Raw genomic sequence first — 57671 nt, 5'->3', positions numbered from 1 at the left:
CCGGTGGAAGCGGTGCAGCTCCGCCACGCTCAGGCCGTAGCGGCCGCGGTACTCGGAACCGTCGGCGAGCATCGCGCCGTAGGGGCCGACCGACGCGGCGACGTACAGGGGACGGGCGGTGCGGGCGCGCTGCACCGCGTCGCGCGCCGCCTCCACGCTCATGGCGAGCAGTCCGGCGGCCCGGCGCCGGTCGATGCCGTGCCGGGCGAAACCCTCGAACGTGGCCTGGTAGCTGGCGGTGATCGCCACGTCGGCGCCCGCCTCGAAGTACGCGAGGTGCGCGTCGGCGACGGCCTCGGGGGCGTCGGCCAGCAGCCGGGCCGACCACAGCGCGTCGCCCAGGTCGTACCCGGCCGCCTTGAGCTGGTTGGACAGACCGCCGTCCAGGACCACCGTGCCGCCCGCGAGGGCGTCGGCCAGGTTCAGGGAGGGCGAGGGCTGCATACGACCGACGGTAACCGGACCGCCGGGCCCCCGGCCACCGGCGACCGGGGGCCCGGCCGGACCGGGCGCGCGCTTCGCGCCCCACGGCTCCTGCGCCCCCTCCCGGTCGGCCGCGGGAGCGTCCGGACCGGCCGCGGGAGCCGTCCGGACCGGCCGTAGGACCGGGGCCCGCGGGTCCGACGCGTCCACGGGGGTACTCGGGGCACCGGCGGAACGGGGGACCCGCGGGTCCCGAGCGACATAAGCAACCCGAAGCGACCCGAAGCGACACGAAGCGACACGAAGCGACCCGAAGCCGTACGAGAGGACCTGCGCGATGTGCCGATGGCTCGCCTACTCGGGGACCCCGATCCTGCTCGACAGCATCCTGTACCGGCCCGCCCACTCGCTGATCGACCAGAGCCTGCACGCCCGGATGGGCGTGGAGACCACCAACGGCGACGGCTTCGGCGTCGGCTGGTACGGGGAGGGCAACGGCACTCCGGCGGTGCTCCGGGAGATCGGCCCGGCCTGGAGCAACCGGAACCTGCGCGAGATAGCCGACCACGTCCGCTCGCACCTGTTCTTCGCCCACATCCGGGCCTCGACCGGTTCGGCGGTGCAGCAGACCAACTGCCACCCGTTCCGCCACGGTCCCTGGATGTGGATGCACAACGGCGCGATCGAGGAGTTCGACCGGGTCCGGCGCGACCTGCTGCTGGCCGTGGACCCGGAGCTCTTCCCGCACATCGAGGGCTCCACGGACTCCGAGACCATGTTCTACCTGGCGCTCACCCTGGGCCTGGAGGAGGACCCGCCGGCCGCCGTCGCCCGGATGGCCGGCCTGGTGGAGCGCACCGGCCGCGCGCACGGCGTGAAGCACCCGCTGCAGATGACGGTCGCGGTGACCGACGGCGAGAGCCTGTGGGCGTTCCGCTACTCCAGCCTGCGGCGGTCCCGGTCCCTCTTCTACAGCACCCGCGTGGACACCCTGCGCTCGCTCCACCCCGACCTGGAGTTCCTGCGGGGCGTGGACGAGGGCACCCGCCTGATCGTCTCCGAGCCCCTCGGCGACATGCCGGGCGCCTGGAACGCCGTCCCCGAGAGCACCTACGGGGTGGTGCGGCCGGGCGGGCAGGAGGACGAGATGCACGCCTTCGTCCCCGTGTGACCCCTGGCCCCCGCGCCGGTCCGAGTCCCGGTCGCCCGGGGACCCGTACCCCCGGACCCCCGGGCTGCCGGGCTCCCGGGCCCCTCGGGGTTCACCCGCCCAGCAGCCCGTCCACGAAGGCGTTGCGGAAGACCCCCGCCCCGTCCAGGGCGGCGGCCAGGGCGCGGAAGTCCGCCAGCCTCGGGTACCGGTCCGCCAGCTCCGTCCCCGGGACGGTGAACACCTTCCCCCAGTGGGGCCGCGGTGCGAAGGGCGCGAGGGCCTCCTCCACCCGGCGCACCACCGGCAGCACCGCCGCGGTGTCGGCGGTCCAGGTGAAGTGGACGGCCACGGAGTCCCGGTCGTGAGCGGGGCTGAGCCACTGCCGGTCGGCGGCGACCGTGCGGACCTCGCAGGTCTGCAGGACCGGCGCGATCGTCCCCCGGATCGCGTCGAGCGCGTGCAGCACGCCCACGGCGTGGCCGCGCGGCATCAGGTACTCCGACTGCAGTTCCTCCCCGCTGCTCGGGGTGAACTCCGCCCGGAAGTGCGGCAGCCGCTCGTGCCACGGACCCGCCGCCCCGAACTGCTCGGTGCAGTTCACGGCGGGCATGCCCGGCACCGGATGCATCTTCTCCGTCGCCGGCTCCGCCCACGGGAACGGGGCCGACGGCCGGTCGGTACGGTGCTTGAGCCACACCTGGCGGAAACCGGGGGCGCGCCAGTCGGTGAACAGGCTCACGCTGTACGCCGACGCCATCACCCGCTCGAACGTCTCCGCGTCGAGCACGTCGAGCGGCAGTCCGGTGAAGACGTGCTGCGCCACCTCGTAGGCCGGTTCCAGATCCAGGGTGAGGGCGGTGACGACGCCCAGGACGCCGAGCGAGGTGACCACGGCGCCGAACCGCTCGTCCCGCCGGCCGATCCGCAGCAGGTCACCGGCCGCCGTGACCAGCTCCACCTCGCGCACCGCCGAGGCCAGGGGGCCGTTCGTCACCCCGGAGCCGTGCGTGCCCGTCGCCACCGACCCGGCGACGGAGATGTGCGGCAGCGACGCCATGTTCGGCAGGGCCAGGCCGCGCGCGTGCACCTCGCGGGCCAGCTCGGCGTAGCGCACCCCGCCGCCGACCACCACCGTGCGCGACCCCGGGTCCACCTCGATGCGCCGGGGCATCGCGTCCAGGGACAGCAGCAGACCGCCCTCGCCCGGGTCGGCGATCCGGTTGAAGGAGTGCCCGCTGCCCAGCACCCGCACCCGGGGACCGCCCCGCACCAGCGCCCGCAGCTCCTCCACGCCGCGCGGGCGCCGCAGCTCAGCGCCGGCGTAGGTGATGTTGCCCGCCCAGTTGGTGACGCTCCCGGTCATGCCCTGCCCTCCCTGACGTCCGGGGACACGGAAGGTCCCCCTGCCGGAAGGTATCCCGGGGAGTGGGCCGCGCCACGTGGGGGGACCCGGCACCGCGCGGCTCCGGGCGGGGGCATACCGTGAGGAGTCGTACGTCCGAGCCGGGAGGAGACACGGGATGGGCAGCCGGACCGCGCTGGTCGAGGATCTGATGGAGCGGTTCCCGCACGTGCCGCGGGAAGCCGTCTTCAAGGAGGACCTGCTGCGGGGCGGTGTGGCCTTCGACCCCTCCGCCCTCAGCGACAACGAGGACGGCGAGGTCAAGCCGAAGTCGTACTTCATCTTCTCCTTCGACCACGGCACCCTGCCGGAACTGGGCGAGGCCGCCCTCCGGCGCCCGCCGGAGGAGATCATCCTCACCGGCGGCCCCTACGACCTGCGCCGCACCGTGGTGTCCGTGCGGGTGAACCCGGCCTCCCCCTACCGGGTGGCCGCCGACGAGCACGGCGTGCTCGGCCTCTACCTCGACGGCAGGCGGATCGCCGACGTCGGGGTGCCGCCGATGCCGGAGTACTACCGGCACACCCTGTCCAACGGGAAGTCGGTCATGGAGGTGGCGCCCACCATCCAGTGGGGCTACCTGATCTACCTGACCGTCTTCCGGGTCTGCCAGTACTTCGGCGCCAAGGAGGAGTGCCAGTACTGCGACATCAACCACAACTGGCGCCAGCACAAGGCCGCCGGCCGGCCGTACACCGGCGTCAAGGACGTCGAGGAGGTCCTGGAGGCGCTGGAGATCATCGACCGGTACGACACGGCGAAGGCGTCCACCGCCTACACCCTCACCGGCGGCGCCATCACCAGGACCGTCGCCGGCCGCGACGAGGCCGACTTCTACGGCCACTACGCCAAGGCCATCGAGGAGCGCTTCCCCGGCCGCTGGATCGGCAAGGTCGTCGCCCAGGCGCTGCCCAAGGACGACGTGCAGCGCTTCAAGGACTACGGCGTGCAGATCTACCACCCCAACTACGAGGTGTGGGACGAGTACCTGTTCAAGATGTACTGCCCGGGCAAGGAGCGCTACGTCGGCCGCGACGAGTGGCACCGGCGCATCCTGGACTCCGCGGACGTCTTCGGGGCGCGCAACGTCATCCCCAACTTCGTGGCGGGCGTGGAGATGTCCCAGCCGTTCGGCTTCACCACCGTCGACGAGGCCATCGCGTCCACCACCGAGGGCCTGCGCTTCTTCATGTCGCACGGCATCACGCCCCGCTTCACCACCTGGTGCCCGGAGCCGACCACCCCGCTCGGCAAGGCCAACCCGCAGGGGGCGCCGCTGGAGTACCACATCCGGCTGCTGGAGGCCTACCGCGCCACCATGGACGACTTCGGCCTGTCCTCGCCCCCCGGCTACGGTCCGCCCGGCCCCGGCCGCGCGGTCTTCTCCGTGAGCTCCTTCATGGACAGCCTGCCCGCGCAGGAGCCCGTCGAGGCATGACGGCCGCCGGGTCGTGAGACCTGCGAACGACATTCGGGAAGGCCGGAACCGAGACGTTCCGGCCTTCCTTGCGTAGGGTCCCGGCGAGGGGTGCGGCGCCCGGCGGAAGTGAAGACGGCGCTTGTCAGTTGCAGCGCGGACGTGAAAAGGTCGTCGCCTGCCGCGAGGCATCCCTCAACTCGACCACCCGTGAGCCGAGTTGACCTCGTTCGTGGATGCAGGAGACCCATGCCCGACGTGCCGAGCCCCCAGGACGTCAGTGAGACGGCCCTGTTCTCCGAGTGCTGGGACGCGGTGCTCTCCTACGCCGGCCTGTGCACGGCCGGCGCGGACGCGGGCGCCGAACTCGCCCGCGAGGCCTTCGCGGACGGCATACGCGACCTGCGTGCCGCCGAGGCGGCGACCGTCCGCGGCGCCGGCCGCCGCGCGGGCCGGCTGCCCCGGATCCCGCTGCTGCTGACGGCCGTCCGCACCGCGGTGACCCGCTGGGAGGCCGACGGCCGGGGCCACCGGCTCGATCCGGACCTGCGGCTGTGGCTCCACTCCGACCGCGCCGACCGCTACACCGGCCCGCCGCTGGAACGCCCCGTCGCCCTGCGCGGGCTGCGCGATCTCCCGCCGGCCGACGCCGAACTGCTGTGGCTCGCCGAGGTGGAGGCCCTGCCGCTGCCGGTGGTGGCCCGCCGCCTCGGACTCGACTTGGGCACCGCGCACGACGAACTCGACCACGTACGGCGGCAGTTCCGGGACCGGTGCCACCGCAACCACCTCGACTCCCCGATGGACGCGCGGTGCCGCAGCTACGCCCGGCTCCTCGACGCCGTCACCCGCTCGCCCTCCGCCGACACCCCCGACGACCTCTCCCGCCACCTCGCCACCTGTGTGCGGTGCGCCGAGGCGGCCGCCTGTCTGCGGCTGGACGACGGCGGCCTGCCCGGTGCGCTGGCCGGCGGGGTGATCGGCTGGGGCGGACCGGCCTACCTGGAGCGGCGCCGCCGGGCCGCCGACGCCCGCCTCGGCACCGGGCACACCGGCCCGGCCGCCGCCCCCGCGGGCGACCCGGCCGAGGGCCGTCCGCGCGTCGCCCGCAACACCCTGCTCGCCGCCGCCGTCCTGGTCTCCCTGCTGGCGCTGGCCGCCTCGCTCATGCCGTTCGGCGGCGGCGACGGCAGTGTGGCGCGCGCCGACGACGCCCGCCGCCCGGCCGCCGGCCCCGGGGTGTCCCTGCCATCGGCGTCCGGCAGCGGGTCCGGCACCGCGCCCGCGGCCGGGACGGCGCCCGCCGCCTCCGCTCCGGGCCCGGCCGCCGACCGGACCACCGCTCCGGTGCCGGAACGCGAGGACCCCGACCCCGAGCCGCAGGGCACCTCCTCCGGCACCGCGGACCGGCCGCCCGCCGGGAGCAGCGAGGCCCCCGCCGCCTGCCGCGTCGCCTACGACCTGGCCGACCAGTGGCCCGACGGCTTCCAGGCCACCCTCACCGTCACCACCCGGCAGGCGCTGGAGGACTGGCGGGTCGCCTTCTCCTTCCGCGACGGGCAGCAGATCCGTCAGATGTGGGACGCCACCCACGCCCAGAAGGGCGCCCGGGTGACCGCCACCGCGGCCTCCTACAACGGTGACGTCCCCGCGAACGGCCGGATCTCCTTCGGCTTCATCGCCTCCTGGGAGGGCACCAACACGCCGCCGTACGGCATCACCCTCAACGGCCGCCCCTGCACGAGCGCCTGACGCCCCGCCCCGGCCCCGCCGGTGCGGGAAGGACGGCGGTGGGCGGCAGGCGGTCAGCGGTGACGAGGGACCGGAGCCCGGGAGCCGGGAGCGGGGAGCGGGGAGCGGGGAGCGAAAAGCAGTTGACGGGCCGGGAGGGCCGCCGACTAGTCTGACCGGCAGATCACGCGGTGGCCGCGCGCCGCCGTGCCGGAGCGCCGCCCCGCGGCGCGGAACGAGCGAGGAGGTGCCGACCGATGGCTGCGACCGTCACGGACGTCGTCCGCACTCAGCATCCCGTCAAGTCCACCTCCGTGGCCGCCGGCTGACCCACGACCTTCCTTCCGCCCTGCCGGGTGTGCGCGAGCACGCCCGCCGGGCGCCGCCGGGGCCGCTCCTTGTGAAGGGCCATCCCCTTGAGTTCGTTCTCTCTTCCTTCCCGCTCCGCGCTGACCCCCTACGGCTGGGACGACGCGTGGGCCGGGGCGTTCGCCCCGCACGCCGCCGCGGGGCTGCGGCCCGGACGCGTGATCCGGGTCGACCGCGGTCAGTGCGACGTGGTCACCGACGACGGCACCGTGCGCGCCGACACCGCCTTCGTCACCCCCCACGACCCGCTGGAGGTCGTGTGCACCGGTGACTGGGTGGCCGTCGAGCCGGACGGCAGCCCGCGCTACGTACGGACCGTGCTGCCGCGGCGTACCGCCTTCGTGCGGTCGACCTCCTCCAAGCGGTCCGAGGGGCAGATCCTCGCGGCCAACGTGGACCACGCCGTCGTCGCCGTCTCGCTCGCGGCCGAGCTCGACCTCGCCCGCGTCGAACGGTTCCTCGCCCTCGCCTGGGAGTCCGGCGCCCGGCCCGTCGTCGTGCTGACCAAGGCCGACCTGGTCCCGGACGCGGTGACCCGCGCGCACCTGGTCCAGGACGTCGAGACCAGTGCGCCCGGCGTGCCGGTGATCACCGTCAGCGCCCACCACGGCGACGGCCTCGACGTCCTCACGGCGGTGGCCGCCGGGGGCACGTCGGTCCTGCTGGGCCAGTCCGGCGCGGGCAAGTCCACCCTCGCCAACGCGCTCCTCGGCGCGGACGTCATGGACGTGCGCACCGTCCGGGACGTCGACGGCAAGGGCCGGCACACCACGACCACCCGCAACCTGCTCGTGCTGCCCGGCGGGGGTGTCCTCATCGACACCCCCGGCCTGCGCGGCGTCGGCCTGTGGGACGCCACCGACGGCGTCGGCCAGGTGTTCTCCGAGATCGGGGAACTCGCCGAGGGCTGCCGGTTCCAGGACTGCTCCCACGATCGGGAGCCGGGCTGCGCCGTCCTCGCGGCCATCGAGGACGGCGTCCTGCCCCAACGCCGCCTGGACAGCTACCGCAAGCTGCAGCGGGAGAACCGGCGCATGGTCGCCCAGAAGGACGCCCGGCTGCGCGCGCAGATCCGCAAGCAGTGGAAGCGCCAGGACGCGCAGGCCCGGGAGGCGATGGAGTTCAAGCGGGGCCGCTGGGCGTAGTCCGCGGCGCCGCCCGGGGGCCGGTCACGGACGCCGGCGGCGTCCGCGGCCGGCCCTCCGGCATGTCCGGAGGTGCCGGAGGTGCCGGAGGGCCGGCAGGTGGGCGGTCGGCGGACCGCGGCCGCCCACCCGGCGGCCCCCTGGCCCCCTGGATGCCTGGATGTCCGATTTCCGCCAGCCGGGACCGTCGCGCGGGCGCAGACTGGACGGTGTGATGGACGACGACAGCAGGTACCAGGCGGTGTGCAGCCGGGACGGACGGTTCGACGGGGTGTTCTTCTTCGCCGTCCGCACCACCGGCATCTACTGCCGTCCCAGCTGCCCGGCGGTGACGCCCAAACGGGTCAACGTGCGGTTCTTCGCGACGGCCGCCGCCGCCCAGGGGGCCGGGTTCCGGGCCTGCCGACGGTGCCGGCCGGACGCCGTGCCGGGTTCCGCCGAGTGGAACGTCCGGGCCGACGTGGTCGGCCGCGCCATGCGGCTGATCGCCGACGGCGTGGTCGACCGCGAGGGGGTCGCCGGGCTCGCCGCGCGGCTCGGCTACAGCGCCCGCCAGGTGCAGCGTCAGCTCACCGGCGAGGTCGGCGCCGGCCCCGTCGCCCTCGCCCGCGCCCAGCGCGCCCACACCGCCCGGGTCCTGCTGCAGACCACCGACCTGCCGGTGACGTCGGTCGCCTTCGCGTCCGGCTTCGCCAGCGTGCGGCAGTTCAACGACACCGTCCGCGCCGTCTACGCCGCCACCCCCAGCGCCCTGCGGGCCGCGGCCCCCGCGGGCGGCCGGACCTCCCGCCGCACCGCCGCGCCCCCCGCGGGCATCCCCCTGCGCCTCGCCCACCGCGGCCCCTACCCCGCCGGGCCCGTCTTCGACCTGCTGGAACGCGAGGCCGTCCCCGGAGTCGAGGACGTCCAGGGCCCGCCCGGAGCCCGCACCTACCGCCGCACCCTGCGGCTCCCGTACGGCACGGGCATCGCCGCGGTCCGGGAGCGGCCCGGCACCGCCCCGGGCGGGCGGGGGGCCCGGCCGGGCGGCTGGCTGGACGCCCGCCTCCACCTCACCGACCCGCGGGACCTCACCACCGCCGTGCAGCGCCTGCGGCGCCTGTTCGACCTGGACGCCGACCCCTACGCCGTCGACGCCCGGCTCGGCGCCGACGCCCGGCTCGCCCCGCTGGTCGCCGCGCGCCCCGGGCTCCGCTCGCCGGGCGCCGCCGACCCGGAGGAGTGCGCGGTGCGGGCCCTGGTGGGGCGCGACCGGGCCGCCCTGCTGGTCCGGCGGTACGGCAAGGCCCTGGACGCGCCCTGCGGGAGCCTGACCCACCTGTTCCCCGAGCCCGCCGTGCTCGCCGGGGCGGAACCGGGCGGTGCCCTGGGCGCCCTGGCCGCAGCGCTCGCCGACGGCACCCTGCGGCTGGATCCCGGCGCCGACCGGGACGCCGCCGAGGCGGCCCTGCGCGCCCTGCCCGGACTGGACGGCCGGACGGTCGCCGTGATCCGGACGCGCGCCCTCGGCGACCCCGACGTGGCGCCGCCCGCCGCCGGCGCGCCCGACGGCTGGCGGCCCTGGCGCTCGTACGCCCTGCGCCACCTGGAGGCGGCGGGGGAGGCGGCCCTCGCGCGGGCGGCGTGAGGCGGCCCCGCGCGGCGGACGGCACCCGGGCGGGGGCGCGGCCCCGCACCGGTCAGCCCCAGAACACCGCGCCGATCCAGGCGGCCGTGATCAGCTGGCAGGTGAACAGTTCCGCCAGCAGGCTCGAACCGCCCGAGCGCATGGCCGTGCGCACCGCCGCCACCGCGTCGCCGTGCCGGCCGAGGAGCAGCCGTTCGTGGAGGTAGACGCCGCCGAGGAAGCCCGGGACCGCGCCGAGCACGGGCACCAGCACGAAGCCGAAGAACGAGCCGGTGCCGGCGTACGCGATCATCCGGGCGTCGGTGCCGTGCGCGCGCAGCCGGCGCGGGGGGAGCGCCCAGCGCACCACCTGGGACAGCAGGAGCAGGACGGTCGCGCCCACGAGCACCCACCACGCGACCGGCCGCGGGTCCTTCAGCGCCCACCAGGCGACCCCGGCCCACACGAGCCACGATCCGGGGACCCCGGGCACCAGCACTCCGCACAGGCCGAACAGGATCACCAGTCCGGCCAGCAGGAGGTCCCATGCTCCCATCCGTCCAGGGTGCAGGAGGGCGGGGGACGCCGCAGTCCGGCCGTGACCGGCACGGCGGCCGGCCACACCCTCCCCGTATCGCACATGTGTCCCGTCCTTCACCCGACCCGGCTCCCGATGGGCACGGCGGGCGGGGATTTTCCGGATGCCCCGTTTTCATCCCGCCACGGCGGTGGACAATCGGGAGCATGAGCCAGCAGGGGGGAAGGCCCACCGGTCACGAGGACGACTGGTGGCGGCAGTTGTACGACGACTCCACCGGCGACACCGGGCCCGCGCCCGCCCGCGACTCGCTGGACGACCGCTTCGCGTCGGCGTCCGGCACGGTGCGGGAGGGCATGCGGGACGGCCCGGAGGCGGGGGACGCGCCCCCCGCCGCGGTCCCGCCCCCACGCCGGGTGCCCGACGGGCCGCCCGCCCCTCGGCCGTCCGGCTCCCCGCCCCCCGGCCCCGCGCCCTCCGGCCCCGCGCCCTCCGGCCCCGCGCCCTCCGGCGCCGCGCCCTCCGGGGGCGCGGCGCCGCCCCGCGCGCCCTGGGAACCGCCCCCGGCGGCCCCGCCGGGCCCGGTCACCTTCCCGCCCACGGCGGCCACCGGGCCGGCCGGGAACCCTCCGGCCACGGCGGGCGCCCCTCCGCCCGCCCCGCCCCCGGGCGCCTCCGCGCCGACACCGGCCGCCCCGGCACCGCCCGCCCCGGCGCCCCCGGGCCCGCCGGGTGCCGCCCCCGCCCCGGGCCACGCGCCCCCGGCCCCCCAGGACCCGCCCGGTGCCGCCTCCGCCGCCCCGCCCCGGGAGACCGGCGCCGGGGACCTCCCGGAGTACGCCCGGGAGAACGCGCCGGAGTACGCCCCGGCCGACACCCCCGCTGCCGCCCCCGCGCCCCCGCCGGTCCGCGGCTACGTCGGCACCCGGCCCCCCACCTACGACGCCGAGCCCACCGCCCTGCCGCCGGCCGAGCCCGACGCCCTCGACGACCTCGTCCCCGACACCGTGCTGGACGGCGCCCGCTACGGCGCCTCCACCCTGCGGGCCGCCTCGGTGCGCGGCGACTCCGCCCGCTACCGGGGCGAGCCCCGCCGGGACGCCCTGCTGACCGCCCGGTTCGGCACCGGCGAGCGTGCCCTGGTGCTCGTCGCCGTGGCGACCGGCGCGCGGGCCGCGCCCCGGGCGCACCGGGCCGCCGACGAGGTCTGCCGGTGGATCGGCCGGGCCGTCGGCCGCAGTCACGCCCGCCTCGTCGACGACATCCGGGCCGCCCGCCGCGGTGACCTCAAGTCCGGACTGAACCGCCTGACCGACCGCAGCCTGGGCCGGCTCCGCGCCCACGCCGTCGAGCAGGGGCTCGAACCGGACGCGTACCAGGCCAGCCTGCGCTGCCTGCTGCTCACCGGCGACCCCGAATGCCGCACCCGGGTCTTCTTCGGCGTCGGCCCCGGCGGCCTGTTCCGGTTGCGGGACGGGGAGTGGCAGGACATCGAACCCCGGGTGAGCGACGTCCGGGGCGAGCCCGTCGTCGGCTTCGGCTCGCCGCCCGCCGGGACACCCGACGGCGACCGGCTCACCCTGGACCTCGGCCTCCCGGCGCCCCCGAGCCCGTACGAGCCCGCTCCCACCCTCGTCGACCGCCCGGAGCCGCCCCGCGAACCCTTCCGTTTCCGCACCTCCATAGCCCGGCCGGGTGACGCGCTCCTGATGTGCAGCGCGGGCCTCGCCGACCCGATGCGCGGCGAGGAGGAGCTGCGCGCCCACCTCGCGGGCCGGTGGTCACGCCCCGGGCCGCCGGGCCTGGCGGCCTTCCTCGCCGACACCCAGGTGCGGGTCAAGGGTTACGCCGACGACCGTACGGCGGCCGCCGTGTGGGAGGCGTGACAGGGCCCGGTGTGAGGTGATGGGAACCGGAGGGTCCATCCGGACACGAAGGGGCACACGAGAGCCATGGCCAAACAGAACGTCGCGGAACAGTTCGTCGACATCCTGACCCGCGCGGGAGTCAAGCGCCTCTACGGCGTTGTCGGCGACAGCCTCAACCCCGTCGTCGACGCCGTGCGCCGCAACCCCGCCATCGACTGGATCCACGTCCGGCACGAGGAGACCGCCGCCTTCGCCGCGGGCGCCGAGGCCCAGATCAGCGGCCGGCTCGGCGCCTGCGCGGGCTCCTGCGGGCCCGGCAACCTCCACCTCATCAACGGCCTCTACGACGCCCACCGCTCGATGGCGCCGGTGCTGGCCCTCGCCTCGCACATCCCGTCGAGCGAGATCGGCCTGAGCTTCTTCCAGGAGACCCACCCCGACCGGCTGTTCAGCGAGTGCAGCCACTACAGCGAGATGATCTCCAGCCCGCAGCAGATGCCCCGGCTGCTGCAGACCGCCATCCAGCACGCCATCGGCCGCTCCGGCGTCAGCGTCGTCTCCATGCCGGGCGACATCGCCGACGAACCCGCCCCCGAACGGGCCGTGGAGACGGCACTGGTCACCTCCCGGCCGACGGTCCGGCCCGGCGACGCGGAGATCGACCGCCTGGTCGACCTGATCGACGGCGCCGAGAAGGTCACCCTGTTCTGCGGGGCCGGCACCAAGGGCGCGCACGCCGAGGTCATGGAGTTCGCCCAGAAGATCAAGTCGCCGGTCGGCCACGCCCTGCGCGGCAAGGAATGGATCCAGTACGACAATCCTTTCGACGTCGGCATGAGCGGGCTGCTCGGCTACGGCGCCGCCTACGAGGCCACCCACGAGTGCGACCTGCTGATCCTGCTCGGCACCGACTTCCCGTACAACGCCTTCCTCCCCGACGACGTGCGGATCGTGCAGGTGGACGTGCGGCCCGAGGTGCTCGGCCGGCGTTCCAAGCTGGACCTCGCGGTGTGGGGCGACGTGCGGGAGACGCTGCGCTGTCTGACGCCGCGCGTGCGGGCCAAGGACAACCGCACGTTCCTCGACCGGATGCTCAAGAAGCACGCCGACGCGCTGGAGGGCGTGGTCAAGGCGTACACGCGCAAGGTGGACAAGCACGTACCGATCCACCCCGAGTACGTGGCCTCCGTCCTCGACGAGATCGCCGACGACGACGCGGTGTTCACCGTCGACACCGGCATGTGCAACGTCTGGGCCGCCCGCTACATCTCGCCCAACGCCCGCCGCCGGGTGATCGGTTCGTTCTCCCACGGCTCGATGGCGAACGCCCTGCCGATGGCGATCGGGGCGCAGTTCACCGACCGGGGACGGCAGGTCGTCTCGATGTCGGGCGACGGCGGGTTCAGCATGCTCATGGGCGACTTCCTGACCCTGGTCCAGTACGACCTGCCGGTGAAGGTCGTCCTGTTCAACAACTCCTCCCTGAGCATGGTCGAGTTGGAGATGCTGGTCGCCGGGCTGCCCTCGCACGGCACCGGCATGACCAACCCCGACTTCGCCGCCGTGGCCCGCGCCTGCGGAGCCCACGGGGTGCGCGTGGAGAAGCCCAAGGACCTCGCCGGGGCGCTCAGGTCCGCGTTCCGCCACAAGGGTCCCGCGCTCGTGGACGTCGTCACCGACCCCAACGCGCTGTCCATCCCGCCGAAGATCAGCAAGGAGATGGTGACCGGGTTCGCCCTCTCAGCCTCCAAGATGGTGCTGGACGGCGGTGTCGGCCGCATGGTGCAGATGGCCCGGTCCAACCTGCGCAACGTGCCGCGGCCCTGACGGGCCCTCACCCGTTCCGCGGCACCCAGCGGCGTCCGGAGGTGTCGTACTCGTAGTGCGGCAGCCCCGCGATGCCGCTGGTGCGGAACGGCCGGCCGCGGTCGTCCACCCGGACGGTGCCGCTGCGGCCCTGCGAGGACCAGTCCAGCTCCAGGTACCAGCGACAGTCGCAGCCGCCGGTGCGGGCGGTGACCCGCAGCACCTCCGGGTCGGTCGCCGAGACCCGGTAGGGCAGGCGCACCGCGGGGATCGGCGTGCCCGCGTCGTTGCCGGCGACCGGGCGGGCCAGCGGGCGGTCCCGGTCCAGGTCGACCGCGAAGTGCCGCGGGGTGAGCGCCCCGCCGCACCCCTGGTCCACGGCGTAGGCGCTGCCCTCGGCGGGGGCCGCGCGTCCGGTCACGCGCACGCGCAGCGCCGTCAGGACGACCGCGGTGTCCGAGGTGCCCTGCACGGACACTTCGACGATCGTCTCGCCCCCGTGCACCGCCCGCTGGGCCCCCGCCCAGGCCCCGGCGTCCTGCGGAGCCGGGGGCGGAGGCACCCGTTCCGGCGGGGCGTCGACGACGTAGTCGTGGCCGCAGCCGTGCGCCCACACCTGGTCGTCGACGGTCCAGGTCAGCGGCGGGCCGTCGGGGGCCGCGCCGCGCGGCGGGCCGCTCGGCGCGGGGGAGGAGCCCCGGCGCGTCCCGGGGGCGGCCGACGCGGTGCCGTCCGCACCGGCCGGGGCGGAGGGCGAGGGGGACGGTGACACCGACGGTGCGGCCCGCCGGTGGGGCGCGGTGGGGGCCGCGCTCGCCGTCGGCGTGACCGCGGTGCGCTCCTCCCCGTCGGCGGAGCCCCGCCGTTCCTCCGGCAGCGCGGCCAGCGTCCCCACGACCGTCAGCACCGCGCACGCCACCGCGCCGACGACGACCGTCCGCCCGCGGCGAAACCGGGCGCGGGGGCTGACGGCGGCGCCGGACGGCAGCGGTCCGCTGACCAGGGCGCCCGCACCGGCCGAGGGGGCGGGGGAGCCGGGCGGGACCGAGGCGTCGTCCGGGCCGGGGCCCGGTGCGGGACCCGGCCGCCGGTCGTCGCCCGGCCCGGGCCCCTCCGAGGCGTCGACAACGGTCTCGCCAGAAGCCGCCGCGCCGGCGACGGCTTCGCTCGGAACGGCCTTGTCGGCGACGGCTTCGCCCGCAACGGCCTTGTCGGCGACGGCCTCTTCGGCGACGGTCCCTTCGGCCCCTGCACCGTCGGCTCCCGCGTCGTCCGGCACCGGGCCGTCGGACCCGGTGTCGTCGGACGCCCCGTCCGCCACCCGGTCGGCCTCGGTGCCGCCGGTCGTGACGGGGGCCCCGGCGGCGTCCGGGCGGCGGGTGGCCGGAACGGGCCCCTGCGGGGCGCCGGGTGTGCCGCCGGCCGCTCCGTCGGGGGCGGGCGACGCCTCGGGCGGGCAGCCGTCCGCCCGAGGACGCCGACGGGCCTCCACGGCCAGCAGCCACCGGCGGTGCAGTTCCAGGCGCTCCTCGCGCGTCGCCCCGCACAGGGCGGCGAAGCGCTCCACGGGCGCGAAGTCGACGGGGACCGCCCCGCCCGCGCAATACCGGTGCAGGGTCGAGGTGTTCATGCCCAGGCGGCGGGCCAGTGACCCGTAACTGCGGTCCGTGCGCTGCTTGAACTCCCGCAGCAGCGCGGCGAACCGCGCGACCTCCTCCTGCTCCGACACCGTCACCCCGCACTCGAACGGCCCGATCCCGGCCCGGGACGGCATCCCAGGCACCTCATGTACCTGCACGTCACCGGGCCTGGGATGGTTCCAGGCCCGCCGATCCGGCGACGTCGCTTGCGTCCCCTCCCGTGACCGCTGATGCTCTTGGTGTCGCCGACGGCCACCGGACGGACCAGCCCGGCCGTCACGGTGGCCCCGGCGCGCACCGGCCGGGCGGCGAACCGCCCGGGCCCGTCGCGCCGTACCGCTCCGCATCCGATCACGTTCCTACGGGGGACCGCCATGCCCATGCGTACCCGAGCCACCGTGCTCGCCGCTCTCACCGCCGCCGTCGTCGCCGCTGGCACCGCGTTGACCGTGCCGGCCGGGGCCGCGCCCGCCAAGGCGGCGCCCGACTTCCTGTCGGCCTCGCAGCTGCCGCCGCACCCCTCTTCCGACTGGACGGCGGGGCCCGTCACCGACGGCTTCCCCGTGGAGCTGGCCTACTGCCTGGGCGAGGGCGTCCCGGCCTACGACTACCGGCACCGGGTCTTCCGCACCGACCTGGACACGGGCGCCGTGCAGGTCACCGTGGTGACGGGGTCCGCCGCCAAGGGCAGGGCCCTGGCCGCCCTGCTGAACAAGGAGATCCGCGCCTGCGCGGACCGCCTGGAGGAGTCGGACCCGGAGGTCGACGCCGCCTACCGCTCCTACGGCCCGGTGCGGGTCGAGGAGGGCGCCCGGGTGCACGGACTGCACACCGAGACCTCCTGGGGAGCCACGGACATCCACCTGCTGTCCGTGGGACGGGACGGCCGGACCGTGACGGTCGTGGGCTGGGGACAGATGGGCGACTTCGGTGACGCCCCGGTGGCCGCGTTCCGGAAGACCACGAAGAAGGCCGTGGAGAAGCTCTACTGACCGCTCGTCCGCCACCGCACGGACCGGGGTCGTCCTCCCGCCACGGGGGTCGGGAGGACGGCCCCGCACGCGTGCGTCCCGGGCCACGGAACGCGGTACGTGGCCGTCGCACTTCGGCCAACTTCGGCCGATGACCGACGGTGACGGCTCGGCATGACTTCCCGCACCGGTGACGGGGCATGGATTCCCCTGGACCGTTCGAAGAACGTGTTCGGGCAAGGGGGAACCGACATCGGAACGCGGGCGGGGGTCATGACGAGGCAGGTGAGCGGGGTCGCTCCCGGCGGGGCCGGGACGTCCTCGGTGAAGACGGCGGAGAAGAGAACCGGCGGGGAGGCCGCGCTCCCGGTGGGCGCCCAGCTGCGGCGCAGGCTGGGCCGGGCGGACCTCAGAGCGGTGCCCGAGTCGCGCCGGGCCCTGCGCGAGCTGCTGCGGCAGTGGGGCAGGTCCGGCGGGTCGGAGACGGCGGAGCTCCTCACCAGCGAGCTCGTCACCAACGCGCTGGTGCACACCGATCACGACGCGGTGCTGACGGCCACCGTGGGACCGGACGGACTGTACGTCGAGGTGCGGGACTTCACGGCCCGCGAACCCCGGCCGCGTCCCCCGGACACCGACCGCACGCACGGCCGGGGGCTGGCGCTCGTGGAAGCACTCGCCGACGCCTGGGGGATCCGGGCGCACGGCGTGGGCAAGGCGGTCTGGTTCGAACTGGGCGCCGACGCGGCCTGATCCGGGCCGCCGGGTGCCCCCGGGGCGTCCGCCGCCCCGGGCACGGGCCGGCGGACCTCCCGGGCGCGGGACGGACGGCAGCGCAACAGGCTCCGGCACCGGCGAGCGCGGACCGGACGGACGGCAGCGGAAGGGAACCGCGGGCGGAACGGAACCGCGGGTGGGACGGAATGGAGCGGAACGGAACCGCGGGTGGGACGGAACGGCAGCGGGACGGGGTGCGGCCGACTCGGGCCGCCGCACCCCGTCCCGCTGCCGTCGTCCCCGGCCTCCGCAGGAGGTCCGACGCCGACGAGGACACCGTCAGCCGAACTGCTGCTCCAGGTCCTTGAGCTTTCGCTCCAGGGAATCCAGGCGCGGCAACGCCTGGGTGTCGTCCTCCGCGGTGAGGTCGACGGGCTGGGCGTCACCCGCGCCGCGAACCGGCTGCAGGGAGGGACGCGCGCGCACGGGCAGGGCCTCCGGCGCCGGTATGGCAGGCTCCGCGGTGACCCGCTCGAGGTCCGTGGCCCGCTCGACCGTCGGCGTGTCCAGCTCGCGCCCGCCGCCCCGGCCCACGAACCCCCGGTGGCCCCGGCTGATCGCCTTGAGCCGGGCCCGCTCCACGCGCTCCTGCTCGCGGCGGCGGCGCCGGGTCTCCTCCTTCTGCCGCTGGTCCTCGCGGACCTCCTCGACCGCCTCGTCCAGGCTGCGCACACCCTCCAGCAGCATCAACGACCAGGCGCGGTAGGTCTCCCGCGGTGCCCGCAGCCAGCGGACGATGCGGATCTGCGGCAACGGCCGCGGCACCAGGCCCTGTTCCCGCAGGGCGGCCCGGCGGGTCTGCTTCAGCGCGCGGTCGAACAGCACCGCCGCCGACAGGGACATCCCCGCGAAGAAGTGCGGGGCGCCCGCGTGGCCGACGCCCCGGGGAGCGTGGACCCAGTTGAACCAGGCCGCCGCGAAGGCGAACGTCCACACGAGTATGCGCGAGCCGAGCGCCGCGTCACCGTGGCTGGCCTCGCGCACGGCGAGCACGGAGCAGAACATCGCCGCACCGTCCAGGCCGAAGGGGACGAGGTACTGCCAGCCGCCGGACAGGCCGAGGTTCTGCTCGCCGAAGCCGACCAGGCCGTGGAAGGACAGCGCCGCCGCCACCGCCGCACAGCAGAACAGCAGGACGTAGGAGACGGTGCCGTAGATGGCCTCCTTGCGCCTGCGGCGCTCCTCGCTGCGCTCCCACGAGTCGTCCGCACTCGTGTCCTTGACCGAGGAGCGCTTGCCGCGCGCGAGCACCGCCACCGCCGCCAGCATGCCCAGGAGCAGCACGGCGCCCGGAAGCAGCCAGTTCAGCGATATGTCGGTCAGTCTCATCTAGGGGTTCCCTTGCATTGGGATAGGGCGTAACGCCCGCCATAGTGGCCCAATCCCGTCGGCCCTCAGGGGTTTTCGCGGCAAGAGGCCGCCAATGAAGTGCGAGGGGATGCCCAGGGCGGCGTTCTGCTCGAACTGCCGCGTGAGGGGCGGGAGTTGAGTTCGAATAACACTACCCGTAAGGGTGGTTCCACGGAATGTTCCCGCGAGGGGTGAGGGAAGTGTGAAGCAACCGTGACCTTCGGATGCCCGGGGTCACCGTGATCGTACGGGGCGGGAGGTGCGCGGGAGGACGTCCCCGGAAGGACGTCTCCGGAAGGGTGTCCCCGGAATCCCCGGACGGGCGAGCCGTGGGGGGCGCCCCGTACGGGGGCGGTGGAGCGCCCCGTACGGGTCAGGTCACCGGCGTCCCCGCACGGGGGCGCGGGCACGCCTCGTGCGGGCACACCTGGCGCGGTCGCGGTCGCGGTCGCGGTCGGGGAACGACCCTTCGGGCGCAGGGCCCTGGTGGTGGCCCGGCGGGCTGCCGAGGTGGGGCCGTCGATGCGGGGCCCCCGTCGGTGCGGGCCGTGGCGCGGGGCCGCCGGAGCGGGGCCGGGGCGGCCCGGCCCGTCAGCCCGCCTTGGCGGTCCGGGCGGTGGCGCGGGCGGGTGTCCGGGCGGTGGTGCAGGTGCGGGGGCAGGTGGCGCAGATGTCCTCGGGGCGCAGCGTGTAGAACATGCAGCAGCTCACCCGGTCCCGGGTGGGGGAGGGCGCCGGCTCCCCGGCGGGTCCGGCCGGGCGGCGGAAGGCCGCCGCCCCCACGTACGGCGTGGTCGAGCCGGGCAGCAGCAGCTCCAGTTCGCGCACCGCCCGCGCGTCCTCGCCGAGCAGTTGGCCCACGTACCACAGGCTCTCGACGATCTCGTCGGTCGCCATGCCCCACAGCGCCCGGCCGCGACGGCGCATGCGCGGACCGAAGGAGACCAGCAGCGGCTCCAGGTGCTCGGCGACGGCCGTGCGCACCTCGGCGCGCAGGGCATCCTCGTCCGGCACGACGCGGGCGCCGGGCAGTGCCGCCGCCGGGTCGCCGGGGAGGCAGGCGAAGGTGTCCGGACGCACGGCCATGCGGCCCACGGCGAGGCCCGGCGCGGTGCGGTCGAACGAGACGTGCGTCACGGGGTAGCGCGGCACCCTGCGGTGCAGGAACCACGGCACGGTGATCAGCAGGCAGGCGGGCCAGGCGTACCGGTGCAGTCCGAAGCTGGCGATGACGTCGGGACGGGCCTGCTGCCCGTAGTCCCGCCGCACCTGCGTGTCGTCGACGGCGAGGAAGGCGTCCAGTTCCGCTCCGCCCGCGGCCAGCTCGGCGGCGGGGATCCAGCCGCCGTCCCGGGGCAGGTCCTCGCCGGCTGCGAGTACCGTGACCGCCATCGCCGGGAAGACCTCGGCCAGACGGTCGTACGCGTCGGTGACGGCCGAACCGGGCACAGGCATGGGACCACCCATTCACGTCGTCGACCGGCCCCGTGGAGGCCGCTTGGAAGGTAAGGCTCACCTTACCGAAGATCGTGGAGATGTGAACCCTGGCCCCTGTGGCCGTATCGTGCTTGACGGCCGGGTGCCAACCCGTCGTCATGGCTGCAAGTACCGAAACGTCCGGAGGGGAACCCGTGAAGCACGGTGGGCAGGGCTCCGTCAGGACGGGGGAGACCGAGGGGGCGGCGGACGCGACGGACGCCCGCCGGAGCGCGGGGACCGGACCTTCCGGGGGCATCCGGCGGGACGCGGCCGTTCCCGCCGCCCACCGCGTGCCCGCCCAGCCCGGGGCCGACGGCGCCGGCCGCGAGCGGGTCCGCCGGGAGCGCGCCGACGCCGGCGCCGCGGAAGCCGGGTGGGGCGCGTCCGCCCCGGACCGGGAGCGGCCCGGCAGCGGGTCCGGCGGCACGGGCGGCGGTGCCGCGCGCGGCGAGCACACGCACAGCGAACCGCCCCTGCCCCGGCCGCGGGCCGCCGTTCAGCGCTCCTCCGTGCGCGGCCAGGTCCTCGCCGCCCTGCGCACCGCCCTCGTGTCGGGCGAACTGCGGCCCGGCGAGGTGTACTCCGCGCCGGTGCTGGGGCAGCGGTTCGGGGTCTCCGCCACGCCCGTCCGCGAGGCCATGCAGCAACTCGCGCTGGAGGGCGCGGTCGAGGTGGTGCCGAACCGGGGTTTCCGGGTGGTCGAGCGGGGCGCCCGGGAACTGGCCGAACTGGCCGAGGTGCGCGCGCTGATCGAGGTGCCGGTGATGCTGCGGCTGGCCCGGACCGTGCCGGCCTCGCGCTGGGCGGAACTGCGTCCGCTCGCCGAGGCCACGGTCCGCGCCGCCGTCTCCGGCTGCCGTGCCACCTACGCCGAGTCCGACCGGGCCTTCCACCGCGCGGTGCTGGCCCTCGCCGGGAACGAGCAACTGGTCCGCATCGCCGAGGACCTGCACCGCCGCGCCCAGTGGCCGCTGGTGGGCGGCGGGCCGGACGCCCGCCACCGGGGCGAACTGGTGGCCGACGCCCACGAACACACCGTGCTGCTGGACGCGTTGATCGCCGGTGACCTGGACGTCGTCCGGGACCTGGTGCGGGAGCACTTCACCGGGTCGGTCTGAGCGGGGCCCGCACGATCCCCGCGGGTGCGCCCGCTGCCGCACGTCGAGACTCCGTGACGCCGTCCCGCCCCGCCGGACGGCCTCGGCGGGCCGCCTCCGTCGCCGCGCGCCGCCTCCGTCGCCGCGCGCCGCCTCCGTCGCTGCCGTCGCCCCCGCGCCGGGGTGCCTACGCCGTCGCCGCGCCCGTGGCCGGGGGCGCCAACTGGCGGGCCAGCCACGTGGGGACGCCTCCCAGCAGCCGGAACAGCCGGCGGGCTTCCTCGCGCAGCCGGGACGCCTCCGCCTCGGTCTCCGTGTCGGCGAGCGAGACCAGGGCCGGTGCCGTGCCGATCAGGTAGCCCAACTCCTCGCGGATCCGGAGGGATTCGGCGAAACCCTGCCGTGCTTCGACCAACTCCCCCTCGCGCAGGGCGAGTCCGGCCAGATGGCGCCAGGTGCCGGACAGGAGCAGCGGGTCGGCGTGGGCGGTGGCGCCCGCGTGGGCCCTGCGGTACGCGGCCCGGGCCGCCTGCGGGGACCGGGTGAGGTTCTCCGCGACCAGTCCGCGCCGGAAGTCCAGCAGCGGGCGCCCGGCCGCGTCGGGGGCGATCAGCGCGGCCGCCCGGCCGAGCGCCGCGCGGGCCTCGTCGGCCCGGTCGCGGACGCCGAACAGGGTGGCCGCGTAGGCCAAGTACCCGCGTTCACAAGCGGCGGCGCCGCGCTGGTCGTCGCTGTCCGCGAGCGCCTCGGCGGTGCGCAGCGCGTCCTCCGCCTCCTCCCAGCCCGCCTCGGTGTACAGGCACCGCTCCACCAGCAGGGAGGCCCGCTGCAGCGCGGCCGCCGGTTCCGCCGCCGGGAGCAGGGCTGCCGCATCGGCCCAGCACGCGCGTGAGCGCAGCCGCCATACCGCGGTCTGGAGGGGATCGTCACCAGAGGTCGTTCCGTTACCAGACATGGCGGTATGCGCCACGTTGCCCTCCCCGAGCACGCCATCGAGCTGTTGAGTGGTGGCCGCATCTCAGCACGAACAACAGGGCCGGGCCAAGAGGGTGGGTGAAGTTTTTCACAAAGTCGTGGACCGGGAGGCCCGAACCCGCGAAAGCGCCCCGGCGCGCGTGTCCCGCCCGGGGCGCCCCCCGCGTCTCCCGCGCCCCGTGAGGCGCCCCCGCACCGCCGGGTCAGCTCATGCGCAGGGCGAGGAAGAAGTCCAGCTTGTCCTCCAGCCGGGACAGGTCCCGGCCGGTGAGCTGCTCGATGCGGCCGACGCGGTAGCGCAGGGTGTTGACGTGCAGGTGGAGGCGTCCCGCGCAGCGGGTCCAGGAGCCGTCGCAGTCCAGGAACGCCTCCAGCGTCGGGATCAGCTCGGCGCGGTGCCGGCGGTCGTAGTCCCGCAGCGGGTCGAGGAGCCGGGCGGTGAACGCGCGGCGCACGTCGTCGGGGACGAAGGGGAGCAGCAGGACGTGCGAGGCGAGTTCCTGGTGCCCGGCGGCGCAGACCCGGCCGGGGCGGGCCGCCGCCACCCGGCGGGCGTGCCGGGCCTCCTCCAGCGCGCCGCGCAGCCCCTCCGCCGAGTGCACGGCCGCGGACACGCCCACGGTGAGGCGGCCGTCCCCGTCGAGACCGGCCGCCAGCGGGTCGCGCACCGCGGCCAGCAGCGTGTCGGCCTGGATGCCCGCCCGGGACCCCTCCTGCTCGCCGGTGGCGAGGGTCGGCAGCGGGACCAGGGCGATCGCCTCGTCGCCGGTGTGGGCCACCGCGATCCGGTCGGAGTGCTCCGGCCCGGTCTCGGCCGGGTCCACGAGGATCTCCTCCAGCAGCGCCTGGGCCTGCGCGCCGCCGTCCGGCCGTTCGCCGTCCCAGTCGACCCGGGCGACGACGACCTGCCAGTGCGGTGCCGCGCCGAGGCCCGGCAGCAGCACCGGGGCCGCCACCCGCAGCCGGGCGGCGATCTCGGCCGGGGCCGCGCCGCTCTGCACCAGCTCCAGCACCTCCTGCGCCAGGCGGCGGCGGACGGTGCGCGCCGCGTCCCGCCGGTCCCGCTCCACGGCGATCAGCTGGGTGACCCCGTGCAGCAGGTCCAGGCGCTCCTCGGCCCAGTCCCCGGCGTCCGCCTCCACGGCGAGCACCCAGTCCGCCAGCGACCCCTCCGGCGGCGCGGCCCCGTCCCGGGCCTCACCGGCCCGGGGGGAGCGCCCCGTGCTGCGCACCGGGAACAGGCTGTAGGTGGTGGAGCCCAGCGTCACCCGGTGGGGGCCGCGCCGGCCGCTGCGGGTGGCCGCCAGGTGCTCCGCCGCCAGCCGCGCGCACACGTCGGCGGGCAGCTCCGTGCCGTCCGCCGCACCGGTGGCGGGGCCCGTCTCCTTCGGCGCGGCGATCAGCCGGCCCGCGGGGGACAGCACCCAGGCCCGCAGGTCCAGGTCGGAGCCGAGCAGGTCGAGGACCACGTCCGGGCCGCCGCCCGCCGGGCCCGAGGTCATCATCCGCCGGTGCCGGTCCACGACCGCCGCGAGGTCCCCGGCGCGTTCGCCGGACACCTGCCGGACCACGTGCTCGGTGACGGTGGCGAAGGCCACCGACTCGTCCACCGCGAAGAGCGGCAGCCGGTGCCGGGCGCACGCCACCACCAGATCGTCGGGGACGTCGCCCAGCTCCGCCGTGCCGGCCGCCAGCGCGGCCACGCCGACCTGCGCCAGGACCCGTACGAACGGTTCGGAGTCGGCCGCGTCCCGGCGCCAGGCCAGGCCGGTGAGCACCAGCTCCCCGCCCGAGAGGTAGCGGCTCGGGTCGCGCAGGTCGGTCGTCATGACCCCGCGCACGCTGCGGTCCAGTTCGTCCTCGCCGCCGAGCAGCTTCAGGCCCAGCGCGTCGGTGTCCAGCAGTGCGCGCAGCCGCATTCTCGTCGCCGCCGTTTCTTTCGCTCGTTGTCGGTGACGGACCATGGAGGAACAGTGCGGTGTGTCCGCCGACCGGTGGCTGATCAGCGCGGTCGGCCGCTCCTGGACCGCCCCCTCCGGTATCGGAGGAGGTGAGGAGGGGGCGAGCCCTCTGTGTTCATACGAATCTACAAGATGACCTCGCTGGCCAGCCAACTCCTTCATGCAATCCGTGACTGACCCGTGCGGAGCAGCGGGCGGTGTACTGAGCCCACTCCGCGTGAACTGCACAGAGTACGAGCCCGGTCCGCCGCACCCGGATGGCTCGATCTGTACGACCCACCAGACGAAGAAGAAGAGAGCCGGTCATGGACTTCCTTCGCCCCGCCAGCTGGGAGGAGGCGCTCGCCACCAAGGCCGAGCACCCCGCCGCTGTGCCGATCGCGGGCGGCACCGACGTGATGGTCGAGATCAACTTCGACCACCGCCGGCCCGAGCACCTGATGGACCTCACCCGCATCGGCGAGCTCTCCGAGTGGGAGACCGGCGAGGACAGCGTGCGGCTCGGCGCCTCCGTCCCCTACACGAAGATCATGGAGCACCTGCGGGCCGAGCTGCCGGGACTCGCCCTCGCCTCCCACACGGTCGCCTCCCCGCAGATCCGCAACCGCGGCGGCGTCGGCGGCAACCTCGGCACCGCCTCCCCGGCCGGCGACGCCCACCCGGCGCTGCTCGCCGCGGGCGCCGAGGTCGAGGTCGCGTCGGTGCGCGGCTCCCGCCGCATCCCCATCGACGACTTCTACACCGGCGTGAAGCGCAACGCGCTGGCGCCCGACGAGCTGATCCGCGCCGTCCACATCAAGAAGGCCGACGGCCCTCAGCAGTTCTCCAAGGTCGGCACCCGCAACGCCATGGTGATCGCCGTGTGCGCCTTCGGCATCGCGCTGCACCCGAGCACCCGCACGGTCCGCACCGGGATCGGATCGGCCGCCCCGACGCCCGTCCGGGCGAAGGCGGCCGAGGAGTTCCTGAACGCCGCGCTCGACGAGGGCGGCTTCTGGGACAACGGCAAGATCATCACGCCGTCCGTCGCCAAGCAGTTCGCCGACCTGTGCGCCGCCGCCTGCAACCCGATCGACGACGTGCGCGGCACCGCGAGCTACCGCCGCCACGCGGTCGGCGTGATGGCCCGCCGCACCCTGACCTGGACCTGGGAGTCGTACCGCGGCGCCCGCCACCTCACCGAGGGAGCCGCCTGATGCGTGTCACCTTCACCGTCAACGGACGCCGCCAGGAGGCCGACGACGTCTGGGAGGGCGAGTCCCTGCTGTACGTGCTGCGCGAGCGGCTCGGCCTGCCCGGCTCCAAGAACGCCTGCGAGCAGGGCGAGTGCGGATCGTGCACCGTGCGCCTGGACGGCGTCCCGGTCTGCTCCTGCCTGGTCGCCGCAGGCCAGGCCGAGGGCCGTGAGGTCGTCACCGTGGAGGGCCTGGCGGACTACGCGAAACAGCGCTCCTGCGGCACCGGCGCCTGCGGAACCGACACCGCGACGGACACCGCGACGGACGCCGGGACCGGCGCGGGCGCCCGTCCCGGGGCCAACGCGGGCACCGACTCGCAGACCGGCGAGGGCACCGAACTCTCGCCCGTCCAGCAGGCGTTCATCGACGCGGGCGCCGTCCAGTGCGGCTTCTGCACCCCGGGCCTGCTGGTCGCCGCCGACGAGATGCTGGAACGCAACCCGGCCCCGACCGACGCGGACATCCGCGAGGCCCTGTCCGGCAACCTGTGCCGCTGCACCGGCTACGAGAAGATCATGGACGCGGTCCGCCTGGCCGCGGCCCGCCAGTCCGAGGGGGTCTGACCATGCCGACCAACGGTGTTCCCACCCAGCTCACCCAGGGCACCGGCGCCCGCGGCGGCATCGGCGAGTCCACGCTCCGCCCGGACGGCACCCTCAAGGTCACCGGGGAGTTCGCGTACTCCTCCGACATGTGGCACGAGGACATGCTCTGGGGCCAGATCCTGCGCTCCACCGTCGCCCACGCCGAGATCCTGTCGATCGACACCGCCGAGGCCCTGGCGACCCCCGGCGTGTACGCCGTCCTGACGTACGACGACCTGCCGACCGAGGTGAAGAACTACGGCCTGGAGATCCAGGACACCCCCGTCCTCGCCCACGGCAAGGTCCGCCACCACGGCGAACCGGTCGCGATCGTCGCCGCCGACCACCCGGAGACCGCGCGCAGGGCCGCCGCCAAGATCAAGGTCGACTACCGGGAACTGCCCGTCGTCACCGACGAGGCGTCCGCGCTCGCCCCCGACGCGGTCCTGATCCACGACGACCGCGACGACCATCACGCCGGCCACGTCCCGCACCCCAACATCGTGCACCGCCAGCCCATCGTGCGCGGCGACGTCGCCGCCGCCCGGGAGCGGGCCGACGTGATCGTCGAGGGCGAGTACACCTTCGGCATGCAGGACCAGGCCTTCCTCGGCCCCGAGTCCGGCCTCGCCGTCCCCGAGGAGGACGGCGGCGTCCACCTCTACGTCGCCACCCAGTGGCTCCACTCCGACCTGCGCCAGATCGCCCCCGTGCTCGGCCTGCCCGAGGACAAGGTGCGGATGACGCTGGCCGGCGTCGGCGGCGCGTTCGGCGGGCGCGAGGACCTGTCGATGCAGATCCACGCCTGCCTGCTCGCCCTGCGCACCGGCAAGCCCGTCAAGATCGTCTACAACCGCTTCGAGTCCTTCTTCGGCCACGTCCACCGCCACCCCGCCAAGCTGTACTACGAGCACGGCGCCACCGCCGACGGCCGGCTGACCCACGTCAAGTGCCGCATCGTCCTCGACGGCGGCGCCTACGCCTCCGCCTCCCCGGCCGTGGTCGGCAACGCCTCCTCGCTCGGCGTCGGCCCGTACGTCGTGGACGACGTCGACATCGAGGCGATCGCCCTTTACACCAACAACCCGCCGTGCGGAGCGATGCGCGGCTTCGGCGCGGTCCAGGCGTGCTTCGCCTACGAGGCGCAGATGGACAAACTGGCGGCGAAGCTGGGCATGGACCCGGTGGAACTGCGGCAGCTCAACGCCATGGAACAGGGCACCCTCTTGCCCACCGGCCAGGTCGTCGACTCGCCCGCCCCGGTGGCCGAACTGCTGCGCCGCGTCAAGGCGATGCCCATGCCGCCCGAGCGCCAGTGGGAGTCCAGCGAGGGCGCCGACGTGCGCCAGCTGCCGGGCGGCCTGTCCAACACCACGCACGGCGAGGGCGTGGTGCGCGGGGTCGGCTACGCCGTCGGCATCAAGAACGTCGGCTTCTCCGAGGGCTTCGACGACTACTCCACCGCCCGCGTCCGCATGGAGGTGGTCGGCGGCGAGCCGGTCGCCACCGTGCACACCGCGATGGCCGAGGTCGGCCAGGGCGGCGTCACCGTCCACGCGCAGATCGCCCGCACCGAACTCGGCGTCGGCCAGGTCACCATCCACCCCGCCGACACCCAGGTGGGATCGGCCGGTTCCACGTCCGCCTCCCGGCAGACGTACGTCACCGGCGGCGCGGTCAAGAACGCCTGCGAACTGGTCCGCGAGAAGGTGCTGGACCTCGGCCGGCGCCGCTTCGGCTCCCACCACCCGGCGTGGGCCACCGCCGAACTCCTGCTGGAGGGCGGCAAGGTCGTCACCGACGGCGGCGAGGTCCTCGCCGACCTGGTGGACGTCCTCGGCGACGACGCGGTGGAGGTCGAGGAGGAGTGGCGGCACCGGCCGACCGAACCCTTCGACCTGCGCACCGGCCAGGGCAACGGCCACGTCCAGTACTCCTTCGCCGCACACCGCGCCGTGGTCGAGGTCGACACCGACCTCGGCCTGGTCAAGGTCATCGAACTGGCCTGCGCCCAGGACGTCGGCAAGGCGCTCAACCCGCTGTCCGTGCTCGGCCAGATCCAGGGCGGCACCACCCAGGGACTGGGCGTGGCCGTCATGGAGGAGATCGTCGTCGACCCGAAGACCGCGAAGGTGCGCAACCCCTCCTTCACGGACTACCTCATCCCCACCATCCTCGACACGCCGACCATCCCCGTCGACGTGCTCGAACTCGCGGACGACCACGCGCCGTACGGGCTGCGCGGCATCGGCGAGGCCCCGACCCTGTCGTCCACCCCGGCGGTCCTCGCGGCCGTCCGGAACGCGACGGGCCGGCAGCTCGACCGCACACCGGTCCGCCCCGAACACCTGACGGGAACCGCGTAGAGGGCCCCGGAGGGATCCGCGTGCCCGCCGCACCCCGCGGCACCCGGCGCCGGGCAGGGAGCAGCACCCCACGGTCCTCCCGGCGCCGCCCACCGATGTTCGTCTCGGGCCGTCCCCCGGGTCGTGCACATCCCAAATCCCGTGAACCCGCTCCAGGGCACGGGTGCCCCTGTGAACCTTGGGAGATGGCACCATGACCCAGTCAGTGCAGCCCAGGACCGCCGCCGACGACGCGGGCGCGGGAACCCGCGTCCCGGCCGGCCGGTCCTGGCTCGACCGTTACTTCCACATATCGCACCGAGGGTCCACGGTCGCCCGTGAAGTGCGCGGCGGCATCACCACCTTCATGGCGATGGCCTACATCCTGCTGCTCAACCCGCTGATCCTGTCCGGCGAGGACGCGGCCGGCAACACCCTCGGCCGCACCGCCCTGATCACCGCCACCGCGTTCGCCGCCGCCCTCACCACCCTGCTGATGGGCTTCTTCGGCAAGGTGCCGCTCGCCCTCGCCGCCGGGCTGTCCGTCTCCGGCGTGCTCGCCTCGCAGGTCGTGCCCGTGATGACGTGGCCGCAGGCGATGGGCATGTGCGTCCTGTACGGCGTCGTCATCATGCTGCTCGTGGTCACCGGCCTGCGGGAGATGGTCATGAACGCCATCCCGCTGGCCCTGAAACACGCGATCACCATGGGCATCGGCCTGTTCATCGCCCTGATCGGCTTCTACAAGGCCGGCTTCGTGCACCAGGGCGAGGCGACCCCGGTCACCCTCGGCCCGGCCGGCGAGCTGTCCGGCTGGCCGGTCCTGCTGTTCGCCGTCACCCTCCTGGCGATCTTCATGCTCCAGGCGCGCGGCGTGCCGGGCGCGATCCTGATCGGCATCATCGGCGGCACCGTCCTGGCCGTCGCCCTCAACGCCTTCGGCGTCATCGACCCGAAGCAGTGGGCGGCCGGCGCTCCCGAACTGAACGGCAGCGCCGTGTCGATGCCGGACTTCGGGGTGTTCGGCACCGTCGAGTTCGGCGGCTGGGGCGAGGTCGGCGCGATGACCGTCGGCATGATCGTCTTCACCCTCGTGCTGGCGGGCTTCTTCGACGCCATGGCCACCATCATCGGCGTCGGCACCGAGGCGAAGCTGGCCGACGACAAGGGCCGCATGCCCGGCCTGTCCAAGGCGCTGTTCATCGACGGCGCCGGCGGTGTCGTCGGCGGTGTCTCGGGAGCGTCCGGGCAGACCGTGTTCGTGGAGTCGGCGACCGGCGTCGGCGAGGGCGCCCGCACCGGACTGTCCTCCGTCGTCACCGGCCTGTTCTTCGCGGCCTGCCTGTTCTTCACCCCGCTCACGGCGATCGTGCCGGGCGAGGTGGCCGCCGCCGCCCTGGTGGTGATCGGCGCCATGATGATGATGAACGCCCGCCACGTCGACTGGGCCGACCGCGCCACCGCCATCCCGGTGTTCCTCACCGTGGTCATCATGCCGTTCACCTACTCCATCACCGCGGGTGTCGCCGCCGGAGTCATCTCCTACGTCGCCATCCGGACCGGCCAGGGCAGGGCCCGGGAGATCGGTGCCTTCATGTGGGGCCTGGCACTGATCTTCCTGGTCTACTTCGCCCTCGCCCCCATCGAGAGCTGGCTGGGCGTGCACTGACCCCGCCCGCGAACCCCACCGCCGAGGAGAGAGCACGATGCTGGACATCGCCGAGGAACTGCACCGGTGGACCGCCGAGGGCCGCGACTTCGCCGTCGCCACGGTCGTGGCGGTCGGCGGCAGCGCGCCCCGGCAGCCCGGCGCCGCGCTCGCGGTCGACGCCGACGGCACCGCGATCGGCTCGGTCTCCGGCGGCTGCGTGGAGGGCGCGGTGTACGAGCTGTGCGCGCAGGCGCTCCGGGACGGCGAGTCCGTCCTGGAGCGCTTCGGCTACAGCGACGACGACGCGTTCGCGGTCGGCCTGACCTGCGGCGGCGTCATCGACATCCTGGTCACCCCGGTCCGGGCGGACGACCCGGTCCGCCCGGTCCTGGCCTCCGCCCTCGACACCGCCGCCGGGGGCGGGGCGGCGGCCCTCGCCCGGGTGGTGAGCGGACCCGGGCCGCTGCGGGGCCGCGCGCTGGTGGTCCGGCCCGACGGGTCGGCCGAGGGCGGCTTCGGCGGCCACCCGGAACTGGACCGCACGGTCATCGCGGAGGCCGCCGCGCTGCTGGACGCGGGCCGCACCGGCACGGTGGAGATCGGCGCGGAGGGCTCCCGGTGCGGGGCCCCGCTGACGCTGCTGGTGGAGTCGTCGGTCCCGCCGCCCCGCATGATCGTCTTCGGGGCGATCGACTTCGCGGCGGCCCTGGTCAGGGTGGGCAAGTTCCTCGGCCACCACGTCACCGTGTGCGACGCCCGCCCGGTGTTCGCCACCCGGGCACGCTTCCCCGACGCCGACGAGGTCGTCGTCGAGTGGCCGCACCGGTACCTGGAGCGCACCGAGGTCGACGGGCGCACCGTCCTGTGCGTCCTGACCCACGACGCGAAGTTCGACGTGCCGCTGCTGCGGCTCGCGCTGCGGCTGCCGGTGGCGTACGTCGGCGCGATGGGCTCCCGCCGCACCCACCTGGACCGCGCCGCCCGCCTGCGCGAGGTCGGCGTGAGCGAACTCGAACTGGGCCGGCTGCGGTCGCCCATCGGCCTCGACCTGGGCGCCCGTACGCCGGAGGAGACGGCGCTGTCCATCGCGGCGGAGATCGTCGCCGACCGGCGCGGCGGCAGCGGCGCCCCCCTCACCGGCGCACACACCCCGATCCACCACGACGGCGGCCCGGGACCGGCGGGGCGGATCGGGTCGGTGGCCTGACGGCCCGACCGGCACGGGCGGGCGGCCGAACGGACCGGACGACTGGACCGGGCGGACGGCCGTCGGACGGGCCCGGCGGCCGACCGGACCGGGCGGGCGGCCGACAGCGCGGCGGTGGCCGTCGGACCTCGTCGAGGAGAACGCCGAGCGCGCCGGTCACGGCGGCTCCTCGTCCGCGTCTCCGCCGTCGACCCTCCCACCGTCTTCGCGGCCCCGCTGGACGCGCACCCGGAGGGATGGCCGCCGGCACCGGGCTGAGCCGGCCCGGGGTGTGCGGGCCGTCCGCCCGGACGGGGTCACGCCTGCCGCAGCAGCCGGTTGACCGCCCGGCCGAAGACCAGGCGTCCGGTGCGGCCCACCACGCCGTCGAGCACGGCCGGGAGCGGAGCGACCCGCAGGTCCTCGCGCCACTCCACCCGGGCGCGCCCGCCCGGACCGGGGCGCACCTCGATCTCCGCCCAGCCGGTGACGACCCGGCCCCGCTTCTCCAGCCGGCAGCGGCCCGGCGTGCCGTCCCCCGGCGGCTGCCACACCGTGACCTCCATCGGATCGCTGAAGGACAGCGGGCCGATCCCGGAGCGGGCCACGACGACCGTGCCCTCGCCGGTCGGCGGGGGAGTGGTCACCGTGACCCGGGTGAACGGGACGACGTCGCCGTGCCGGTGCCAGGCCGTGAGCCGGCGCCAGGCCTCGTCGGGGGAAAGGGGCGCCGTGCGCCGGACAAGGAAGAGGGCCACCGGACGATCCTAGGAAACCGGGGCCGCCGGCCGGCAGCCCCGGGCCCGTGTCACCCGGTCGGCCCAGCGCCCGCCCCGGCCGCGGTCACCGGTAGACCTTCCCCGGTTCCGCCCGGCCCGGTGCCAGCAGCTGGGGGACCGTCACGAAGACGTAGCCCCGCTTCCTCAGCGCGCCGATGATGCCGGGCACGGCCGGCACCGTGCCGTCGTAGAGGTCGTGCAGCAGGACGATGCCGTCGCGGGAGACCTGGGACAGGACGCGGCGGGTGATGACGTCGGAGTCCGTGGTCGCGTAGTCCTTCGCGGTGACGCTCCACAGGATCTCGGCCAGCCCCAGTTCCCGGCAGATCCCGTGCACCCTGGCGTCGGTGCGGCCCTGCGGCGGACGCATGAGGGTGGGGCGGCGGCCGGTGAGCTCCTCGATGGCGTCGTCGGTGCGGGTCAGCTCCTCGCGTATCTCCTCCGGCTCCAGGTCCGTGAGGTTGCGGTGCGTCCAGGTGTGGTTGGCGAGCTCGTGCCCCTCGTCGGCCATGCGGCGGACGAGCTCGGGGTAGCGGTCGATGTGCCGCCGGCCCATGAGGAAGAACGTGGCCGGGACCTGTTCCTCGGCGAGGATGTCCAGCAGCCGGGCGGAGTGCTCGCTGGGGCCGGCGTCGAAGGTGAGCGCGACGCACTTCGCCTGGCGGCAGTCGACGGTGCCGAACCGTGCCCGGACGTCGGTGGCCCGCACGCTGCTCGGGGTGGTGGTGTCCGTCCGTCCGCAGCTGCCCAGGGCCATCAGCAGGGCCGCCGCGACCCCCAGCGAGGCGGCCCGGAACGCGGTCGTGGATCTCTTCGTCTTCTTGGTCGGAGAAGGCATGCCGGGACTATACGCAGCGTGTATACGCGCAGTGCATAGTCGCTCCGACGTGCTCTCCGCCGGGCGTCGGCGGGCCTGTGAGAGTGATCACTCGGCCGTCTCCCGCTCCGGCCCGTCCTTCCGTGATCCGCGGCCTCGACTGGGCCGAACCGGTGCATATCTGCCTAAGTTGTCTCCAAGTGTTTGAGACAACCGCAAAACGGCACTCGCGTTCCCCAGGAGTCCGAGTCCCACCGGTCGCCCAGGACGGAGCACAGCACCATGCGCATCCTTGGTATCAACGCCCTGTTCCACGACCCCGCCGCCGCCCTCGTCGTCGACGGACAGGCCGTGGCGGCCGCCGAGGAGGAGCGTTTCAGCCGCCGCAAGCACGGCAAGCGCCCGGTTCCCTTCTCCGCCTGGGAACTGCCCGAGCTCGCCGCCCGCTGGTGCCTCGAACATCACGGGCTCACCCCCGCCGACCTGGACGCCGTCACCTACTCCTTCGACCCCGCCCTCGCCCGGCCCGCCGCCGACCTGGGCCTGGACGACCCCTTCGACCACCTGCGCCTGGACTACGCGCGCCGCGCCCCCGAGTTCCTCGCCGAGGCCCTGCCCGGCCTGGACCCGGCCCGGGTGGTCTTCGTCCCCCACCACGTCGCCCACGCCGCCTCCGCCGGGCCCGCCTCCCCCCACCCGGACAGCGCCGTCCTCGTCCTCGACGGGCGGGGCGAGGCCGCCTCCCACCTGGCCGGCCGCTACCGCGACGGCAAGCTCGACACCCTCGCCACCCAGGCCCTGCCCCACTCCCTCGGCCTGGTCTACGAGGAACTCACCGAGCACCTCGGCTTCCTGCGCAGCAGCGACGAGTACAAGGTGATGGCCCTCGCCTCCTACGGCACCCCGCGCCACCTGGCCCGCCTGCGCGAACACGTCCACGCCACCGGCGACGGCGGCTTCCGCGCCCACGGCGTCGACTGGGCCGCCCTCACCCCGCGCCGCGCCCCGCACCAACCCTGGAACCAGGACCACGCCGACCTGGCCGCCAGTGCCCAGGCCGTCCTGGAGGAGGTCCTGCTGGACCTCGTGCACTGGCTGCACCGCGAAGCCGGCGGCGACGCCCTCACCCTGGCCGGCGGCGTCGCCCTGAACTGCGTCGCCAACTCGCGCCTCGCCGCCCGCGGCCCCTACCGCCACGTGTGGGTGCAGCCCGCCGCCGGTGACGCCGGCACCGCTCTCGGCGGCGCCCTGCACGTGTCCGCCCAGGAGGGCGTCGCCACCCTGCCCATGCCCGGCGCCGACCTCGGCCGCGGCTGGAGCGACGACGAACTGCGCGACTGGCTCGACCGGGCCGCCGTCCCCTACGAGCGGCCCGACGACATCGCCGAGGCCGTCGCCGAGGAACTCGCCCGGGACGGCGTCGTCGCCTGGTTCCAGGGCCGCAGCGAGTACGGACCGCGCGCCCTCGGGCACCGCTCCCTGCTCGCCCACCCCGGCCGGGCCGAGAACCTCGAACGGCTCAACCAGGTCAAGGGCCGCGAGGAGTTCCGGCCGGTCGCCCCCATGGTGCTCGCCGACCGCGCCGCCGACCTGTTCTCCGGCGGCCCGCTGCCCAGCCCGTACATGCTCTTCGTCCACGACGTGGCCGCCGAGTGGCGCGAGCGCATCCCCGCCGTCGTCCACGTCGACGGCACCGCCCGCATCCAGACCGTCGACGAGCGTCAGGAACCCCTGGTGGCCCGGATGCTGCACGGCTTCGAACGCCGCACCGGACTCCCCGTCGTCGTCAACACCAGCCTCAACACCGCCGGCCGGCCCATGGTCGACGACCCGCGCGACGCCCTGGAGTGCTTCGGCTCCGCCCCCGTCGACCTGCTCGCCATCGGCCCCTACGCGGTGCGCCGGGGGAGGGCCTACGCATGACCGCCTACGCCGTCGTGATCCCCACCCTGGTGCGGGACACGCTCGCCGACTGCCTCGCGGCGCTGGCCGCCGCCACCGGGCCGCGCCCCGACGAGATCGTCCTCGTCGACGACCGGCCCGACCCCGACCCGGCCGCGCTCGACCACCCGCTGGGCGTCCTCGGAGACCTGCGGGAGCGCACCACCGTCCTCACCGGCGGCGGACGCGGACCCGCCGCCGCCCGCAACACCGGGATGCGCGCCGTCTCGGCCCCCTGGGTGGCCTTCCTCGACGACGACGTCCAGGTCGGCCCGAACTGGTGCGCACAGCTCACCGAGGACCTCGCCGACGCGCCCCCCGACGTCGCCGGCGTGCAGGGCGTCATCACCGTGCCGCTGCCCGGCGAACGCCGCCCCACCGACTGGGAACGCGGCACCGCCGGGCTGGCCCGGGCCCGCTGGATCACCGCCGACATGGCCTACCGCACCGAGGCGTTGAAGCAGGTCGGCGGCTTCGACGAACGCTTCCCGCGGGCGTTCCGCGAGGATGCCGACCTCGCCCTGCGGATCCTCGACCGGGGCCTGCGCATCCGGCGCGGCAGCCGCACCACCCGGCACCCCGTGCGCCCCGCCTCCCGCTGGGCCTCCCTCAGGCAGCAGCGCGGCAACGCCGACGACGCGCTCATGCGGCGTCTGCACGGCCCCGGCTGGTGGGACCGGGCCGCCGCCCCCCGCGGCCGGATCCGCCGCCACGCCGCGATCACCGCCGCCGGGGCCGCCGCCTGCGTCCTGGCCGCCACCGGACACCGGCGGGCGGCCGCCGCCTGCGCCCTCGGCTGGGCGGCCGGCACCGCCGAGTTCGCCCGCGCCCGCATCCTCCCCGGGCCGCGCACCCGCGACGAGGTGACCACCATGCTCGTCACCAGCGCCCTCATCCCGCCCGCCGCCACCTGGCACCGCCTCGCCGGAGCCTGGCGCCACCGCCGCGCCCCCGCCTGGCAGGAGGTGGCCCGGTGAGCCCGGTGCGCGCCGTCCTGTTCGACCGCGACGGCACCCTCGTCCACGACGTCCCCTACAACGGGGACCCCGCCCTCGTGCGCCCCGTCGAGGGCGCCCGCGAGGCGGTCGCCGCCCTGCGCGAACGGGGCGTGCGCACCGGAGTCGTCACCAACCAGTCCGGCATCGCCCGCGGACTCATCACCGAGGCCGACGCCCGCGCCGTCAACCGCCGCGTCGACGACCTCGTCGGCCCGTTCGACGTGTGGGCGCTGTGCCCGCACGGCCCCGACGACGGCTGCGCCTGCCGCAAACCCCGCCCCGGCATGATCCTCTGGGCGGCCGGACGGCTGTGCACCGACCCCGCCGACTGCGTCGTCATCGGCGACATCGGCGCCGACGTCGAGGCCGCCCACCGCGCGGGCGCCCGCGCCGTCCTCGTCCCCACCCCCGCGACCCGCCCGGCGGAGACGGCCGCCGCGCCCCACGTCGCCCCGGACCTGACGGCCGCCGTCCGCGCGGTGCTGGACGGCCTGCCGGGACCCGGCCGCAGTCCGGCCGCCGGATCCCCGGCGCTCGGGAGGCACGCGTGAAGGCCCTCGTCACCCGGCTCGACAGCTTCGGCGACGTCCTGCTCGCCGGGCCCGCCGTGCGCGCCGTCGCGGCCCGCGCCGACCACGTCACCCTGCTGTGCGGACCGCTCGGCGAGCCCGCCGCCCGGCTCCTGCCCGGCGTCGACGACATCCTCGTCTGGGACGCGCCCTGGGCGGGGTTCCGCCCGCCCCCCGCCCGGCGCGACGACATCGACGCCCTCGTCGGCCGGATCGCCGCCACCGGCGCCGACACCGCGCTCGTCCTCACCTCCTTCCACCAGTCCCCGCTGCCCACCGCCCTGCTGCTGCGCATGGCGGGCGTCCGGCACATCGCCGCCGACAGCGAGGACTACCCCGGCTCCCTCCTCGACGTGCGCCACCACCGCGCCCCGCACGCCCACGAGGCCGAGGCCGCGCTGGACCTCGCCGGCGCCGCCGGGTTCCCGTGCCCCGACGACGGCAGGCTGCGGGTCCTCCCGCCGCCGGACACCGAACCGCTGACCGGCCCCGCCGGCTACGTCGTCGTCCACCCCGGCGCCAGCGTCCCCGCCCGCGCCTGGAGCCCCGGCCGGTGCGCGCAGGCGGTCGCCGAACTCGCCGACGCCGGACACCGGGTGGTGGTGACCGGCGGCCCCGGCGAGCGGGACCTGACCGCCCGCGTCGCCGGGGACCGCGCCCTCGACCTCGGCGGCCGCACCGACGCCGCCCAACTCGCCGGCGTGCTCGCCCGGGCCGCCTGCGCGGTCACCGGGAACACCGGCCCCGCCCACCTCGCCGCCGCCGTCGGCACCCCCGTGGTGTCCCTGTTCGCGCCGGTCGTCCCGGCCGGACGGTGGCGGCCGTACGGCGTGCCCTGCGTGCTGCTCGGCGACCAGAACGCGCCGTGCGCCGGCACCCGGGCCCGCACCTGTCCCGTCCCCGGCCACCCGTGTCTGGACGGCGTGACCGCGCTCGACGTCGTAGCCGCCGTCGGCAAGCTGGTGGAGGTGGCATGAGGATCCTGCTCTGGCACGTGCACGGGTCGTGGACCACGGCCTTCGTGCAGGGCCCCCACACCTACGTCGTCCCGGTCACCCCGGACCGCGGGCCCGACGGCCTCGGCCGCGCCCGCACCTTCGACTGGCCCGACTCGGTCGTCGAGGTGCCCCCGGAACGGCTGCGGGACGAGGACATCGACGTCGTCGTCCTTCAGCGCCCCCACGAACTCGCCCTGGTGGACGCCTGGCTGGGCCGCCGCCCGCCGATGATCTGGCTGGAGCACAACGCCCCGCACGGCGACGTGCCCGACACCCGCCACCCCGCCGCCGACGTGCCCGGCGTCACCCTCGTGCACGTCACCCACTTCAACCGCCTGATGTGGGACGCCGGCGCGACCCCCACCGCGGTCGTCGAGCACGGCATCGTCGACCCCGGCCCGCGGTGGACCGGCGAGCTGCCCCGGGCCGCCGTCGTGGTCAACGAGCCGGTCCGGCGCGGCCGCACCACCGGCACCGACCTGCTGCCCGCGTTCGCCGACGCGGCCCCCCTGGACGTGTTCGGCATGGCCACCGAGGGCGTCGCCGCGCACGTCGGCCTGCCCCCCGGCCGGTGCCGGGCCCACGAACTCGCCCAGCGCGACCTGCACGCGGAGATGGCCCGCCGCCGCGTCTACGTCCACCCCGTCCGCTGGACCTCCCTCGGCCTGTCCCTGCTGGAGGCGATGCACCTCGCCATGCCCGTGGTCGCCCTCGCCACCACCGAGGTCACCGAGGCGGTCCCGCCCGGCGCCGGGGTGGTCTCCAACCGGATCGACGTCCTGACCGACGCCGTCCGCGACTTCCTCGCCGACCCGCTGTACGCCCGCGGCGTCGGCGAGGCGGCCCGTGCGGCGGCCCTCGCCCGCTACGGGCTCCCCCGCTTCCTGGACGACTGGGAGCGGCTGCTGAAGGAGGTGACCCGATGAGGATCGCCATGGTGTCCGAACACGCCAGCCCCCTGGCCGCGCTCGGCGGCGTCGACGCCGGCGGCCAGAACGTGTACGTGGCGCGGCTCAGCGAGGAACTGGCGCGCCGCGGCCACCACGTCACGGTCTACACCCGCCGCGACACGGTGACCCTGCCCGACCGGGTGCCGCTGCCCGGCGGGGCCGTCGTCGAGCACGTGCCCGCGGGCCCGCCCGAGACCGTCCCCAAGGACGAACTGCTGCCGCACATGGCCGTGTTCGGCGCCCACCTGGCGCGGGCCTGGGGCCGGGACCGGCCCGACGTGGTGCACGCCCACTTCTGGATGTCCGGCATGGCCTCCCAGGTCGGCGCCCGCCCGCACGGCATCCCGGTGGTGCAGACGTTCCACGCCCTGGGCACCGTCAAGCGGCGCCACCAGGGGTGGCGGGACACCAGCCCGCCCGCCCGCATCGGCATCGAACGGCAGCTCGCCGGCACCTGCGAGCGCATCCTCGCCACCTGCTCCGACGAGGTCGCCGAACTCGCGGCGATGGGCGTGCCCGCCCGGCGCGTCCGCGTGGTGCCGTGCGGCGTCGACGCCGGCCACTTCCGCCCCGGCGTCACCGGCCCGGCCGTCCCGCCGCGACGGGCCCGGCACCGGCTGCTGGCCTGCGGCCGGCTGGTCCGCCGCAAGGGCTACGACCTCGCGGTGCGCGCCCTGGCCCGCATCCCGGACGCCGAACTCGTCGTCGCGGGCGGCCCCGCCGCCGGGCGCCTGGACCGCGACCCCGAGGCGCGCCGGCTGTGGCACCTGGCCCACCGCACGGGGGTCGCCGACCGGGTGCGGATGCTCGGCGCCGTCGACCCCGCCGCCATGCCCGCCCTGATCGGCAGCGCCGACCTGGTGCTGTGCACCCCCGCCTACGAACCCTTCGGCATCGTCCCCCTGGAGGCGATGGCGTGCGGCGTCCCGGTCGTCGCCACCGATGTCGGCGGCCACCGCGACAGCGTCGCCGACGGCACCACCGGCCGGCTCGTCACCCCCGGCGACCCGGAGGCGGTCGCCGCCGCCGTGCGCGACCTGCTCGCCGACGACGACACCCGCGGCGCGTACGGGGCCGCCGGCCGCGCCCGCGTCCTCGACCGCTACACCTGGCACCGCGTCGCCGACGGCGTCGAGCGCGTCCACCGCCAGGTCCTTGCCGCACACGCGATCCCGAAGGAGGTGGCCTGATGACCGTGCACCCTCCCGTCACCGGGCACTGCGACCAACTGGCCGAGGCGCTGGGCGCCTTCCGGGCGCACGCACCCGTCGTCGCGCGGTGGGGCGAACGGCTCGCCGAGGTGCTCACCGCCGGCGGCAGGCTGCTGGCCGCGGGCAACGGCGGCAGCGCCGCCCAGGCCCAGCACCTGACCGCCGAACTCGTCGGCCGCTACCGCGACGACCGGCCCGCGTTCTCCGCCATCGCCCTGCACGCCGACACCTCCAGCACCACCGCCATCGCCAACGACTACGGCGTCGACGCGGTCTTCGCCCGCCAGGTCCGCGCGCACGGCCGGCCCGGCGACGTCCTGATGCTGCTGTCCACCAGCGGCGCCAGCGCCAACCTGCTGTCCGCCGCCGACGCCGCCCGCGCGGCCGGACTGCGCGTGTGGGCCCTCACCGGACCCGCCCCCAACCCGCTCATGGCGTGCAGCGACGAGTCCCTGTGCGTCGAGGCGCCCCGGGCCGCCACCGTCCAGGAACTCCACCTGGTGGCCGTGCACATGATGTGCGGGGCCTTCGACGCGGCGCTGGAGAGCGGGAGGTGGCGGGAGGGCACCGAAGGACGGAGGGTGTCGTGAGCGGCACCGGCGTCAAGGCGCCCCTGCTGGTCGTCGGCGACGCCCTGCTCGATCGCGACCTCACCGGCAGCTCCGAGCGGCTCGCCCCCGACGCCCCCGTCCCCGTCGTCGACGACTGCGCCGAGACGACGCGGCCCGGCGGCGCCGCCCTCACCGCCTACCTCGCCGCCCGCGACGGCCGCGAGGTCACCCTGGTCACCGCGCTGGGCGGCGACCCGGCCAGCCGCGAACTGAAACGGCTCCTTCGGCCCTGGGTCGAGGTGATCCCCCTGCCGCTGACCGGGGCCCTGCCGGAGAAGACCCGCATCCTGGCCGGGGACCGGCCGGTGGCCCGCCTGGACCGCGGCGACGGCCGCGCCCGCGCCGCCACCGAGGAGGCCCGCGAGGCGGTCCTCGGCGCGTCCGCCGTCCTGGTCTCCGACTACGGCCGCGGCACCGCCGACGCCCTGCGCGACGTCCTGACCGCCCGCCCGCCGCTGGTCTGGGACCCGCACCCGCGCGGCGGGCCGCCGGTGCCCGGAACCCGGCTGGTCACGCCCGCCGAGAAGGAGGCGCAGGCCCACGCCCCCGACGCGGCACCGGCCCGGCGGGACCTGTACGGGGTCGCCCACGGGGCCGCCACCCTCGTCCGGCAGTGGAAGGCCGCCGCCGTCGCCGTCACCCTCGGCGCCCGCGGCGCGCTGCTCTCCTACGGCGACCACCCCCTGCTGGTGCCCGCCGCCGCCGTGCACCGCGGCGACCCCTGCGGCGCCGGCGACCGCTTCGCCGCCACCGCGGCCGGTCTGCTCGCCGACGGCGCCCTGGTCGGCGAGGCGGTGGAACGCGCCGTCGCCGACGCGACCGCCTTCGTCGGCGCGGGCGGCGCGGGCGCCGTGCCCCGCGCCGACGCCGCCCACGGCCACCGTCCCGACGGCGACGACCCGTTCGCGCTCGCCGCGGGCGTCCGCGCCGCCCACGGCACGGTCGTCGCCGCGGGCGGCTGCTTCGACCTGCTGCACGCCGGCCACGTCGGCCTCCTCCAGGCCGCCCGGGACCTCGGTGACTGCCTGGTGGTGTGCGTCAACTCCGACGCCTCCGTACGGCGCCGCAAGGGCCCCGGCCGCCCGGTCAATCCCATCGACGACCGGGTACGGGTGCTGCGCGCCCTGGCCTGCGTCGACGCCGTCGCGGTGTTCGACGAGGACACCCCCGAGCGCCTGCTGACGGACCTGCGCCCCGACGTCTGGGTCAAGGGCGGCGACTACGCCGCCGCCGACCTGCCCGAGGCGGCCCTCCTCGACGCCTGGGGCGGCCAGGCCGTCCTGCTGCCCTACCTCGCGGGCCGCTCCTCCACCGGCATGCTGGAACGCGCCACGGAGCGCCGGCCGTGACCCCCGGCCCGGGCCGCCCGCGCCCCGCACCGCCGACGGCCCCCGTTGTCCGGGCGGCCGACGGCGCACCCGCCGCCGCCCCGCCGCACCCGCCGCACCGGCGGCCGGGAGGAACCGGACGCGACGCGCCGCGCCCCGGCGCCGCCGGGCCCGCACCCCGGACCGGAGACGGCGCGGCGCCGGCCGGGGCCACGCGGCCCCGGCTGCTGGTCCTGCGGGCCCTCGGCCTCGGGGACCTGCTCGCCGGCGTGCCCGCCCTGCGGGCCCTGCGGCGCGCCTTCCCCGGCCACGAACTGGTCCTCGCCGCGCCGTCCGCCCTCGCCCCCGTCGCCGAGGCCACCGGCGCCGTGGACCGGCTGCTGCCCGCCTCCGCGCCCGGCCGGGCCGTACCCTCGGCCCTCGACTGGACCGGAACGCCCCCCGACATCGCCGTCGACCTGCACGGCAACGGGCCGCCCAGCCACCTCCTGCTGGCCCGTCTGCGCCCCCGGCGCCTGCTGGCCTTCGCGCACCCCGGCACCCCGGAGGTCGACGGCCCGCCCTGGTACGCCGAGGAGCACGAACGGGACCGCTGGTGCCGCCTGCTGCGCTGGTACGGCATCGACGCCGACCCCGCCGACCTGCTGCTGCCCCGCCCGGCCGCCGCCTCCCCGGCCCCCGGTGCGGTGGTCCTGCACCCGGGCGCGGGAGCCCCCGCCCGCTGCTGGCCCGTCGAACGGTACGCGGCCGTCGCCGATGCCCTGCGGGCGCGCGGCCTGCGGGTGGTGGTCACCGGGGGCGCCGACGAGGGCGACCTGGTGGCCCGCCTCGCCAAGCAGGCCGGCCTGCCCGACACCGACGTCCTCGCCGGCGGCGTCCCCCACGACCGGCTGTCCGCCCTGGTCGCGGGCGCCCGCGCGGTCGTCAGCGGGGACACCGGCATCGCGCACCTCGCCGTCGCCCACGCCACCCCCACCGTCACCCTCTTCGGGCCGGTGGCGCCCAGCCGCTGGGGCCCGCCGGCCCACCCGCGCCACCTCGCCCTGTGGTACGGCCCCGAAGGAGACCCGCACGCCCGGCGGACCGACCCCGCCCTGCTGCGCATCACCCCGGCCGACGTCCTGGACGCCCTGGCCCGGCTGCCCGGCCCCCGGCCCCGCGGAGAGGAGACCGCACCGTGACCGCCCCGTCCCCGCCCCGCAGGCTCGGCGTCGTCATCGCCACCCGCAACCGCGCCGAGCGGCTCGCCGTCACCCTGCGCCACCTCCTCGCGCTGCCCGAACGGCCCGAGGTCCTCGTCGCCGACAACGCCTCCACCGACCACACCCGCGCCCTGCTCGCCCGCGACTTCCCCCAGGTCCGCGTGCTGGCCCTGCCGGTCAACCGCGGCGCCCTCGCCCGCAACCACGGCGCCCGCGCCCTCGACACGCCCTACGTGGCCTTCAGCGACGACGACTCCTGGTGGGCGCCCGGCGCCCTCGCCCGCGCGGCCGAACTGTTCGACGCCCACCCGCGCCTCGGCCTCCTGGCCGCCCGCACGCTCGTCGGCCCGGACGCGGAGCCGGACCCGCTCAACGACGTCCTCGCCAACTCGCCGCTGGGCGCCGCCACCGACCTGCCCGGCACCCAGGTCCTGGGCTTCCTGGCCTGCGGTGCCGTGGTCCGCCGCAGCGCCTACCTCGACGTCGGCGGCTTCCACCGGCTGCTGTTCTTCGGCGGCGAGGAGACCCTGCTCGCCTACGACCTGGCCGCGCGCGGCTGGGGCGTCACCCACTGCGCCGACGTCGTCGCCCACCACCATCCGGACCCCGGACCCCGCCACGGCCGCCCCGCCGTCCAGCGCCGCAACGAACTCCTCACCGCCTGGCTGCGCCGCCCCGTCCCGTACGCGCTGGCCCGGACCGGAGCCCTCGCGGCCGACGCCCGCAGCGACGGCCACGCCCGCCGCGCCCTGCGCGAGACCCTCGGCCGCCTGCCCGCCGCGCTGCGCGCCCGACGACCGCTGCCGCCGCACGTCGAACGCGCCGCCCGCCTGCTGGAAGGGGCGCCCGCATGACCGGCCCTGGGACGACCTCCGTGGAAGGGGCGCACCTCGCATGACCGACCCCCGGACGACCGTCGTCGTCATCACCCACAACCGGCGCCGCGAACTCCTGCGCACCCTCGGCCACCTCGCCGCGCTGCCCGAACGGCCCAGGGTGATCGTCACCGACAACGGGTCCACCGACGGCACCGCCGAGGCCGTCGCCCTGCGCCACCCGGAGGTGCGGCTGCTGCGGCCGGGCCGCAATCTCGGCGCCGTGGGCCGCAACCTCGCCGTCCGTGAGGTGCGCACCCCCTACATCGCCTTCTGCGACGACGACTCCTGGTGGGCACCCGGCTCCCTCGCCGGGGCCGCCGACCTCCTGGACCGGCACCCCGGCCTCGCGTCGGTCACCGCCCGGATCGTCGTCGAACCCGACGGCACCGAGGACCCCATCGTCCGCGAGCTGCGCCACTCACCGGTCCCCGGCCCGCCCTGGCTGCCCGGCCCCGCGCTCGGCTCGTTCCTGGCCGCGGCCACCGTGCTGCGCACCGACGCCTTCCGCGCCGCCGGCGGCTTCCACCCCCGGCTGTGGCTCGGCGGCGAGGAGGAACTGCTGGCCGCCGACCTCGCGGCCGACGGCTGGTGGCTCACCTACGCCGACCACCTGACGATCCATCACCAGGCTTCCGCGGCCCGCGACTCCACGCTGCGCCGGCGGCACGGCATCCGCAACACCCTGTGGTTCACCTGGCTGCGCCGCCCGCCCCGGGCAGCCCTGCGCCGCACGGTGGACCTGGCCCGCACGGTCCCGCGCGACGCCACCTCCCTGCGCGCCTTCGCGGAGGCGACGGCCGCCCTGCCCTGGGTGCTCCGGGAGCGCCGCGTCCTGCCGCGTGAGGTGGAGTCCCGGCTGCGCCTGCTGGAACCCTCCCAGCGCGACTCCACGGCCCGGCGGTACACGGGCTGACCGGCCCGCACCGCCGGGGGAGCGCCACCCGGGCGGACGGGTGCGCCGGAACGCCCGTCAGCCGCCGGACCAGCGGCACAGCAGCCGGAACACCGCGAACAGGGTCGGCGGCCACACCAGGGCGAAGGCCCAGATGACGCCCGGCGCCGAGGTGATCATCCCGGTCACCGACAGCGCCACGGACAGTGCGCACAGCAGGGCCACGGTGAGGGTGTGCGGACGGTAGGAGCCGACCCGCCTCAGCAGGCCCGGCACATCGGGCCACCTGCTCCACCGCAGGGTGCGCAGCCGCCGCGCGAGGCGACGGTCGCGGCACAGGGCCCGTTCGATCTCGTCGAGCAGCCGCTGCTCGTGGTCGGGGAGTCGACCGAGGGACACAGCACCTCCCGGGACGGAACAGCCGGAACGCCAGGATCGCCCGGTCCGAGTGCCCGCCCGGCCGGAACCCAACCGGCGCGAAGGCCCCACGGCGGACCGGGACCGGCCGTGGGGCGGGGGTGAGGCGGGGTGACGCGGGGGGCGGTCGGCGCCCGCGGAAGCCCGTCGCGTGAGCAGGAGCGCCCGCATGCCTGCGACATCGCGTGCCACGACCATCCTTACGAACCCGCGCGGGTCCGCCGCCCCGGTGGCCTCACAGGCCCCCGCCCGGTCTACCGCACCGTGCTCGACGTGAGGGCCTCGACCAGGTGGTCGGCGCTGTCGGGGGCGGTGTCCTCGCGGAAGGCGTCGCGGGCCTGGCGGGCGGCGACCCGGCCCGAGGTCAGGCACCAGTACCACCAGCGGTCCAGCCCGCGCTCGTCCAGCCGCTCGGCGGGCAGCAGCGCGGGCCAGCCGCAGGCGCGGGCCTGGGCGGAGACCTTGGCGCCGCCCGCCACCGGATCCACGGCGAGGACGGGCGTGCCCACCCGCAGCCCGAGCACCAGCCCGTGCAGCCGGTCGGTCACCACCAGGTCGAGCCGGGCGAGCACGGACTGCGTCTGGGCGGGGGTCGCGTTCAGGTGCCAGTCGGCCGTGTCGAGGCGGGTGTCCAGTTCCAGCCGGGCGCAGTCCTTGCCGGCCAGCCAGCGCGTCACCGTCTCGGCGACCTGCCCGTGCCGGCGCTGCTGCCCGTACTCGTGCTGCCCGTGCGTGAGGATCACCCCGACGACGGGCCGGGCGGGCTGGACCGGGGCGTGCGCCGCGAGGTCCTCCACCGGCGGGGTGTCCGGGGCGTCCCGGGCCAGCACCCGGTGGAACCCGGTCACGGCCGGGCTGCCGGGGTCGATCACGCTGGTCCCCACGGCGATCCGCACGCAGTGCGCGAACCGCCGGTGCAGCTCCTCGATCTGCGGCCCGTGCAGCGGGCCGCACACGAACACCAGGTGCGAGTAGTCGCCCGGCCGTACGTCGTCGAAGTGCCGGGCGTCCGGCCGGAAGCCGGGGCTCCACACCACGTCGTAACCGATCTCCGCGCCGCGCAGCACCTCTTCGACCCGGTGCAGGGCCAGCACGTCCCCGGCGGTCGCCTCCCCGTCGCGGAAGCTGAACCACCCGGTCAGCAGGACCCTCTTCGGGCGCACGTCGTCCTGTGTGAACATCGCGCTCCGAGTGCCCCGCCCCAGATGAACCAATCGTCCGCATTGCCCGGTCGTCCGCGCCGTCCGGTCGTCCGCGCCGTCCAGTCGTCCGGTCGCCCGGTCGCCCACGGTGTGCGGCCGTCCGCGACGTCCGGTCGCCCGACCTTCCCCCGTCCGCGTCCCCCGGGCGACCGCACCACCGGAGGACGGCAGCCCACCGGAGGACGGCAGCCCACCGCAGGACGGCTGCCCACCGCAGGACGGCTGCCCGTCGCGGACGGTGGCCGGCCGCGATGCCGGTTCAGCCTGCCCGCATGACCGCGAAGAGCGAGCGAGGCGTCACCCCGCCGACGGGCCCGGTGCTCGGCCCCCGCGCCCTCAACCGGGCCACTCTCGCACGGCAGTTGCTGCTGCGTCCGGCCGCGATGTCCGCCGAGGCGGCGGTGGGCCGCCTGGTCGGCCTCCAGGCGCAGAACGTGAAGCCGCCGTACTACGCGCTCGCCGCCCGTCTCGACGGCTTCACGCCCGAGGCGCTGTCCGGGCCGATGGCGGAGCGCCGGGTCGTCCGCATCGTGACCCTGCGCTCGACCCTGCACACCCACTCCGCCGACGACTGCCTCACCCTGCGCCCCCTCGTGCAGCCCGCCCGGGAACGCGAGCTCGCGCTCTTCCGCAAGGGGCTCACCGGCGTCGACCTGGACCGCCTCGCGGCCGTCGCCCGCGAGCTGGTCGAGGCGGAGCCGCGCACCATGAAGCAGCTGCGCGAGGCCCTCCTGGTCCACTGGCCGCACGCCGACCCCCAGGCCCTGGGCATCGCCGCCCGCTGCCTGCTGCCCCTGGTCCAGATCACCCCGCGCGGGCTGTGAGGCCGCAGCGGGCAGGTCGTGCTCACCACCGCCGAGCGCTGGCTGGGGCGCCCCGCCGAACCGGCGCCCCGGACGCCCGACGCGACCGTGCTGCGCTACCTCGCCGCCTTCGGACCGGCCTCCGTGAGGGACATGCAGACCTGGGCGGGCCTCGCCCGGCTGAGTCCCGCCTTCGAACGGCTCAGGCCCCGGCTGGTGACCTTCCGCGACGAGCGGGGCACCGAGCTGTTCGACCTTCCCGACGCGCCCCGCCCCGACCCCGCCACCCCGGCGCCGCCCCGCTTCCTGCCCGAGTTCGACAACCTGCTGCTCTCCCACGCCGACCGCGGCCGGGTCGTCCCGGCGGACTACGCGGGCCTCAACTGGCGGGTGAACACCGCCTACCCCGCGCTCCTCGTCGACGGCTTCCTGGCCGGGGTCTGGCGGCTCGACGCCCGCGCCCTGGTCGTCGAACCCTTCGGCCGGCTCGACCGGGCCGGCCGCGCCGACGTCGAGGCCGAGGCCGAGCGGATGCTGCGGACGATGCACCCCGGCCGCGCCTACGACATCGGCTTCGGGACGGTACGGACCTGATCCGGCCGTGGGCCCCCGGCGGCCGCCGGCCGCACGGGCGGGCCGGTGCCGCCGTGCCGGGACGGCGGCGTGGACCCGCCGACGCGCGGGTGGTGCCGGAGGCATGGAGAGGGGGCGTTGCGGGCTGCTCGTGGAAGCCCGCAACGCCCCCTGGTCTGTGCGGAGCCCGGCGACCCTGCCGCCGGGCTCCGGAGCGGCTAGGAGGTGACCTGCGCCGTGACCAGCGAGGAGAACGTGGTCAGCCGGGCGTAGACGCCGGGCGAACCGGCGGCGGCGCAGCCGTCGCCCCAGGAGGTGACCCCGGCCAGCCGGCCGCCGATCAGCAGGGGGCCGCCGCTGTCGCCCTGGCAGGTGTCCACGCCGCCGGAGGAGTAGCCGGCGCACACCATGTCGCTCGCCACGTAGCGCGAGCCGTAGGAGGTCCGGCAGCTGCTGTCGGACACGGTGGGCACGGTGGCCGTCCGCAGCTGGTTGGAGGAGGAGCCGCCCGAGCGGGTCGTGCCCCAGCCGAGGACGCGGGCGGTCGTGCCGGCCGCGTACACCGAGGTGTCGGTGGGGGAGACGTACGGTGCCGTGGCGTACGGCATCGGCGTCGAGAGCGTCAGGACGGCCACGTCGTCGCCCCGGGTGACGCTGCGGTAGTCCGGGTGGATCCAGATCCGGCTGACCCGTGCGACCGTGCCGTTGGTCCCGTTGAGGTAGGTGCGTCCGCCGACCACGCGCACGCTGCCGGTGGTCTCGCCGGTCATGCAGTGCGCGGCGGTGACGACCTTCGTCGGGGCGACCAGTGTGCCGCCGCAGAACTGGTCCTGCGCGGCGTCGGTGATCTGCATCATGAACGGGTAGGCGGACGTCGTGGTCGTCGTACCGCCGACCACGGGCTGGGGCGCGGCGCTCGCGGCCGGGGCGCTGAACAGGGCGGACGCGGCGGCGGCAGCGGTGGCCGCGAGGACGGCGGCGGATCTCCTGGCGCGGGTGAACCCGGACATGGTTCTCCTCGGGGGGTTGCCGGTGGGGGGTCGCGCGGGGTGGGGGGTGGTGCACGAGGTCCGGTGACCCGGCCCCCGTGTGCCCGGCGAGCGGCACGGACTTACGCTACGAGCCCCGGCGCACGCCCCCAATGAGGGAAGGCCCTACGGGAGTTGGGCAGGGAAAACCCTCGATGGTCCACACGGCCGCCGGCCGCCGCGCATGGCGGACGTTCGGTGCCGGAAGCGGGGGAGGACCGGCCGGACGGAGACGAGGGCGCGCCGCCCGGAGACCGGCCCCGGCACCGTCACCCACAGGCGCACCCGGCGGCCGCACCCGGCAGCACCCCTGCGCCCGCCCCCTCCCGACGGGCCGTCACCACCGTCACTGCGTGCGGCGCCCCGCCGCCAGGCGGACGATGTCGACGCGGGAGCGGATGCCGAGCTTGCGGTAGACGCGGGTGAGCGTCGCCTCGACCGTCTTGACGCTGATGAACAGCCGGCCGGCGATCTCCCGGTTGGTCGCCCCCTCCATCACCAGCGACGCCACCTGCCGCTCCATCGCCGCCAGGCCGTCCAGCGCGTCCGGGGCCGCCGGGGGAACCGTCTCCGGCCGCACCGGGCCCGCCGCCACCGCCGCGTCCACCTGGCGCAGCCACGGGACGGCACGGCAGCGCCGGAACAGCCGCGCCGCCTCCTCGTAGGCCACCGCACCGGGACGGCGGGCCCGCAGCCGGGCCAGCACGAAGGCCGCGCGGGCCTCCTCCAGCCCGTAGCCCAGCGCGCCCAGCCGGTCCTGGGCCGACGTCAACAGCGCCTCGGCGGCCTGATGTTCACCCCGCGCCGCGCGCACCAGCGCCTCCGCGCGGTCCAGCACGGCCAGCACGCCCGCACGGTCCAGGCGCAGCGCGTGCGCGCGGGTGCGGTTGATGAGGTCCTGCGCCTCGGCGGGCTCCCCGACGCGCACCAGCGCCTCGGCCAGGTCACCGTGCCAGCGCCCGCGCGCCGGGTCGGTGATGCCCATGCCCCGCTCCAGCTCCCGCACCCGGCGCAGCGAACGGACCGCGGCCGCCGCGTCCCCGGCCACCAACTGGGCGTAACCCAGGGCGGCCAGGGCCCGCGAGAGGTACATCTGGTCGCCGTCCACCTCGGCGTGGTCCGCGGCCTCCCGGGCCAGCGCCAGCGCCCGGTCCACGTCGCCGCCGGACGCCTCCGCGAGGGAGGCGAGCATCGCCGACGCCCCCTCGCCGATCCCGGAGTCCCGCGCCAGCCGCAGGCTCTCGCGGGCCAGGTCCAGGGCCCGGCCGCAGTGCCCGGTGCGCAGTTCGGTGTCGGCGAGGAAGCGCAGGAAGTGCACCTCGCTCTCGACCATGCCGCGCCGCCGCGCCTCGCGCAGCAGCCCGGTGATCGTGGTGCGGGCCTGCGGCAGCTGGTCGCTCATCAGCAGCCAGCGGAACCGGGCCATGCCCGCGCCGTTGTGGTGACAGGCCACGTACGGGTCCTGCGGCTCACGCAGCGCCCGCTTCACGGTCGCGGCAGCGTCCGGGTGCCCCATCAGCGTCTCGGTGGACGACTGGAACGCCAGCGCCATCAGCTCGGTGCGCCGGTCCTCGCCCCGGGCGGCCAGCTCCGCCGCGTGCGCGGCCTCCTGGCGGGCCTTGTCGAAGTCGCCGTGCACCACCAGCTCCCGCCAGGCCAGCTGGTAGTGGACCAGGGCCAGCAGCCGCTGATCGTCCCCGGCGTCGGCCAGCACCTGCGGGAAGACCGCGTCGACCTCCCCGAGCGCCTGCCCGGCCGCCTCGATGACGACCATCCACGCCCGCACCCGCTCCGCCGGCACCGTGGCCCGGGCCAGCACGTCCCGGGCGATGTCCCGGGCGAGGTCCGCCTCCCCGGCGATGATCGCGTCCTCCGCGGCCTGCAGCCGCCGCTCGTCCGGGCCCGGCACACTGTCGCCCGGGGTGTGCCGGGCGGCGAGCAGGCCCAGCGAGGCGGCCACGGACGGCGCGCCCCGGTCCCGGGCCAGCGCGGCGGCCCCGGCGAGCCGGGCCGCCACGTCCGGATCGGTGCCGGTGGTGGCCAGGGCCAGGTGCCGGGCGCGTTCGATGGGGTCGGACGCGGCCGTGGACAGCGCGGTGTGCACGGCCCGCCGCTCGTGCACGGGGGCCTCCGCGTACAGCGCCGCCGAGATCAGCGGGTGCGCGAACCGCAGCGCCGGATCCTCCGGGTCCGTGGTCAGCAGCCCCAGCGCGGCGGCCTGCGCGGTCTCCGCCTCGGCCTGCTCCCGCCCCGCCGCGTGCAGCAGCGCCAGCGTGGGCCGCGCACCGGCGCTGGCCACCAGCAGGGTGCGGCGCGCCTCGTCCGACAGCATGCCCAGGCGGCTGAGCACCAGGGCCCGCAACGAGGTCGGCACGGGCAGCGGCTCGCCCGGCCGCGGCCGGGTGGGGCTCTCCGCGAGCGCCCGGCCCAGCTCCATCGCGAACAGCGGGTTGCCGCCGCTGGTGCGGTGGATGTCGCGGACGGTCGAGCGGGACAGCCCGGTGTAGCCGCGGTGGTCCAGCAGCGCCGACACCTGGGCGCGGGAGAACGGGCCGAGCCGGACCGCGTGCGTGTCCGGCGGGCAGGCCCGCAGGTGCCGGTCGTACTCCTGCCCCTCGGTGCGCACCGCGCACAGCATCTGCACCGGCGTGTCACCCAGCCGCCGGGCGGCGAACCCCAGGAGTTCGGCACTGGCCGAATCCAGCCACTGCAGGTCGTCGGCGACGACGAGGACCGGGCCCTCGGCGGCCAGCGCCCGCAGCGTCGACAGCACCGCCAGGCGCAGCGCCAGCCCGTCCCGCTGGAGGCTGGACTCGCCGCGGCCGGTGAGCGCCGACTCCAGCGCGGTGCGCTGCGCGGCGGGCAGCCCGGCGGAGACCCGGTCCAGGACCAGACCGAACAGGTCCGCCAGCGCCAGGAACGGCAGATGGGATTCGGACTCGGTGGCCGAACACCGCAACACCGTGCGCGCCCGGCCCGCGTTTTCCGCCGCAAGTGCCCGCAGCACGGTCGATTTTCCTATTCCCGCGGGCCCGTGGAGCAGCACACTGCCCCCCTCGGCCAGCCGCCCGCGGGCGTCCGCGTACAACTCCTCACGGCCGATGACCAGGTCGGGGCGGCACCTGGCAGGCTCCTTATAGTCCCCTCGCACGGTCACCGCTCCCCTCCGAGTGTCGTGTCCTGGCCAATATTAGGCAATCGACTCTTTCATTTCGGACGGACGGCGTGGTGAGGGAAATAACAGTGCAGCGACCTCCGTGAAAAACCAATGCCACGCACACGGAAATAACACCCTGGCGGGAAATCACCGCAAACCTACGGCAACCACCCCGCCCTGCGGGCCGCGACCACCGCCTCCCCCCGGGTGCGCGCCCCCAGCTTCCGCATCGCCGACCGCAGGTACGCCTTCACGGTTTCGGCCGTCACACCCAGCCGCCGCGCGGCCACCGCGTTGGTCGCCCCGGCCGCCACACACCCGAGCACGTCCACCTCCCGGGGCGCGAGCCGCACCCCGCCCCCGACCGCCGGCCCCGGCGTCAGCAACGCACAGGCATCCAGCAGCTCGCCCCGCAGAACCGGGTCCGCGATCCGCGGCGCCAGGGCCCGCAGCGCCGCGTACGCCTCCCGCACCTGCTCCCGGGCGGCCCCCGGCTCCGGCTCCCCGCCCCCGGTCCCGGGCCGGACCGCCGCCAGCAGCTCGTCCGCCTCCTCCCGCACCAGCAGCGCCTGCTCCACGTCCCGCGCCGCCGCCACGGCCAGACCCAGCGTGCGGTCCCCCAGCCGCTGCGGCGACCGCAGGGCCCCGTACAGCACCCCCCGCACCCGCCGCCGCACCACCACCGGCACCGCGACCACCGAACGCAGCCCCTCGGCGGCGACCGGCACGTCGTACTCGTGGCTGATCCGGCGCGAAGCCGAGTAGTCCGTCACCGCGCACGGCCGGGCCAGCGCCACCGCCCGGCCGCCCAGCCCGGTGCCGGCGGTCACCGCCAGCGCCCGCAGCGCCGGCGTCGCCGTACCGGCCAGCTCACTGATCCGCACCTGGCCCCGCCCGCCCTCCACCAGCCCGCCGAACGCCACCGGCAGCCCGGAGGTGCGCCGCAGCCGCGCCAGCGCACCGCGGATCTGGGCCACACCCGCCGCCCCCACCGGGTCCGTCGTCACCTGATCGCCCCTTCGCCGCGGTTCCGAGCGCGCCTCACCCCCGTTCGGGGGTAGTGAGACCTGCATCACGGATTACACGATGGACCACAGCCGCCCGGCAAGGTCCGGCACCGGGGGCACACGAGCCGCAGGGCTCCCCACACCGATCCGGCGCCCCCACGGGCGCCCGGACGCAGGAGAGGAACCGGAGCAACGATGACGACGGCGACCGACGAGTTCCGCAGGGCCCGGGACTTCCTGCTGGCACACCGCGAGGACTACGCCACCGCCCACGCGGGCTTCACCTGGCCCAGGCCCGAACGGTTCAACTGGGCGCTCGACTGGTTCGACGTGATCGCGGACGGCAACGACCGCACCGCCCTCCACCTGGCCGAGGAGGACGGCACCGCCACCCGGCTGTCCTTCGCCGACCTCGCCCGCCGCTCCGACCAGGCCGCCAACTGGCTGCGCCAGCAGGGCGTCCAGGCCGAGGACCGGATCCTGGTCATGCTCGGCAACCAGGCCGAACTGTGGGAGACCGCCCTCGCCGCCATGAAGCTGCGCGCCGTGGTCATCCCCGCCACCCCCCTGCTCGGCGCCGCCGACCTGCGCGACCGCGTCGACCGGGGCCGCGTGCGGCACGTGATCGCCCGCGCCGCCGACACCCCCAAGTTCGACGAGGTCCCCGGCGACTACACCCGCATCGCGGTGGGCAAGGGCGCGAGCACCGCCTGGCTGCCCTACGAGGACGCCTACGGCGCGGCCGGGCACTTCGCCCCCGACGGGCCGACCCTCGCCGACGACCCGCTGATGCTGTACTTCACCTCCGGCACCACCGCCCGCCCCAAGCTGGTCGAGCACACCCACACCTCGTACCCCGTCGGGCACCTGGCCACCATGTACTGGATCGGGCTGCGGCCCGGCGACGTGCACCTGAACATCTCGTCGCCCGGCTGGGCCAAGCACGCCTGGTCCAACCTCTTCGCCCCGTGGAACGCCGAGGCGACCGTTTTCCTGTACAACTACACCCGCTTCGACGCGGGCCGGCTGATGGCCGAGATGGACCGCGCCGGGGTCACCACCTTCTGCGCCCCGCCGACCGTGTGGCGCATGCTGATCCAGGCCGACCTGACCCGCCTCGCCCGCCCGCCCCGCGAGGTCGTCGCCGCGGGCGAACCGCTCAACCCCGAGGTCATCGAACAGGTCCGCCGCCTGTGGGGAGTGGACATCCGGGACGGCTTCGGGCAGACCGAGACCGCCGTGCAGGTGGCCAACAGCCCCGGACAGCCGCTGAAGACCGGCTCCATGGGCCGCCCCAGCCCCGGCTACCGCATCGAGCTCCTCGACCCCGTCTCCGGTGCGCCCGGCGCCGCCGAGGGGGAGATCGCCATCGACCTGTCCGACCGCCCGGTCGGCCTGATGACCGGCTACCACGGCGACCCCGACCGCACCGCCGAGGCCATGGCGGGCGGCCACTACCGCACCGGCGACATCGGCTCCCGGGACGCCGACGGCTACATCACCTACGTGGGCCGCGCCGACGACGTGTTCAAGGCGTCCGACTACAAGATCTCCCCCTTCGAGCTGGAGAGCGCCCTGCTGGAGCACGAGGCGGTGGCCGAGGCCGCCGTGGTGCCCGCCCCGGACGCGCTCCGGCTCGCCGTGCCCAAGGCGTACATCGTCCTCGCCGCGGGCTGGGAGCCGGGACCGGACACCGCGAAGGCCCTCTTCGCGCACTCCCACCGCACCCTCGCCCCCTACAAGCGGATCCGCCGCCTGGAGTTCGGGGAGCTGCCCAAGACCGTCTCCGGCAAGATCCGCCGCATCGCGCTGCGCGAGGCCACCGCCGCGGGTTCCGCCGCCGAGTACCGCGAGGAGGACTTCCGGTGACCACCGCATCCCCGACGACGGAGCCCACCGCCCTGTCGTACGCCCACGGCACGAGCACCACCCCGCTGCTCGGCGACACCATCGGCGCCAACCTCGCCCGTGCCGTCGCCGCCTGGCCCGACCGCGAGGCCCTGGTCGACGTCCCCTCCGGCCGGCGCTGGACGTACGCCGAGTTCGGTGCGGCCGTCGACGAGGTGGCGCGCGGACTGCTCGCGACGGGCGTCACGACCGGCGACCGGGTCGGTATCTGGGCGGTCAACTGCCCCGAGTGGGTCCTGGTGCAGTACGCCACCGCCCGCATCGGCGCGATCATGGTCAACATCAACCCGGCCTACCGCGCCCACGAGCTGGAGTACGTCCTGAAGCAGGCCGGCATCGGTGTGCTGATCGCCTCCACGGCCCACAAGGGCAGCGACTACCGGACGCTGGTCGGCCAGGTGCGCGGACGGTGCCCGGAGCTGCGGGAGACCTTCTACATCGGCGATCCGTCCTGGGAGGCGCTGACCGCGGCCGCCGCCGACGTGCCGGCCGAGCGGCTGGAGACCGTCGCCGCCGGCCTCGGCTGCGACGACCCGGTCAACATCCAGTACACCTCGGGCACCACCGGCTTCCCCAAGGGGGCCACCCTCTCCCATCACAACATCCTCAACAACGGCTACTGGGTGGGCCGTACCGTCGGCTACGACGAGCAGGACCGGATCTGTCTGCCGGTGCCCTTCTATCACTGCTTCGACTGATACAGCTTCAGGGTACACGCTACAGGCCAAGCCCCGCACGGGAATCCGCCTTCACAGTACGCTGGTTGGGAGGTGATTCCATGTCGCTCCAGGAGAACGTCCGCAACCATCGGCGCCGCGAGGGATGGACGCACGGCGACGTACAGCCGGCACACTTCATCGTCGGGCGGGATGAGACGCACCTCATCGACCTTGCACTGGCCCACGGGGGCTGGGTGCCGGAAGGGCGGGACTTCCCGTACCCCGGCTGCCTGGTCCACTACGAGGCGCCCAAGATCTCCGCCTCCGTGCTGGCGGCCGGGGAGGCCGAGCCGTCCCCGGAGTCCGACATCTACGGCCTCGGCGCCACTTTCCTGATGTCGAAGACCGGGTGGCGGGCCGTCGAGTACCCCGACGATGCTCCGCGCGCCGTGCAGCGTCAGGCCGTTGTGGACGGGAAGCGCCGCCAGGTGACCGTGCCGGGCAAGCTCGGCTCCCTGGTCGACGACATGCTGAGCTACAACCCTGCCGACCGGCCGACGAAGTCGTGGCCGCGCTGAGCTGAGCCGGAACGACGAAAGACCCCCCGGCCGCGCGGTCGGGGGTCTTCGTATGCCGTACGTCCAGGCGTAGTTGGACAGTCACATCGTGTATCGTTGGTCGCCGGAAAGAAAACGGCACGCCCCCAGCAACCAAGGCGCTGCCGTGACAGTTGAAGGTGGCCATTGGCCAACCCAGCACTACCGAGTTTTGTCGAAGGTTGCGCGACAAGACTCGACCGGGCAGTCGCCCCGCCAAGCGACTGCTCAGAGGGTCGTCCGGTGCCGCCAGTCGGAAGGGCTCTCTTGAGTCGCCCATACCAGGGTGACCGGTCGAGTCTTGCCGAGAGTCGCCCGGTCGCCCCTACTGAGAAGGGGAACACCGGGCATGAGTCCCAACCACAAGAAGCTGTGCGCCGCTGGGGTGGCGCTCATCGTCTCCGTCGCGCTCGGCGCACTGAGCGCACTGGCGTTCGCACTCATCGACGAAGATCATGACGACTGGGCTGTCCTGGCGGTTTTCTGGCTCGTGACTGGTACGTTCTTCATCGGCTCCGCCGCATGGGTCGCACTCTTCGACTTCTCCGACAGTCGCCCTCCGTCGCCGGCACTCGGACAGGCGCCCTCGAACAGTTCGTCGGGGACGCCTGTCCCGTGAGCTACCCCACTGGGCAGGCTCCCGTGCTGCACTCCTCGTCCGTCGAGTCCTCGACCGAGGTCACCTCGTACTCGGCGAACTGCTCGGCGGTCAGCCGCTCGTACGGGGCCTGCTCGCGCGTCCCGTCCGGCCGGTGCGGCTCATGCACTCGACGCCCCCCCGCGCCGTCTGTCGACGGCTCCGCCTTCCAGTCGCACGTCATGCACTCCGCCTCGAACGTCATGCAGGTGTCCGGCTGCTGGGTGATCCGGTGCTTCACGTACCGCAGGACGGAGCGGGTCACTGCGCACCCTCTCGGGCTCTCATCGCCTCGGCCATCCGCTCGGCCACATCCGCACGCACCATGCCTACGTGTACGTACGCCGTGCCCTTGTGGGTGACGACAGGGCGCACGGTCCCCCAGACGCTCACTGGAACGCCGAGGGAGGCGAGGGCCGCCCGTAGTGCCTCGGTCGCTGCAATGGCCGCAGCTCGGCCGTCTCGCCACGTCTGCATGTCCATCACTCGGCCCCGTGGTCTTCCCGCAGGTGCGTACGGAGCACGACGTTCGCGTCCGACACCTTCGAGTAGTCCCCGACCGATCGGGCGTTGGTTCGTGTAACGGCGTGGCCGAGGCATTCCCGACAGCTTGCTACGGGTTCCGGCTCCCGGTCCGGGGCCATCAGGTGCACCGGCCCCGTGATCGTCGTCTTCGGCGTACTCATTCCGTGCGGCCTCCCGGACTTCGTATCTGCCGAAGCATGATCCCGCGGAATGCGCACCGGTCCTCGGTTCATGCGCGTTGTCGACTGAAGTCATGCACGGCAAGCCGCCGACCACTCGGCGAGCGTCGCTCGAAGCTCCTCACCGAACAGCGCGCATTCCTCGTACCCCGCGAATTCCTTCAAGTAGGTCTGCACGTCCCGGCCGTCACGCAGTACGAGACTGCCCGCCGAAGTTTCGATGGTGAGCAACGATGCATCGTAAATCGTGAAGGTGTTCAGTGGCGCCCGAGGAGTTACCGTCCCCACGGGAATCACACCGATGCGCACATTCGGAAGGTAGGACAGGGAAGACAAGCGGTCCATCTGTTCGGCCAACGCCAGGGGCGAAACGACCGGCCAGCGAACTGCTTGCTCGGTCAGTAGGAACGTGAACTGTTTCGACGCATCGTAGAGAACGGCTTGCCGTTCCAACTTTCCCGAGACTGCCTTACTCGTATCTGCCGGGGAGTGCGCGAGGCTCGCCCTCACGTATTACGGCGTGGCGAGGAGACCGGTAATCATCGAGAGTAGGAAGTAGCGCATGCGCGTCGAGGACGCTTCAAGCCCTTTCAGCTCTGCCTGCCGTGTTCCGAGCCCCTTCCGGCGAAGCTCCCGCAGGTTCCGCCATTCCGTGTTTGCCATCCTGGCGAGTGCGGACGCTTCGGCGACCAGTTCGGGCGGAGCGTCCAAGGCCCTGAGGATCGCCTCCACGTCGACCAGGGACGGCCGTGTCCGGCCGTTCTCGATCCGGCTCACCTTGGACTGAGACATGTTGCAGCGCGCGGCGAGCCGATCCCCTGAGAGGCCGGCTCGCTTGCGTAGCTCTCGGAGCAGTGAGGCAAGTTCCGGGCCGAACTCGCCGAGCTGCTCAGCTTCGAACGTCACCCCTTCACGTACTCCAGGAACGGGACCGACTCGGCAACGGCGATGCGCTGGTATTCGATGAAGTCGGCCGGCTCGCCCTCGAACAGCTCTCGACTCACCTGGGCGCCGTCGCTCTCGTAATGCATGAGAACGACCGTCGAGCGATCGAACATCCAGAAGTCTTGGACTCCCGGCAAGGGATTCTCTCG

Annotated in this window: 47 protein-coding genes and 3 pseudogenes (2 of these 50 only partly in view); 31 read left to right on the top strand and 19 right to left on the bottom strand. The window is 75.3% G+C overall.

Annotation, left to right across the window (positions count from 1 at the left end):
* Window positions 1-444, bottom strand: partial view of a homocysteine S-methyltransferase gene (gene mmuM, locus ACSU53_RS05705; protein ID WP_437025206.1) — the beginning only. The gene continues 474 nt to the left of window position 1, outside the view; 444 of the gene's 918 nt are visible here — the first part of the coding sequence; it begins with the start codon at window positions 442-444; its stop codon lies off the left edge, out of view.
* 316 nt (window positions 445-760) lie between these two features.
* On the opposite strand from mmuM, the gene ACSU53_RS05700 reads away from it, so the two are divergent.
* Window positions 761-1594, top strand: a complete 834-nt coding sequence (locus ACSU53_RS05700; protein ID WP_437025204.1) for a class II glutamine amidotransferase — start codon at window positions 761-763, stop codon at window positions 1592-1594.
* A gap of 91 nt (window positions 1595-1685) precedes the next feature.
* Here the strand turns inward: ACSU53_RS05700 and ACSU53_RS05695 are convergent, their stop codons facing one another.
* Window positions 1686-2939: an FAD-binding protein gene (locus ACSU53_RS05695; protein ID WP_437025202.1), complete on the bottom strand. Its 1254-nt coding sequence runs from the start codon at window positions 2937-2939 to the stop codon at window positions 1686-1688.
* A gap of 157 nt (window positions 2940-3096) precedes the next feature.
* Here ACSU53_RS05695 and ACSU53_RS05690 point away from each other — a divergent pair, with 157 nt between their 5' ends.
* From ACSU53_RS05690 to ACSU53_RS05675, 4 genes are all read left to right on the top strand, one after another.
* Window positions 3097-4416, top strand: coding sequence for a radical SAM protein (locus tag ACSU53_RS05690; protein WP_437025200.1), 1320 nt, complete (start codon window positions 3097-3099; stop codon window positions 4414-4416).
* 228 nt (window positions 4417-4644) lie between these two features.
* Window positions 4645-6147: a cellulose binding domain-containing protein gene (locus tag ACSU53_RS05685; RefSeq protein ID WP_437025198.1), complete on the top strand. Its 1503-nt coding sequence runs from the start codon at window positions 4645-4647 to the stop codon at window positions 6145-6147.
* A gap of 395 nt (window positions 6148-6542) precedes the next feature.
* A complete protein-coding gene (gene rsgA, locus ACSU53_RS05680) occupies window positions 6543-7640 on the top strand; it encodes a ribosome small subunit-dependent GTPase A (RefSeq protein WP_437025196.1) in 1098 nt (365 codons plus the stop codon).
* 214 nt (window positions 7641-7854) lie between these two features.
* Window positions 7855-9267, top strand: a complete 1413-nt coding sequence (locus ACSU53_RS05675) for a bifunctional transcriptional activator/DNA repair enzyme AdaA (protein WP_437025194.1) — start codon at window positions 7855-7857, stop codon at window positions 9265-9267.
* Window positions 9268-9319: 52 nt separating this feature from the next.
* On the opposite strand, the gene ACSU53_RS05670 is transcribed toward ACSU53_RS05675, so the two are convergent.
* Window positions 9320-9802 (bottom strand): DUF456 domain-containing protein, encoded by a 483-nt coding sequence (locus ACSU53_RS05670; RefSeq protein WP_437025191.1) that lies wholly within the window; start codon window positions 9800-9802, stop codon window positions 9320-9322.
* Window positions 9803-9990: 188 nt separating this feature from the next.
* On the opposite strand from ACSU53_RS05670, the gene ACSU53_RS05665 reads away from it, so the two are divergent.
* A complete protein-coding gene (locus ACSU53_RS05665) occupies window positions 9991-11670 on the top strand; it encodes a protein phosphatase 2C domain-containing protein (RefSeq protein WP_437025189.1) in 1680 nt (559 codons plus the stop codon).
* Between the two features lie 66 nt (window positions 11671-11736).
* A complete protein-coding gene (locus ACSU53_RS05660) occupies window positions 11737-13479 on the top strand; it encodes a pyruvate dehydrogenase (RefSeq protein ID WP_437025187.1) in 1743 nt (580 codons plus the stop codon).
* 7 nt (window positions 13480-13486) lie between these two features.
* Here ACSU53_RS05660 and ACSU53_RS05655 read toward each other — a convergent pair whose 3' ends face one another.
* Window positions 13487-15232 carry a helix-turn-helix domain-containing protein gene (locus tag ACSU53_RS05655; protein WP_437025185.1) on the bottom strand — a complete coding sequence of 582 codons (1746 nt, stop codon included), beginning with the start codon at window positions 15230-15232 and terminating at the stop codon, window positions 13487-13489.
* A 240-nt stretch (window positions 15233-15472) separates the two neighbouring features.
* Here ACSU53_RS05655 and ACSU53_RS05650 point away from each other — a divergent pair, with 240 nt between their 5' ends.
* Together ACSU53_RS05650 and ACSU53_RS05645 are read left to right on the top strand one after the other, a co-directional pair.
* On the top strand, window positions 15473-16090 hold the full coding sequence (locus tag ACSU53_RS05650) for a hypothetical protein (protein WP_437025183.1): 618 nt from the start codon (window positions 15473-15475) through the stop codon (window positions 16088-16090).
* A gap of 252 nt (window positions 16091-16342) precedes the next feature.
* A complete protein-coding gene (locus ACSU53_RS05645) occupies window positions 16343-16822 on the top strand; it encodes an ATP-binding protein (protein ID WP_437025181.1) in 480 nt (159 codons plus the stop codon).
* Between the two features lie 303 nt (window positions 16823-17125).
* Here ACSU53_RS05645 and ACSU53_RS05640 read toward each other — a convergent pair whose 3' ends face one another.
* Entirely contained in the window at window positions 17126-18175 is a 1050-nt protein-coding gene (locus ACSU53_RS05640) for a DUF2637 domain-containing protein (protein ID WP_437025179.1), read from the bottom strand.
* Window positions 18176-18787: 612 nt separating this feature from the next.
* The gene (locus tag ACSU53_RS05635; protein ID WP_437025177.1) at window positions 18788-19651 is read right to left on the bottom strand and encodes a (2Fe-2S)-binding protein; all 864 of its coding nucleotides are present in this window, start codon (window positions 19649-19651) and stop codon (window positions 18788-18790) included.
* Window positions 19652-19827: 176 nt separating this feature from the next.
* On the opposite strand from ACSU53_RS05635, the gene ACSU53_RS05630 reads away from it, so the two are divergent.
* Complete coding sequence (locus tag ACSU53_RS05630; RefSeq protein WP_437025175.1) at window positions 19828-20793, top strand: GntR family transcriptional regulator; 966 nt, start codon at window positions 19828-19830, stop codon at window positions 20791-20793.
* 166 nt (window positions 20794-20959) lie between these two features.
* Here the strand turns inward: ACSU53_RS05630 and ACSU53_RS05625 are convergent, their stop codons facing one another.
* Window positions 20960-21727: a hypothetical protein gene (locus ACSU53_RS05625; RefSeq protein ID WP_437025173.1), complete on the bottom strand. Its 768-nt coding sequence runs from the start codon at window positions 21725-21727 to the stop codon at window positions 20960-20962.
* Between the two features lie 223 nt (window positions 21728-21950).
* Window positions 21951-23666, bottom strand: coding sequence for a PucR family transcriptional regulator (locus ACSU53_RS05620; RefSeq protein WP_437025171.1), 1716 nt, complete (start codon window positions 23664-23666; stop codon window positions 21951-21953).
* 347 nt (window positions 23667-24013) lie between these two features.
* Here ACSU53_RS05620 and ACSU53_RS05615 point away from each other — a divergent pair, with 347 nt between their 5' ends.
* The 5 genes from ACSU53_RS05615 to ACSU53_RS05595 all read left to right on the top strand — a co-directional run bounded on the left by ACSU53_RS05615 (window position 24014) and on the right by ACSU53_RS05595 (window position 30733).
* On the top strand, window positions 24014-24904 hold the full coding sequence (locus tag ACSU53_RS05615) for an FAD binding domain-containing protein (protein WP_437025169.1): 891 nt from the start codon (window positions 24014-24016) through the stop codon (window positions 24902-24904).
* A complete protein-coding gene (locus ACSU53_RS05610) occupies window positions 24904-25509 on the top strand; it encodes a (2Fe-2S)-binding protein (protein WP_437025167.1) in 606 nt (201 codons plus the stop codon). The genes ACSU53_RS05615 and ACSU53_RS05610 overlap by 1 nt, the downstream gene beginning before the upstream one ends.
* A 2-nt stretch (window positions 25510-25511) precedes the next feature.
* A complete protein-coding gene (pucD, locus tag ACSU53_RS05605; RefSeq protein ID WP_437025165.1) occupies window positions 25512-27896 on the top strand; it encodes a xanthine dehydrogenase subunit D in 2385 nt (794 codons plus the stop codon).
* A 193-nt stretch (window positions 27897-28089) separates the two neighbouring features.
* Entirely contained in the window at window positions 28090-29544 is a 1455-nt protein-coding gene (locus tag ACSU53_RS05600; protein WP_437025164.1) for an NCS2 family permease, read from the top strand.
* Window positions 29545-29581: 37 nt separating this feature from the next.
* Window positions 29582-30733, top strand: a complete 1152-nt coding sequence (locus tag ACSU53_RS05595; protein WP_437025162.1) for an XdhC family protein — start codon at window positions 29582-29584, stop codon at window positions 30731-30733.
* A 296-nt stretch (window positions 30734-31029) separates the two neighbouring features.
* Here ACSU53_RS05595 and ACSU53_RS05590 read toward each other — a convergent pair whose 3' ends face one another.
* Both ACSU53_RS05590 and ACSU53_RS05585 read right to left on the bottom strand, forming a co-directional pair.
* Entirely contained in the window at window positions 31030-31470 is a 441-nt protein-coding gene (locus ACSU53_RS05590) for an SRPBCC family protein (RefSeq protein ID WP_437025160.1), read from the bottom strand.
* An 85-nt stretch (window positions 31471-31555) separates the two neighbouring features.
* The gene (locus ACSU53_RS05585) at window positions 31556-32329 is read right to left on the bottom strand and encodes a polysaccharide deacetylase family protein (RefSeq protein ID WP_437025158.1); all 774 of its coding nucleotides are present in this window, start codon (window positions 32327-32329) and stop codon (window positions 31556-31558) included.
* Between the two features lie 261 nt (window positions 32330-32590).
* On the opposite strand from ACSU53_RS05585, the gene ACSU53_RS05580 reads away from it, so the two are divergent.
* From ACSU53_RS05580 to ACSU53_RS05530, 11 genes are all read left to right on the top strand, one after another.
* The gene (locus ACSU53_RS05580) at window positions 32591-34231 is read left to right on the top strand and encodes a carbamoyltransferase family protein (protein WP_437025156.1); all 1641 of its coding nucleotides are present in this window, start codon (window positions 32591-32593) and stop codon (window positions 34229-34231) included.
* Complete coding sequence (locus tag ACSU53_RS05575) at window positions 34228-35226, top strand: glycosyltransferase family 2 protein (RefSeq protein WP_437025154.1); 999 nt, start codon at window positions 34228-34230, stop codon at window positions 35224-35226. Before ACSU53_RS05580 ends, ACSU53_RS05575 begins: the two co-directional genes overlap by 4 nt.
* Window positions 35223-35798 carry a D-glycero-alpha-D-manno-heptose-1,7-bisphosphate 7-phosphatase gene (locus ACSU53_RS05570; RefSeq protein WP_437025152.1) on the top strand — a complete coding sequence of 192 codons (576 nt, stop codon included), beginning with the start codon at window positions 35223-35225 and terminating at the stop codon, window positions 35796-35798. Before ACSU53_RS05575 ends, ACSU53_RS05570 begins: the two co-directional genes overlap by 4 nt.
* The gene (locus ACSU53_RS05565) at window positions 35795-36793 is read left to right on the top strand and encodes a glycosyltransferase family 9 protein (protein WP_437025150.1); all 999 of its coding nucleotides are present in this window, start codon (window positions 35795-35797) and stop codon (window positions 36791-36793) included. The genes ACSU53_RS05570 and ACSU53_RS05565 overlap by 4 nt, the downstream gene beginning before the upstream one ends.
* A complete protein-coding gene (locus tag ACSU53_RS05560; protein ID WP_437025148.1) occupies window positions 36790-37740 on the top strand; it encodes a glycosyltransferase in 951 nt (316 codons plus the stop codon). The genes ACSU53_RS05565 and ACSU53_RS05560 overlap by 4 nt, the downstream gene beginning before the upstream one ends.
* A complete protein-coding gene (locus ACSU53_RS05555) occupies window positions 37737-38954 on the top strand; it encodes a glycosyltransferase (protein WP_437025146.1) in 1218 nt (405 codons plus the stop codon). Before ACSU53_RS05560 ends, ACSU53_RS05555 begins: the two co-directional genes overlap by 4 nt.
* Window positions 38954-39565, top strand: coding sequence for a D-sedoheptulose-7-phosphate isomerase (locus tag ACSU53_RS05550; RefSeq protein WP_437025145.1), 612 nt, complete (start codon window positions 38954-38956; stop codon window positions 39563-39565). Before ACSU53_RS05555 ends, ACSU53_RS05550 begins: the two co-directional genes overlap by 1 nt.
* Entirely contained in the window at window positions 39562-40935 is a 1374-nt protein-coding gene (rfaE2, locus tag ACSU53_RS05545) for a D-glycero-beta-D-manno-heptose 1-phosphate adenylyltransferase (protein WP_437025143.1), read from the top strand. Before ACSU53_RS05550 ends, rfaE2 begins: the two co-directional genes overlap by 4 nt.
* Before the next feature lie 203 nt (window positions 40936-41138).
* Window positions 41139-42095, top strand: a complete 957-nt coding sequence (locus tag ACSU53_RS05540; protein WP_437033037.1) for a glycosyltransferase family 9 protein — start codon at window positions 41139-41141, stop codon at window positions 42093-42095.
* Entirely contained in the window at window positions 42092-42970 is an 879-nt protein-coding gene (locus ACSU53_RS05535) for a glycosyltransferase family 2 protein (RefSeq protein WP_437025141.1), read from the top strand. Before ACSU53_RS05540 ends, ACSU53_RS05535 begins: the two co-directional genes overlap by 4 nt.
* Window positions 42971-43010: 40 nt before the next feature.
* Complete coding sequence (locus ACSU53_RS05530; protein WP_437025139.1) at window positions 43011-43907, top strand: glycosyltransferase family 2 protein; 897 nt, start codon at window positions 43011-43013, stop codon at window positions 43905-43907.
* Window positions 43908-43964: 57 nt separating this feature from the next.
* Here the strand turns inward: ACSU53_RS05530 and ACSU53_RS05525 are convergent, their stop codons facing one another.
* Window positions 43965-44285, bottom strand: coding sequence for a DUF3040 domain-containing protein (locus tag ACSU53_RS05525; RefSeq protein WP_437025137.1), 321 nt, complete (start codon window positions 44283-44285; stop codon window positions 43965-43967).
* A 272-nt stretch (window positions 44286-44557) separates the two neighbouring features.
* Window positions 44558-45484 carry a polysaccharide pyruvyl transferase family protein gene (locus tag ACSU53_RS05520; protein ID WP_437025135.1) on the bottom strand — a complete coding sequence of 309 codons (927 nt, stop codon included), beginning with the start codon at window positions 45482-45484 and terminating at the stop codon, window positions 44558-44560.
* A gap of 293 nt (window positions 45485-45777) precedes the next feature.
* Here ACSU53_RS05520 and ACSU53_RS05515 point away from each other — a divergent pair.
* Window positions 45778-46902, top strand: a pseudogene (locus ACSU53_RS05515) (winged helix DNA-binding domain-containing protein).
* A 197-nt stretch (window positions 46903-47099) separates the two neighbouring features.
* On the opposite strand, the gene ACSU53_RS05510 reads toward ACSU53_RS05515, so the two are convergent.
* The 3 genes from ACSU53_RS05510 to ACSU53_RS05500 form a co-directional block, all read right to left on the bottom strand.
* A complete protein-coding gene (locus ACSU53_RS05510; RefSeq protein ID WP_437025133.1) occupies window positions 47100-47891 on the bottom strand; it encodes a S1 family peptidase in 792 nt (263 codons plus the stop codon).
* Between the two features lie 364 nt (window positions 47892-48255).
* Entirely contained in the window at window positions 48256-51066 is a 2811-nt protein-coding gene (locus ACSU53_RS05505) for an ATP-binding protein (RefSeq protein ID WP_437025132.1), read from the bottom strand.
* Window positions 51067-51224: 158 nt separating this feature from the next.
* Window positions 51225-52073 (bottom strand): response regulator transcription factor, encoded by an 849-nt coding sequence (locus ACSU53_RS05500; RefSeq protein ID WP_437025130.1) that lies wholly within the window; start codon window positions 52071-52073, stop codon window positions 51225-51227.
* Between the two features lie 195 nt (window positions 52074-52268).
* Between ACSU53_RS05500 and ACSU53_RS05495 the strand changes: the two genes are divergently transcribed.
* The 4 genes and pseudogenes from ACSU53_RS05495 to ACSU53_RS05480 all read left to right on the top strand — a co-directional run bounded on the left by ACSU53_RS05495 (window position 52269) and on the right by ACSU53_RS05480 (window position 55855).
* Window positions 52269-53942, top strand: coding sequence for an AMP-binding protein (locus ACSU53_RS05495; protein ID WP_437025128.1), 1674 nt, complete (start codon window positions 52269-52271; stop codon window positions 53940-53942).
* A 32-nt stretch (window positions 53943-53974) separates the two neighbouring features.
* Window positions 53975-54673: pseudogene (locus tag ACSU53_RS05490) on the top strand (AMP-binding protein); the annotation flags it as partial.
* Between the two features lie 125 nt (window positions 54674-54798).
* Window positions 54799-55218, top strand: a pseudogene (locus ACSU53_RS05485) (protein kinase); the annotation flags it as partial.
* Between the two features lie 367 nt (window positions 55219-55585).
* The gene (locus ACSU53_RS05480) at window positions 55586-55855 is read left to right on the top strand and encodes a hypothetical protein (protein ID WP_437025126.1); all 270 of its coding nucleotides are present in this window, start codon (window positions 55586-55588) and stop codon (window positions 55853-55855) included.
* Between the two features lies 1 nt (window position 55856).
* On the opposite strand, the gene ACSU53_RS05475 is transcribed toward ACSU53_RS05480, so the two are convergent.
* From ACSU53_RS05475 to ACSU53_RS05460, 4 genes are all read right to left on the bottom strand, one after another.
* Complete coding sequence (locus ACSU53_RS05475; RefSeq protein ID WP_437025125.1) at window positions 55857-56138, bottom strand: DUF7848 domain-containing protein; 282 nt, start codon at window positions 56136-56138, stop codon at window positions 55857-55859.
* A 511-nt stretch (window positions 56139-56649) separates the two neighbouring features.
* Window positions 56650-57087: a Scr1 family TA system antitoxin-like transcriptional regulator gene (locus ACSU53_RS05470; RefSeq protein ID WP_437025123.1), complete on the bottom strand. Its 438-nt coding sequence runs from the start codon at window positions 57085-57087 to the stop codon at window positions 56650-56652.
* Between the two features lie 3 nt (window positions 57088-57090).
* Complete coding sequence (locus ACSU53_RS05465; protein WP_437025121.1) at window positions 57091-57483, bottom strand: helix-turn-helix domain-containing protein; 393 nt, start codon at window positions 57481-57483, stop codon at window positions 57091-57093.
* A protein-coding gene (locus tag ACSU53_RS05460; RefSeq protein ID WP_437025119.1) for a DUF6879 family protein crosses the window boundary here: on the bottom strand, window positions 57480-57671 show its final stretch. 324 nt of this gene lie beyond the right edge of the window; the window shows 192 of its 516 coding nt (coding positions 325-516); its start codon lies off the right edge, out of view; it ends in the stop codon at window positions 57480-57482. Before ACSU53_RS05460 ends, ACSU53_RS05465 begins: the two co-directional genes overlap by 4 nt.

This window comes from Streptomyces sp. enrichment culture (assembly GCF_964273255.1).
GTDB lineage: Bacteria > Actinomycetota > Actinomycetes > Streptomycetales > Streptomycetaceae > Streptomyces.
The sequence above is the reverse complement of the archived record's forward strand: the minus strand, read 5'-3'. Positions and strand labels throughout refer to the sequence as shown.

Coding starts and splice junctions, on each gene's coding strand:
- ACSU53_RS05640 (WP_437025179.1), bottom strand. CDS start 18,175: ATGAGACTGACCGACATATCGCTGAACTGGCTGCTTCCGGGCGCCGTG.
- ACSU53_RS05645 (WP_437025181.1), top strand. CDS start 16,343: ATGACGAGGCAGGTGAGCGGGGTCGCTCCCGGCGGGGCCGGGACGTCC.
- ACSU53_RS05520 (WP_437025135.1), bottom strand. CDS start 45,484: ATGTTCACACAGGACGACGTGCGCCCGAAGAGGGTCCTGCTGACCGGG.
- ACSU53_RS05695 (WP_437025202.1), bottom strand. CDS start 2,939: ATGACCGGGAGCGTCACCAACTGGGCGGGCAACATCACCTACGCCGGC.
- ACSU53_RS05675 (WP_437025194.1), top strand. CDS start 7,855: ATGGACGACGACAGCAGGTACCAGGCGGTGTGCAGCCGGGACGGACGG.
- ACSU53_RS05550 (WP_437025145.1), top strand. CDS start 38,954: ATGACCGTGCACCCTCCCGTCACCGGGCACTGCGACCAACTGGCCGAG.
- ACSU53_RS05685 (WP_437025198.1), top strand. CDS start 4,645: ATGCCCGACGTGCCGAGCCCCCAGGACGTCAGTGAGACGGCCCTGTTC.
- ACSU53_RS05690 (WP_437025200.1), top strand. CDS start 3,097: ATGGGCAGCCGGACCGCGCTGGTCGAGGATCTGATGGAGCGGTTCCCG.
- ACSU53_RS05625 (WP_437025173.1), bottom strand. CDS start 21,727: ATGTCTGGTAACGGAACGACCTCTGGTGACGATCCCCTCCAGACCGCG.
- ACSU53_RS05480 (WP_437025126.1), top strand. CDS start 55,586: ATGAGTCCCAACCACAAGAAGCTGTGCGCCGCTGGGGTGGCGCTCATC.
- ACSU53_RS05655 (WP_437025185.1), bottom strand. CDS start 15,232: ATGCCGTCCCGGGCCGGGATCGGGCCGTTCGAGTGCGGGGTGACGGTG.
- ACSU53_RS05620 (WP_437025171.1), bottom strand. CDS start 23,666: ATGCGGCTGCGCGCACTGCTGGACACCGACGCGCTGGGCCTGAAGCTG.
- ACSU53_RS05510 (WP_437025133.1), bottom strand. CDS start 47,891: ATGTCCGGGTTCACCCGCGCCAGGAGATCCGCCGCCGTCCTCGCGGCC.
- ACSU53_RS05600 (WP_437025164.1), top strand. CDS start 28,090: ATGACCCAGTCAGTGCAGCCCAGGACCGCCGCCGACGACGCGGGCGCG.
- ACSU53_RS05635 (WP_437025177.1), bottom strand. CDS start 19,651: ATGCCTGTGCCCGGTTCGGCCGTCACCGACGCGTACGACCGTCTGGCC.
- ACSU53_RS05585 (WP_437025158.1), bottom strand. CDS start 32,329: ATGCCTTCTCCGACCAAGAAGACGAAGAGATCCACGACCGCGTTCCGG.
- ACSU53_RS05580 (WP_437025156.1), top strand. CDS start 32,591: ATGCGCATCCTTGGTATCAACGCCCTGTTCCACGACCCCGCCGCCGCC.
- pucD (WP_437025165.1), top strand. CDS start 25,512: ATGCCGACCAACGGTGTTCCCACCCAGCTCACCCAGGGCACCGGCGCC.
- ACSU53_RS05665 (WP_437025189.1), top strand. CDS start 9,991: ATGAGCCAGCAGGGGGGAAGGCCCACCGGTCACGAGGACGACTGGTGG.
- ACSU53_RS05495 (WP_437025128.1), top strand. CDS start 52,269: ATGACGACGGCGACCGACGAGTTCCGCAGGGCCCGGGACTTCCTGCTG.
- ACSU53_RS05650 (WP_437025183.1), top strand. CDS start 15,473: ATGCCCATGCGTACCCGAGCCACCGTGCTCGCCGCTCTCACCGCCGCC.
- ACSU53_RS05555 (WP_437025146.1), top strand. CDS start 37,737: ATGAGGATCGCCATGGTGTCCGAACACGCCAGCCCCCTGGCCGCGCTC.
- ACSU53_RS05670 (WP_437025191.1), bottom strand. CDS start 9,802: ATGGGAGCATGGGACCTCCTGCTGGCCGGACTGGTGATCCTGTTCGGC.
- ACSU53_RS05610 (WP_437025167.1), top strand. CDS start 24,904: ATGCGTGTCACCTTCACCGTCAACGGACGCCGCCAGGAGGCCGACGAC.
- ACSU53_RS05560 (WP_437025148.1), top strand. CDS start 36,790: ATGAGGATCCTGCTCTGGCACGTGCACGGGTCGTGGACCACGGCCTTC.
- ACSU53_RS05660 (WP_437025187.1), top strand. CDS start 11,737: ATGGCCAAACAGAACGTCGCGGAACAGTTCGTCGACATCCTGACCCGC.
- ACSU53_RS05530 (WP_437025139.1), top strand. CDS start 43,011: ATGACCGACCCCCGGACGACCGTCGTCGTCATCACCCACAACCGGCGC.
- ACSU53_RS05615 (WP_437025169.1), top strand. CDS start 24,014: ATGGACTTCCTTCGCCCCGCCAGCTGGGAGGAGGCGCTCGCCACCAAG.
- ACSU53_RS05575 (WP_437025154.1), top strand. CDS start 34,228: ATGACCGCCTACGCCGTCGTGATCCCCACCCTGGTGCGGGACACGCTC.
- ACSU53_RS05700 (WP_437025204.1), top strand. CDS start 761: ATGTGCCGATGGCTCGCCTACTCGGGGACCCCGATCCTGCTCGACAGC.
- ACSU53_RS05595 (WP_437025162.1), top strand. CDS start 29,582: ATGCTGGACATCGCCGAGGAACTGCACCGGTGGACCGCCGAGGGCCGC.